39 protein-coding genes and 5 pseudogenes are annotated in these 57,671 nt (G+C 70.2%); 27 read left to right on the plus strand and 17 right to left on the minus strand.

Features of this window, described 5'->3' with window-relative positions:
- The first annotated feature begins 174 nt into the window (after nt 1-174).
- The 11 genes and pseudogenes from AB0D18_RS36375 (at nt 175) to AB0D18_RS36425 (ending at nt 21,822) form a co-directional block, all read left to right on the plus strand.
- The gene (locus AB0D18_RS36375) at nt 175-10,401 is read left to right on the plus strand and encodes an amino acid adenylation domain-containing protein (protein WP_362429052.1); all 10,227 of its coding nucleotides are present in this window, start codon (nt 175-177) and stop codon (nt 10,399-10,401) included.
- Nucleotides 10,401-11,645, plus strand: a complete 1,245-nt coding sequence (gene ccrA, locus AB0D18_RS36380; RefSeq protein WP_362428888.1) for a crotonyl-CoA carboxylase/reductase — start codon at nt 10,401-10,403, stop codon at nt 11,643-11,645. The genes AB0D18_RS36375 and ccrA overlap by 1 nt, the downstream gene beginning before the upstream one ends.
- An 83-nt stretch (nt 11,646-11,728) precedes the next feature.
- Nucleotides 11,729-11,938 carry an MbtH family protein gene (locus tag AB0D18_RS36385; RefSeq protein WP_362428891.1) on the plus strand — a complete coding sequence of 70 codons (210 nt, stop codon included), beginning with the start codon at nt 11,729-11,731 and terminating at the stop codon, nt 11,936-11,938.
- A gap of 5 nt (nt 11,939-11,943) precedes the next feature.
- A complete protein-coding gene (locus AB0D18_RS36390) occupies nt 11,944-12,573 on the plus strand; it encodes a 4'-phosphopantetheinyl transferase superfamily protein (protein ID WP_362428894.1) in 630 nt (209 codons plus the stop codon).
- Between the two features lie 223 nt (nt 12,574-12,796).
- Nucleotides 12,797-16,567 (plus strand): ABC transporter transmembrane domain-containing protein, encoded by a 3,771-nt coding sequence (locus tag AB0D18_RS36395; RefSeq protein WP_362428897.1) that lies wholly within the window; start codon nt 12,797-12,799, stop codon nt 16,565-16,567.
- The gene (ispH, locus tag AB0D18_RS36400; RefSeq protein WP_362428900.1) at nt 16,564-17,622 is read left to right on the plus strand and encodes a 4-hydroxy-3-methylbut-2-enyl diphosphate reductase; all 1,059 of its coding nucleotides are present in this window, start codon (nt 16,564-16,566) and stop codon (nt 17,620-17,622) included. The genes AB0D18_RS36395 and ispH overlap by 4 nt, the downstream gene beginning before the upstream one ends.
- Nucleotides 17,619-19,448, plus strand: a complete 1,830-nt coding sequence (locus tag AB0D18_RS36405; RefSeq protein ID WP_362428903.1) for a 1-deoxy-D-xylulose-5-phosphate synthase — start codon at nt 17,619-17,621, stop codon at nt 19,446-19,448. Before ispH ends, AB0D18_RS36405 begins: the two co-directional genes overlap by 4 nt.
- Nucleotides 19,449-19,611: 163 nt before the next feature.
- Nucleotides 19,612-20,769 carry a flavodoxin-dependent (E)-4-hydroxy-3-methylbut-2-enyl-diphosphate synthase gene (gene ispG / locus AB0D18_RS36410; protein ID WP_362428905.1) on the plus strand — a complete coding sequence of 386 codons (1,158 nt, stop codon included), beginning with the start codon at nt 19,612-19,614 and terminating at the stop codon, nt 20,767-20,769.
- 276 nt (nt 20,770-21,045) lie between these two features.
- A pseudogene (locus tag AB0D18_RS36415) lies at nt 21,046-21,372 on the plus strand (maleylpyruvate isomerase N-terminal domain-containing protein); the annotation flags it as partial.
- Nucleotides 21,373-21,398: 26 nt separating this feature from the next.
- On the plus strand, nt 21,399-21,584 hold the full coding sequence (locus tag AB0D18_RS36420) for a hypothetical protein (RefSeq protein WP_362429061.1): 186 nt from the start codon (nt 21,399-21,401) through the stop codon (nt 21,582-21,584).
- Nucleotides 21,585-21,621: 37 nt separating this feature from the next.
- A complete protein-coding gene (locus AB0D18_RS36425; protein WP_362428908.1) occupies nt 21,622-21,822 on the plus strand; it encodes a hypothetical protein in 201 nt (66 codons plus the stop codon).
- 114 nt (nt 21,823-21,936) lie between these two features.
- Here the strand turns inward: AB0D18_RS36425 and AB0D18_RS36430 are convergent, their stop codons facing one another.
- The 3 genes and pseudogenes from AB0D18_RS36430 to AB0D18_RS36440 form a co-directional block, all read right to left on the minus strand.
- Nucleotides 21,937-22,326 (minus strand): hypothetical protein, encoded by a 390-nt coding sequence (locus AB0D18_RS36430; protein WP_362428910.1) that lies wholly within the window; start codon nt 22,324-22,326, stop codon nt 21,937-21,939.
- Between the two features lie 356 nt (nt 22,327-22,682).
- Nucleotides 22,683-23,107 (minus strand): annotated as a pseudogene (locus tag AB0D18_RS36435) (transposase); the annotation flags it as partial.
- A 1,557-nt stretch (nt 23,108-24,664) separates the two neighbouring features.
- Nucleotides 24,665-25,624, minus strand: a complete 960-nt coding sequence (locus tag AB0D18_RS36440) for a WYL domain-containing protein (RefSeq protein WP_362428913.1) — start codon at nt 25,622-25,624, stop codon at nt 24,665-24,667.
- 62 nt (nt 25,625-25,686) lie between these two features.
- Here AB0D18_RS36440 and AB0D18_RS36445 point away from each other — a divergent pair, with 62 nt between their 5' ends.
- The 7 genes from AB0D18_RS36445 to AB0D18_RS36475 all read left to right on the plus strand — a co-directional run bounded on the left by AB0D18_RS36445 (nt 25,687) and on the right by AB0D18_RS36475 (nt 34,873).
- Nucleotides 25,687-27,189 carry an MFS transporter gene (locus AB0D18_RS36445; RefSeq protein ID WP_362428916.1) on the plus strand — a complete coding sequence of 501 codons (1,503 nt, stop codon included), beginning with the start codon at nt 25,687-25,689 and terminating at the stop codon, nt 27,187-27,189.
- A gap of 113 nt (nt 27,190-27,302) precedes the next feature.
- The gene (locus tag AB0D18_RS36450; protein WP_362428919.1) at nt 27,303-28,130 is read left to right on the plus strand and encodes a VOC family protein; all 828 of its coding nucleotides are present in this window, start codon (nt 27,303-27,305) and stop codon (nt 28,128-28,130) included.
- A 71-nt stretch (nt 28,131-28,201) separates the two neighbouring features.
- Entirely contained in the window at nt 28,202-29,149 is a 948-nt protein-coding gene (locus AB0D18_RS36455) for a Gfo/Idh/MocA family oxidoreductase (protein WP_362428922.1), read from the plus strand.
- Nucleotides 29,146-29,991 (plus strand): aldo/keto reductase, encoded by an 846-nt coding sequence (locus AB0D18_RS36460; protein ID WP_362428925.1) that lies wholly within the window; start codon nt 29,146-29,148, stop codon nt 29,989-29,991. Before AB0D18_RS36455 ends, AB0D18_RS36460 begins: the two co-directional genes overlap by 4 nt.
- A 15-nt stretch (nt 29,992-30,006) precedes the next feature.
- A complete protein-coding gene (locus AB0D18_RS36465) occupies nt 30,007-32,307 on the plus strand; it encodes an excinuclease ABC subunit UvrA (protein WP_362428928.1) in 2,301 nt (766 codons plus the stop codon).
- A gap of 204 nt (nt 32,308-32,511) precedes the next feature.
- Nucleotides 32,512-32,919, plus strand: coding sequence for a VOC family protein (locus tag AB0D18_RS36470; protein WP_362428931.1), 408 nt, complete (start codon nt 32,512-32,514; stop codon nt 32,917-32,919).
- A gap of 691 nt (nt 32,920-33,610) precedes the next feature.
- Complete coding sequence (locus AB0D18_RS36475; RefSeq protein WP_362428933.1) at nt 33,611-34,873, plus strand: serine hydrolase domain-containing protein; 1,263 nt, start codon at nt 33,611-33,613, stop codon at nt 34,871-34,873.
- Nucleotides 34,874-35,147: 274 nt separating this feature from the next.
- Here AB0D18_RS36475 and AB0D18_RS36480 read toward each other — a convergent pair whose 3' ends face one another.
- Nucleotides 35,148-36,050, minus strand: coding sequence for a LysR family transcriptional regulator (locus AB0D18_RS36480; RefSeq protein WP_362428936.1), 903 nt, complete (start codon nt 36,048-36,050; stop codon nt 35,148-35,150).
- 187 nt (nt 36,051-36,237) lie between these two features.
- On the opposite strand from AB0D18_RS36480, the gene AB0D18_RS36485 reads away from it, so the two are divergent.
- On the plus strand, nt 36,238-36,543 hold the full coding sequence (locus tag AB0D18_RS36485; RefSeq protein WP_362428939.1) for a DUF1330 domain-containing protein: 306 nt from the start codon (nt 36,238-36,240) through the stop codon (nt 36,541-36,543).
- Nucleotides 36,544-36,612: 69 nt separating this feature from the next.
- Here AB0D18_RS36485 and AB0D18_RS36490 read toward each other — a convergent pair whose 3' ends face one another.
- Together AB0D18_RS36490 and AB0D18_RS36495 are read right to left on the minus strand one after the other, a co-directional pair.
- Nucleotides 36,613-36,837, minus strand: coding sequence for a hypothetical protein (locus tag AB0D18_RS36490; RefSeq protein WP_362428942.1), 225 nt, complete (start codon nt 36,835-36,837; stop codon nt 36,613-36,615).
- A 224-nt stretch (nt 36,838-37,061) separates the two neighbouring features.
- Entirely contained in the window at nt 37,062-37,595 is a 534-nt protein-coding gene (locus AB0D18_RS36495; protein WP_362428945.1) for a GNAT family N-acetyltransferase, read from the minus strand.
- Nucleotides 37,596-38,010: 415 nt separating this feature from the next.
- Here AB0D18_RS36495 and AB0D18_RS36500 point away from each other — a divergent pair, with 415 nt between their 5' ends.
- Nucleotides 38,011-38,226: a PaaI family thioesterase gene (locus AB0D18_RS36500; RefSeq protein WP_362428948.1), complete on the plus strand. Its 216-nt coding sequence runs from the start codon at nt 38,011-38,013 to the stop codon at nt 38,224-38,226.
- Nucleotides 38,227-39,214: 988 nt separating this feature from the next.
- Here AB0D18_RS36500 and AB0D18_RS36505 read toward each other — a convergent pair.
- The 3 genes and pseudogenes from AB0D18_RS36505 to AB0D18_RS36515 form a co-directional block, all read right to left on the minus strand.
- On the minus strand, nt 39,215-39,811 hold the full coding sequence (locus AB0D18_RS36505) for an RICIN domain-containing protein (protein WP_362428951.1): 597 nt from the start codon (nt 39,809-39,811) through the stop codon (nt 39,215-39,217).
- A gap of 150 nt (nt 39,812-39,961) precedes the next feature.
- A pseudogene (locus AB0D18_RS36510) lies at nt 39,962-40,051 on the minus strand (IS5/IS1182 family transposase); the annotation flags it as partial.
- A gap of 144 nt (nt 40,052-40,195) precedes the next feature.
- Nucleotides 40,196-41,110 carry an alpha/beta hydrolase gene (locus tag AB0D18_RS36515; RefSeq protein WP_362428954.1) on the minus strand — a complete coding sequence of 305 codons (915 nt, stop codon included), beginning with the start codon at nt 41,108-41,110 and terminating at the stop codon, nt 40,196-40,198.
- Nucleotides 41,111-41,217: 107 nt separating this feature from the next.
- On the opposite strand from AB0D18_RS36515, the gene AB0D18_RS36520 reads away from it, so the two are divergent.
- Nucleotides 41,218-41,664: a MarR family winged helix-turn-helix transcriptional regulator gene (locus AB0D18_RS36520; RefSeq protein ID WP_362428956.1), complete on the plus strand. Its 447-nt coding sequence runs from the start codon at nt 41,218-41,220 to the stop codon at nt 41,662-41,664.
- Nucleotides 41,665-43,005: 1,341 nt separating this feature from the next.
- Here the strand turns inward: AB0D18_RS36520 and AB0D18_RS36525 are convergent.
- Complete coding sequence (locus AB0D18_RS36525; protein WP_362428959.1) at nt 43,006-44,199, minus strand: non-reducing end alpha-L-arabinofuranosidase family hydrolase; 1,194 nt, start codon at nt 44,197-44,199, stop codon at nt 43,006-43,008.
- A gap of 357 nt (nt 44,200-44,556) precedes the next feature.
- Here AB0D18_RS36525 and AB0D18_RS36530 point away from each other — a divergent pair.
- A pseudogene (locus tag AB0D18_RS36530) lies at nt 44,557-44,939 on the plus strand (RNA polymerase subunit sigma-24); the annotation flags it as partial.
- A 418-nt stretch (nt 44,940-45,357) separates the two neighbouring features.
- On the plus strand, nt 45,358-47,076 hold the full coding sequence (locus tag AB0D18_RS36535; RefSeq protein ID WP_362428962.1) for a cellulose-binding protein: 1,719 nt from the start codon (nt 45,358-45,360) through the stop codon (nt 47,074-47,076).
- A gap of 733 nt (nt 47,077-47,809) precedes the next feature.
- Here AB0D18_RS36535 and AB0D18_RS36540 read toward each other — a convergent pair.
- Nucleotides 47,810-49,243, minus strand: a complete 1,434-nt coding sequence (locus AB0D18_RS36540) for a non-reducing end alpha-L-arabinofuranosidase family hydrolase (protein ID WP_362428965.1) — start codon at nt 49,241-49,243, stop codon at nt 47,810-47,812.
- 316 nt (nt 49,244-49,559) lie between these two features.
- A pseudogene (locus AB0D18_RS36545) lies at nt 49,560-49,945 on the minus strand (xylosidase); the annotation flags it as partial.
- 200 nt (nt 49,946-50,145) lie between these two features.
- On the opposite strand from AB0D18_RS36545, the gene AB0D18_RS36550 reads away from it, so the two are divergent.
- On the plus strand, nt 50,146-50,385 hold the full coding sequence (locus tag AB0D18_RS36550; RefSeq protein ID WP_362428968.1) for a hypothetical protein: 240 nt from the start codon (nt 50,146-50,148) through the stop codon (nt 50,383-50,385).
- Between the two features lie 231 nt (nt 50,386-50,616).
- Nucleotides 50,617-52,674 carry a family 43 glycosylhydrolase gene (locus tag AB0D18_RS36555; protein ID WP_362428971.1) on the plus strand — a complete coding sequence of 686 codons (2,058 nt, stop codon included), beginning with the start codon at nt 50,617-50,619 and terminating at the stop codon, nt 52,672-52,674.
- Between the two features lie 86 nt (nt 52,675-52,760).
- On the opposite strand, the gene AB0D18_RS36560 is transcribed toward AB0D18_RS36555, so the two are convergent.
- Nucleotides 52,761-53,318: a helix-turn-helix domain-containing protein gene (locus AB0D18_RS36560; RefSeq protein WP_362429055.1), complete on the minus strand. Its 558-nt coding sequence runs from the start codon at nt 53,316-53,318 to the stop codon at nt 52,761-52,763.
- A gap of 195 nt (nt 53,319-53,513) precedes the next feature.
- On the opposite strand from AB0D18_RS36560, the gene AB0D18_RS36565 reads away from it, so the two are divergent.
- Together AB0D18_RS36565 and AB0D18_RS36570 are read left to right on the plus strand one after the other, a co-directional pair.
- On the plus strand, nt 53,514-54,440 hold the full coding sequence (locus AB0D18_RS36565) for an NmrA/HSCARG family protein (protein WP_362428974.1): 927 nt from the start codon (nt 53,514-53,516) through the stop codon (nt 54,438-54,440).
- Entirely contained in the window at nt 54,437-55,333 is an 897-nt protein-coding gene (locus AB0D18_RS36570; protein ID WP_362428977.1) for a TIGR03620 family F420-dependent LLM class oxidoreductase, read from the plus strand. The genes AB0D18_RS36565 and AB0D18_RS36570 overlap by 4 nt, the downstream gene beginning before the upstream one ends.
- Here the strand turns inward: AB0D18_RS36570 and AB0D18_RS36575 are convergent.
- From AB0D18_RS36575 to AB0D18_RS36590, 4 genes are all read right to left on the minus strand, one after another.
- Nucleotides 55,251-55,511 carry a signal peptidase II gene (locus AB0D18_RS36575; protein WP_362428979.1) on the minus strand — a complete coding sequence of 87 codons (261 nt, stop codon included), beginning with the start codon at nt 55,509-55,511 and terminating at the stop codon, nt 55,251-55,253. The genes AB0D18_RS36570 and AB0D18_RS36575 overlap by 83 nt on opposite strands.
- A gap of 50 nt (nt 55,512-55,561) precedes the next feature.
- Nucleotides 55,562-56,422 carry a prolipoprotein diacylglyceryl transferase gene (gene lgt, locus AB0D18_RS36580; protein WP_362428982.1) on the minus strand — a complete coding sequence of 287 codons (861 nt, stop codon included), beginning with the start codon at nt 56,420-56,422 and terminating at the stop codon, nt 55,562-55,564.
- A gap of 87 nt (nt 56,423-56,509) precedes the next feature.
- Nucleotides 56,510-56,920 carry a DUF4260 family protein gene (locus AB0D18_RS36585; RefSeq protein WP_362428985.1) on the minus strand — a complete coding sequence of 137 codons (411 nt, stop codon included), beginning with the start codon at nt 56,918-56,920 and terminating at the stop codon, nt 56,510-56,512.
- Between the two features lie 159 nt (nt 56,921-57,079).
- The gene (locus AB0D18_RS36590) at nt 57,080-57,628 is read right to left on the minus strand and encodes a TetR/AcrR family transcriptional regulator (protein WP_362428988.1); all 549 of its coding nucleotides are present in this window, start codon (nt 57,626-57,628) and stop codon (nt 57,080-57,082) included.
- Nucleotides 57,629-57,671: the final 43 nt, after the last annotated feature.

The raw sequence follows: 57,671 nt of genomic DNA on the forward strand, positions 1-57,671 counted from the left end.
GCGGATGCGTGTCCGGTGGTGGTGCTGGCGTCGGCGGATGTGGTGGAGGGTCTGCCGGTGGGTGGGGTGCCGGTGGTGGTTCTCGACGACATTCCCGCTGCTGACGTTCCTGCTTCTGACGTTCCTGCCGCTGGCTTTGCTGCTGGTGTGGGTGCTGTGGTGGGTGGGTTGTCGGTGGGGGATGCGGCGTATGTGTTGTATACGTCGGGTTCGACGGGGCGTCCGAAGGGTGTGGTGGTGTCGCACGGGGCGTTGCGGAACTTTTTGTTTGCGATGGGGTCGCGGGTTCCTGTGGGGGTGGGGGAGCGGTGGCTTGCGGTGACGACGTTCGGTTTTGACATTTCGTTGTTGGAGGTGTTTTTGCCGTTGGTGTCGGGTGGTGTGGTGGTGGTGGCGGATCGTGGGGTGGTGCGTGATCCGGTGGAGTTGGGTGCGTTGGTGCGTGCGGAGGGTGTGTCGGTGATGCAGGCGACGCCTGGTTTGTGGCGGGCGTTGGTGGAGGTGGATCCGGAGGCGGTGCGGGGGCTGCGGGTTCTGGTGGGTGGTGAGGCCCTTGATGGTGGTTTGGGCGCTGTGTTGGCGGGGTTGGGTGTGTCGGTGTGGAACATGTACGGGCCGACGGAGACGACGATCTGGTCGACGGGTGCGTTGCTGGGGGACGGGGGCCGGGTGCCGATCGGTGGTCCGATCGAGAACACTCGGGTGTATGTGCTGGATGGCCGGTTGGGGTTGGTGGCGCCGGGTGTGGCGGGTGAGTTGTATGTCGCGGGTGAGGGGGTGGCGCGTGGGTATCTGGGCCGTCCGGGGCTGACGGCGGAGCGGTTCGTCTCCGATCCGTTCGGCCCGGCGGGGTCGCGTATGTACCGCACGGGCGACCTCGTGCGGTGGGGTGCTGGGGGTGTGCTGGAGTTCGTGGGGCGGGTTGATGACCAGGTCAAGGTCCGCGGATACCGGATCGAACTCGGCGAAGTGGAATCGGCGCTCGCTGCGGCGCCCGGAGTGGCCCGTACCGTCGCGACGGTACGGGAGGACACCCCCGGCGACCGGCGACTGGTCGGTTACGTGGTGCCCGCCGAGGGCGTGACGGTCGACGTGGAGGCCGTACGCCGTCAGGCAGCCGCCGTGCTGCCGGAGTACATGGTTCCGTCGGCCGTGGTCGTGCTGGACTCGGTGCCCCTGACCCCGAACGGGAAGACCGACCGCAAGGCGCTGCCGGCCCCGTCGGTGTCGACGCCGGCCCGCCGTGAGGCGCGGACGGTTCAGGAAGACCTGCTGTGCGGCCTGTTCGCCGAGGCTCTGGGCGTCGCCCGGGTCGGCGTCGAGAGCAGCTTCTTCGAGCTCGGCGGCCACTCGCTGCTGGCGACCCGTCTGGTGTCGCGGGTGCGGACCGTCCTCGGCGTCGAGCTGCCGATCCGGACGCTCTTCGAAGCACCGACGGTCGCCGCTCTGGCCCGGCGCATCGACGGCGAGGCCGCGGCGGCACGTCCCGCGCTGGTCCGCCGGGAGCGGCCCGCCGAGATCCCGCTGTCCTTCGCCCAGCGCCGGCTGTGGACCCTGAGCCGCCTCGGAGCCACCGCCGGTACCTACAACATCCCGCTCGTCACCCGACTCCGCGGCCCCCTGGACGTGCCCGCGCTGGAGAGCGCCCTCGCCGATCTGGTGTGCAGGCACGAGAGCCTGCGCACCGTCTTCCCCGACACCGACGGCAACCCCCGCCAGGTCGTCCTCACGCCCGAGGAGGCGCGCCCCTACCTGCACGTTGTCGAGACGGACGAGGCCGGAGCCGACGAGGCCGTCGCCCTCGCGCGACGGAGCGACTTCGCCCTGGACACGGACCTGCCCCTGCGTGCCCAACTGCTGCACCTGGGAGCGGACGAGCACGTCCTCGTACTGGTCCTGCACCACATCGCAGGCGACGCCTCGTCCATGAAGCCGCTGGTCCGGGATCTCGCCGCGGCCTACACGGCGCGTGCCGCGGGTGCGGCTCCGCAGTGGGCTCCGCTGCCCGTGCAGTACGCGGACTACACGCTGTGGCAGCGTGAGGTGCTCGGTGACGAGGACGATCCGGACAGCGAGATCTCCCGTCAGCTCGCCCACTGGACCCAGGCGCTCAAGGGCCTGCCGGAAGAGCTGGACCTGCCCACCGACCGGCCCCGGCCGGAGGAGGCCGGGCACGACGGCGGTCTCGTACCCCTCGTCCTGGACACCGCGCTGCACGCGGACCTGCTCGACCTCGCCCGCTCCAGCAGGACCACCGTCTTCATGGTGCTGCAGGCGGCGCTGGCCACCGTACTGACCCGCCTCGGCGCCGGCACCGACATCCCCATCGGCACCCCGGTGGCCGGGCGCGGCGACGAGGCGCTCGACGACCTGGTGGGCTTCTTCGTCAACACGCTGGTGCTGCGCACCGACACCTCCGGAGACCCGACGTTCCGTGAACTGCTGGCCCGGGTACGGGAGAGCGACCTCGCCGCCTACGCCCACCAGGACGTCCCCTTCGAGCGGGTCGTGGACGCGGTCGGCCCGCGCAGGTCGGCCGCCCACCACCCGCTCTTCCAGGTCATGCTCTCCCTCGACAACGCCGCGCGGGCGGACGTGAGCCTCGCCGGCCTGACCGGCGGCGAGCCGGGCGAGCCCGCCGGTGACGGTTCGGGGCGCGCCAAGTTCGACTTCTCCGTACGCCTCGCCGAGCGGTTCACCTCCGAGGGAGTCCCCGCAGGCCTCACCGGAACCGCCGCGTTCGCGGTGGATCTGTTCGACCGCGAGACGGTGGAGTCGGTGGTGGAGCGGTTTGTGCGGGTGTTGCGGGCGGTGGTGGCCGATGCGGACCGGCGGATCGCGGATGTGGAGATTCTGGCGGAGGGTGAGCGGGATCGGTTGTTGTACGGGTGGAACGACACGGGGCGTGTGCTGCCGGGGTTGTTGGTGCCGGAGTTGTTCGAGGCGCAGGTGGTGTGTGCGCCGGATGCGCCTGCGGTGTCGTGGGGTGAAGTGGAGCTGTCGTATGCGGAGTTGAATGGGCGGGTGAACCGGCTGGCGCGGTTGCTGGTGGGGCGTGGTGCGGGTCCGGAGTCGGTGGTGGCGATCGCTGTGCCGCGTTCGGTGGAGATGGTCGTGGCGGTGCTGGCGGTGCTGAAGTCGGGTGCCGCGTACCTCCCGATCGACACCGAATACCCCGCCGACCGCATCGCCTACCTCCTTGAGGACGCCCGGCCCCGCCTCCTGGTGACGACCGCGGCCGCCGAGCCCGGCATCCCCGCCGGGGCGGGCGCCGCACGCATCGTCATGGACGCGCCAAAAACGCTGGCGGAGCTGGCCGGCCGGCCCGACGGCGACCTCACCGACGCCGACCGCACGGCCCCCCTGACCCCCCGTACTCCCGCCTACGTCATCTACACCTCCGGCTCCACCGGCCGCCCCAAGGGCGTGGTGGTCGAGCACGCCGGCATCCCGAACCTCGTGCTGGCCAGGACCGGGCCGTACGCGATGGGACCCGGCAGCAGGGCGCTGCAATTCGCCTCGCTCAGCTTCGACGCCGCACTGTCGGAGATCTGCACGCCGCTCTCCGCCGGCGCCTGCCTGGTGCTCGGACCGTCCGACATGCTGCTGCAGGTCGCCCAGCTGCCCGAACTGCTCCGCGAGCGGGGAGTGACCCACGCGACGCTGCCGCCCGCGGTACTCGCCCAACTGCCGCCCGGCAGCCTGCGCACCCTGCGCACCCTGGTGACGGCGGGCGAGGCCGCACCGGCCGCCCTGGTGGCCAAGTGGGCTTCCGGACGGCGGATGTTCAACGCCTACGGGCCCACCGAGACCACGGTGTCCTGCACCATGGCCGGCCCCCTGGCACCCGACGCGGGCGTGGTCCCCATCGGCCGTCCGCTGCCCAACATGCGGACCTACCTCCTGGACGACCGGCTGCGCCCGGTCCCGGCCGGAGTCGCCGGCGAACTGTACGTCGCGGGCATCGGCGTGGCGCGCGGATACCTCGGCCGCCACGCCCTGACCGCGGAACGCTTCGTCGCCGACCCGTTCGGCCCCGCCGGATCCCGCATGTACCGCACGGGCGATGTCGCCCGCCGGCTGCGGGACGGCCAGCTCCGGTTCGTCGGCCGCTCCGACAACCAGGTGAAACTGCGCGGATTCCGCATCGAACTCGGCGAGGTCGAGGCAGCCCTGACCGCCGCTCCGGGAGTCGGACACGCGGTCGCGACCGTACGGGAGGACCGCCCCGGCGTCCGGCGGCTCGTGGGCTACCTCGTACCGGAGGCCGGCCAGGGACTGGATCTGCGCTCCGTCAGGACGCACCTGCGTTCCGTACTGCCTTCGCACCTGCTGCCTTCGGTGCTCATGGAGATCGAGCGCGTCCCGCTGACCGTCAACGGCAAGATCGACAAGGACTCCCTGCCGGAACCGCAGCAGCACGAGAGCACCCCGGTACCGGTGGCGGACACCGCCACCCCCGTCCCGACCGCAGGCGAAGACCCCCAGGCGCTGTTGCGCCGGGTGATCGCCGAAGTGCTCGGGCTGGCCGAAGTCGGTGTGGACGACGACTTCTTCGCCGTGGGCGGCGACAGCATCACCGCCATCCAGGTGGCGAGCCGCGCCCGTACGGCAGGTCTGGTCCTCACCCCGCGGGACATCTTCCGGCACCCGACCGTCGCCGCACTGACCGCCGCGGTCCGGCCCGCCCCGGCGGATCCCGCCGCGACCGTCCCGGACGACGGCGTCGGAGCCATACCGGGCACGCCCGTCGTCCGCTGGCTCCACCAGCTGGGCGGCCCCTACGAGGGGCTCAACCAGTCGGTCCTGCTGCGGGTTCCCGGGGGGCTCGGACAGCAGGCCCTGACCCGCGCCGTCCAGTCCGTACTCGACCAGCACGACATTCTGCGCACCCGGGTGACGGGAGCCGAACTCGGGCTGCCCTGGAACCTGGAGGCCGGACCGCGCGGCAGCGTGAGCGCCGACGGCTGCGTCACCCGGGTCGAGCTGCCGGCCGGAGCGGGGCCCGACTCCCTGGCCGACCTGGTCCGCGTGCCCGCCGAGGAGGCCAGGCGCCGCCTCGACCCGCAGAACGGTGTGATGCTCCAGGTCGTCTGGTTCGACGGGGGGCCCCACGAGCAGGGCCTCCTGCTGGTCCTCCTCCACCACCTCGTGGTGGACGGCGTGTCCTGGCGGATCCTGCTGCCCGACCTGGCCGCCGCCTGGCAGGCCGTACGGGACGGCCGCGAGCCCCGGCCCGCCCCGGTGGGCACGAGCTTCCGCCGCTGGGCCCAGGCCCTGGTCATGGAGGCACAGAACCCGGCCCGCATCGCCGAACTCCCGCTGTGGCGGGCCCAGACGGCGGGAGCGGACCCGCTTCTCGGCGCCCGCCGCCGCGACCCCGCGGTCGACATCCGGGAGACGGCCCAGCACCTGACGGCCGAGCTCCCGGCGGACCTGACCACGGCTCTGCTGACCGCGGTCCCCGCCCGCTTCCACTCGCAGATCAACGACGTGCTGCTCACCGGTCTCACGCTCGCCGTCGCACAGTGGCGCCGCCGCTGGACCGGGGACACCGCGCACGCACCGCTGCCGGGCGCGTCGGCCGTACCGCTGTCGGGCGCGTCGGCCGCACCGCAGCCGGACACGTCGCACGCGCTGCTGGTCGACATGGAGGGCCACGGCCGGGAGGAGTTCGACGAAGGCATCGACCTGTCCCGGACCGTCGGCTGGTTCACCAGCCGCTTCCCGGTCCGGCTGGACCCCGGTGCGATCGACCTGGACGAGGCCTTCGACGGCGGCGCCGCGACCGCGGCCGCCCTCGGCCGGATCAAGGACCAGCTGCGCGCACTGCCCGACAACGGACTGGGCTACGGCCTGCTGCGCCACCTCAACGCCGACACCGCCATGGCCCTGGCCGGCGTGGCGACCCCGCAGATCGGCTTCAACTATCTGGGGCGGGTCGGCGCGGCCGGCGAGGGGTTCGGTGACACCGGGGCGCCCTCGGGCTGGTCGAGCGCGTCGGACCTGCGGATTCCGCTGCTGCCCGCCGACCCGGGAATGCCCTTCGGGCACGCGCTGGAGATCAACGCGGTCACCCGGGAGCAGACGGGCGGTTCGAGGCTGCACGCGACGTACTCCTGGCCGGCCGGTCTCTTCGACCGCGCCGACGTCCAGGAACTCGCCGACCTGTGGATCCGGGCGCTGCGCGCCCTCGCCGAAGCCGCCGACGGCGCCGGCGGTGCGCGCGCACTGACACCGGCCGACTTCCCGTCGGCGAAGCTGACCCAGGCCGAGACCGACGCGTTCGCCGCCGCCCCCGGCGGACTCCAGGACGCCTTCCGGCTCACCCCGCTCCAGGAGGGACTGCTCTTCCACGCACTCCACGCGGAGGAAGGCACCGACGTCTACACCGTCCAGTTGGTCCTCGACCTCGAAGGTCCGCTGGACTCCGACGCACTGCGCAAGGCGGGCCAGGCCGTCCTGGAACGCCACCCCAACCTCAGGGCGGGCTTCCACCAGCGGCCGTCAGGACCGGCCGTGCAGGTCGTCCCCCGGACCGTGACGCTGCCCTGGGAGGAGAGAGACCTGAGCGGCCTGGCGGGCAGCGCCCTGCAGGACCGGCTGACCTCGCTCACCGAATCGGCCCGCGCACACCGTTTTGACCTGGGCCGTCCGCCGCTGATCAGGTTCCTGCTGCTGCGCCTCGGCGGGCAGCGGCACCGGCTGGTCATGACCAAGCACCACATCCTCCTCGACGGCTGGTCCATGCCCCTGTTCCTGCGCGAACTGGTGACCCTGTACGAGAACGGCGGCGACACGTCGGTGCTGCCCGACCCGGTGCCGTTCCGCTCGTACGTGCAATGGCTGGAGCGCCAGGACCGTACGGCGGGCGAACTGGTCTGGAAGGAGGCACTCTCCGGTCTTGAGGAGCCCACCCTGCTGGCCCCCGGCAGGACGGACACCGGGCCTGCCCTGCCCGAACAGATCACCCAGGACCTCTCGCCGGAGCTCACCACGGTCCTCAAGGGGAGCGCGGCGCGTGCGGGCGTCACCCTGAACACCCTGATCCAGACGGCCTGGGCACTGGTCCTGGCCCGTCATCTCGGCCGGTCCGACGTGCTGTTCGGAACCACGGTGTCCGGGCGCCCGCCGGAGCTGCCCGGCGCGGAGCACATGATCGGGCTGTTCATCAACACCCTGCCCGTCCGGGTGCGGTTCGACCCGTCGGAGCGGTGGCAGGACACCCTGGCCCGGGTGCAGGCCGAACAGGCCGAGCTCCAGCCCTTCCAGTACCTCGGGCTGACGGACGTGCAGCGGGTCTCCGGCCACCGGGCCCTCTTCGACACGGCCTTTGTGTTCGAGAACTACCCGCTGCCCGAGAACACCGAACGGTCGCCCTCCGCGCTGCGCGCGACGGCCGTCCACGGCAGGGACGCCGCGCACTACCCGCTGGTCCTCGTCGGATCGCTGCGCGCCGACGGCCTGCGCTTCCGGCTGGACCACCGGCCCGACATACTCGGCGGCCCCCTCGCACCCGTCCTGCTGGAACGCCTGACCCGGCTCCTGGAATCCGTCGGGGCCGACCCCGGGCAGCAGGTGGGACGTCTCACGGTCCTCGCGGACGGTGAGGTACGGGCCGCGCTCGCGGGGTCCACCGGGCCCGGCCTCCGCCACCGGCCGACACACGGCCCCGGCCTCGACCTCGCGTTCGGCCTCGACCTTGCCTCCGGTCCCGGCTCCGCGTCCGGTCCCGACCTCGCGTCCGGTCTCGGCTCCGCGCCGGCCGACGTGTCCCTGCACGGCCGGATCGCCGCCCTCGCGGCGCTGACTCCGGACGCCGTCGCCCTCAAGTCCGGTGAGGAGACGCTGAGTTGGCGGGAACTGGACGAGCGCGCGAACCGGCTCGCCCGGCTGCTCACCGACATCGGGGTACGGGCCGAGGACCGTGTGGGCGTGCTGCTCGACCGGTCGCTCCACCTGGCCGTCGCCTCCCTCGCCGTACTGAAGGCCGGTGCGGCCTACGTGCCGCTGGATCCCTCGCACCCCGAGCAGCGGCAGCGGACCGTCCTGGGCCTGGCAGGCGCCACCGTGCTGCTCACCGACACGGACCGGGCGACGGGCGGGCCGGCGGACGCCGCCGCCCCGTGGCGGACCGTCGCGGTGGACAGCGACCCGCGGATCGCGCGCCAGGAACCGCGCGCACCCGAAGTGACGGTGCGGCCCGACCAGTTGGCGTACGTGATGTTCACCTCCGGCTCTACCGGCCTGCCCAAGGGCGTGGCGATCACCCACCGCGACGTGATGGACCTGGCCGCAGACCCGTGCTGGTCCGGCGGCAGCCAGGAGCGCGTGCTGTTCCACTCGCCGCACGCCTGGGACGCCTCGGTCATGGAACTGTGGGTTCCGCTGCTCCACCACGGCAGCGTGGTCCTCGCCCCTCGCGGAGAGGTGGACCTCCGGGCCCTGGCAGGGCTCCTGGTGAACGAGCGCATCACCGGACTGTGGCTGTCGGCGGGACTGTTCCGCTGGCTCGCGGAGGAGGAGCCGGGCTGCTTCGCCGGTCTGCGCGAGGTGCGCACCGGCGGCGACGTGGTGCCGGCCGACGCCGTGCGCAAGGTGCTGGCCGCCTGCCCCGGAACGAGGGTGACCAATGGCTACGGCCCCACGGAGACCACCGTGTTCGCCACGCACCACATGATGCGCTCGGGCGACCCGGTTCCGGACAACGTGCCCATCGGCGTGCCGCTGGCAGGCGGAGCCGCGTACGTCCTGTCCCCGTGGCTGGAGCCGCTCCCGGCCGGCGCCGTCGGCGAGTTGTACGTGGCGGGCGCCGGACTCGCCCGGGGCTACGAGAGTGCGCCCGGGACGACGTCCGCCGCCTTCGTCGCCGATCCGTTCGGTCCGCCGGGATCGCGGATGTACCGCACGGGCGACCTGGCGCGCAGGCGCGGCGACCGCACTCTGGAGTTCGTCGGGCGGGCCGACGACCAGGTGAAGCTGCGCGGGTTCCGCATCGAGCTCAGTGAGGTCGACGGCGCACTCGCCGGCCTGCCGGCGGTGGCCCAGGCGGTCTCCCTCATCAGGCAGGACGGGCCGGGCGACAGACGCCTGGTGGGCTACGTGGTGCCGGCGCCGGACCACGAGGTGCCGACCGAGGCACAGTTGCGCGGCCTGCTCGCCGACACGCTTCCGGAGTACCTCGTGCCCAGCGCGGTCGTCGTGCTCGACGCGCTGCCGCTGACGTCGAACGGCAAGGTGGACCGGGCCGCGCTGCCCGCCCCCTCGGACGGGGCCGCCCGGTCTGGCCGGGCCCCGCGCACTCCGCGGGAAGAGCTGGTCTGCGAGCTGTTCGCGGAGGCCCTGGGGGTCGGCGAGGTGGGAGTCGACGACGACTTCTTCCTCCGCGGCGGGAACTCACTGCTCGCGGCCGCTCTGGTCAGCCGGATCCGCAAGGTCCTCGGCGTCGAACTGGGCATCCAGGCCCTGTTCCTCGCACCGACGGTCGTCGGACTCCTTGCAGCCGTCGACGAGGGCGGCGGCTCCGACAGCCGCAACGGGCTGGACGTCCTGTTGCCGCTGCGCGTACGCGGAGACCTGCCGCCGGTGTTCTGCGTCCATGCCGCGGGCGGCCTGAGCTGGCGGTACGCCGCGCTGCTGCGGCACCTGCCCGCCGGGCACCCGGTGTACGGACTGCAGGCCCGGACGTTCGGCTCGCCCGGCTACCGGCCGGACAGCGTGGAGGAGATGGCCGCCGACTACGTCGCGCAGATCCGCGGCGTGCAGCCGTCAGGTCCCTACCACCTGGTGGGCTGGTCGTTCGGCGGGCTCATCGCCCAGGCGGCCGCCGTGCTGCTGGAAGAGGCCGGTGAAGAGGTCGCCCTCGTCGCGGTCCTCGACTCCTACCCGGCGGCGCCGGGCGAGCAGCCCGTCGTCCCGCCGACCGGACAGGTCCTGGGAGCACTGCTCGACGCGGCCGGTGCCGGAGCCGGCAGGGGGGACGGCGAACTGACCGTCGAGGAGGGCGCCGAACTGCTGCGCCGGCGGGGCGGACCGCTCGCGGAGCTGCTGGCCGACCGGGTGGAGGCCGTCGTGGACTCGTACCGCACCGGCGTCGTACTGCGCTCCCGGTTCTCGCCCCGGCAACTCGGCGCCGGCCTGCTGCTGTTCGTCGCCGGGGAGAAGACCGACGAAGGCGCCGAGGAGAAGACCGGCGAAAGGACCGAGGAGAAGACCGACGAAGGAGCCGAGGAGAAGACCGACGCGAAAGCGCGCCGTTGGCGCCCGTACACACGCGGCGGGGTCACGGCCCACCGGGTCGACTGCCGCCACGAAGACATGCTGCAGCCCGCTCCGCTGGCCGTCATCGGCAGCGCGATCGCGGCGCACCTGAACGCCCGCCGGACACGGAAGGAACTCTGATGGCAAGAGAGTTGTACGAGCTGGGCGAGATGCCCCCGCTCGGCGAGATACCGCACTACATGTACGCCGGGGTGATCCGGCAGCAGCGCTACGGCCCGCCCGACCGGTCGATCCAGGTGGAGCCGGTCGAGGTGCCCGAAGTCGGCCGCGGCCAGGTGCTGATCATGGTGATGGCGGCCGGGATCAACTACAACGGCATCTGGGCGGGGCTCGGCACCCCCGCCGACGTCATCGCCGACCGGCAACGTGCCGGAGACCCGCACGACTTCCACATCGCGGGCTCCGAGGGTGCCGGTGTGGTCTGGGCCGTGGGAGAGGGCGTCAAACAGCTCCGGGTGGGAGACCACGTCATCGTCGGCGGCGTCGCCTGGGACGAGTCCGCCCCCGACATCCGGCTCGGCGTCGACCCCACCGCCTCCCGCTCCCAGCGGGCCTGGGGATACGAATTGAACTTCGGTTCCTTCGCGCAGTTCACGGTGGCCGACGAGTACCAGTGCCACCGCAAGCCTCCGCACCTGACCTGGGAAGAGGCGGGCTGCTTCCTGGGCGGCGGCTCGACGTCGTACCGCATGCTGCTCGGCTGGCACCCGAACACGGTGCGGCCCGGCGATCCCGTCCTCGTCTGGGGCGGCGCCGGCGGGCTGGGATCCATGGCGATCCAGATCGCAAAACATTTCGGCGGAATTCCCGTCGCCGTGGTTTCGGACGACAGTAAATTCGACTACTGTAAACGCCTGGGAGCTCGCGGAGTAATCAATCGGAGTGAATTCGACCATTGGGGCCTGCTGCCCGATCCGGACGATTCCGCCGCGTACCAGAAATGGATGGCGGGCGCCCGTGGATTCGGCCGCGCCTTCTGGGACCAGCTGGGCGAACGAAGGTCTCCGAGCATCGTCCTGGAGCATCCGGGCCGGGCCACCCTGCCGACGTCCGTCTATGTCTGCGACCGCGCCGGAATGGTGGTCACCTGCGCCGGCACCAGCGGCTACGACGCCAGCCTCGACCTGCGGTTCCTCTGGATGTTCCAGAAACGCCTCCAGGGCTCGCACGCCGCGAACGTGCGCCAGACCGCGGCCATCATCGACCTCGTCGCCGAGGGGCACGTCGACCCCTGCCTGGGTCTGACGATGCCCTTCCAGGAAATCGGCAAGGCGCATCAGCTCGTCTACGAGGGAAAGCAGCCGCCCGGCAATGTCGCGGTCCTCGTGAATTCCCCCGAGCCAGGGCTCAAAGATATTCCGTGAATTAAATCCGGAGAGGGTTGCCGAAACTTCTCCGGTTGGATAGAAATATCGCCACCAGGAAGAAAAAGGGAAAGGGAAAAGAAATGACGAACCCGTTCGAGAACGCCGAGGGCCGCTATCTCGTCCTGGCCAACGACGAGGGCCAGCACTCGCTGTGGCCCGACTTCGCCGAGGTGCCGGCCGGCTGGGAGGTCGTCCACCCGGAGAACGACCGGCAGGCCTGCCTGGACTACATAGAGACCCACTGGACGGACATGCGGCCCAAGAGCCTCGTCCGCCAGATGGCGGCCTGAGCGAGGTGACCGGTCCCGGCACCGTCACGGTGATCTGGGGCCGCGTCGACCGCGGGGAACGGCGCGCGGCACACCTCACCCTGCTGCGCGCCGCCGCGGACCTGTCCGGCAGTCCGGTCCACCGGATCGGGCTGAGTTACGAAACCGGCGGACGCCCCCGGCTCACCGGCCCCGCCGCAGGACTGCACGTGAGCCTCAGCCACAGCCCGGGAGCGCAGGCGGTGGCGCTCAGCACCCGCGGGCCGGTGGGGATCGACGTCGAGACGCTCCGGCCGCTGCCCGCCCTGCGGATGGCGCGGCGCTGGCTGGGCGGCGCGGACGCCGACTGGCTGGCGGGCCTGCCGGGCCGGGAGCGGATTCCCGCCTTCTTCTGCCTCTGGACGCAGAAAGAAGCGGTCGGCAAGGCCCACGGCCGGGGCCTCGCGCACGGCGGCCTCACCCAGCTCCTGCCGTCACCCGCCGGCTGGCCGCTGCCGGACCTGCCCGACGGCCCGCCACCGGCCCTGCACGCAACCCCCGACGGGACGGGGGCCGCCTGCACCGCACTGCCGACCGGCACGGGCCGCCACGCCCTGGCCGTCGCGACCCTCGGCGGCACGGACACCCGGATCGACCTGGTGCGGTGCGACCGCTGAAGCCCCCGCCACCACCGGACGAAGCCCCCGCCACCACCGGACGAAGCCCCCGCCACCACCGGACGAAGCCCCCGCCACCACCGGACGAAGCCCCCGCCACCACCGGACGACGACCCTGCCCCGCCCCCCGACGACGACCCTGCCCCGCCACCGGACGAAGACCCCGCCGCCCCCCGACGAAGACCCCGCCCCACCCGCCACGAGGACGAACAGGAGGCCCGGAATGACGACGAAGCGGAGCCGCGCAGACCGGAGTTCCTGGATCAGGCGGCTGACCGGCCGCTGTCTGCGACACCGCCGCAGTGTGCTGGTGGCGCTCCTCGGCGCCGCCGCGGGGACCGCGATGAACGCGGTGGTCCCGCTCGTGACGATGGTGATCGTCGACGACGTCATCGTCGGTGCGACCCGCTCGGCCCCCCTGTGGACCGGGGTGCTCGTGGCCGCCGCCGCGGCCGGATACCTGGCCGCCTTCCTCCGGCGCCTGTACGCGGGCAGGCTCGCCGCCGACGTTCAGCACGACCTGCGCGTCGACCTCTTCCGTTCGCTGTCCCGGCTCGACGGCATCCGCCAGGACCAGTTGAACACCGGCCAGCTGCTCGGCCGGTCCTCCGGAGACCTCAACATGGTCTTCGGCCTCGTCTCCACCGTGCCGCAAGCGGTGGCCAGCGCGGGCATGCTCCTGGTCTCCCTGACCCTGATGATCCTGCTGTCCCCGCTGCTGGCCCTGGTCGCGATCGCCCTGATACCGGCGCTGTGGTTCATCGGACTGCGCAGCCGCAACTGGCTCTACCCGGCGACCTGGTACGCCCAGAACCGGGCCGCCTCCGTCGCGGGCGTCATCGCCGGCTCCACCGCGGGCATCCAAGTGGTCAAGGGGTTCGGCCAGGAGCGGCAGGAGATGGACAAGCTGGCCACGGCCGCCCGGGGGCTGTTCGCCGGCCGGATGCGCGCCGTCCGGCTCAACGCGCGCTACGGCCCCGCACTCCAGGCGGTGCCCTCCCTCGGACAGGTCGGCGTGCTGGCGCTCGGCGGCTGGATGGCTGTGCGCGGCCAGCTGACGCTGGGCACCTTCCTCGCCTTCTCGGCCTACCTCACCCAGCTCGTCGCCCCGGTGAAGACCCTGGCCGCGATGGTCACCATGGGACAGCAGGCGGGCGCGGGCATCGAGCGGGTCCTGGAGATGACCGACCTGCGGCCCGTACTGACGGAGGGCACCGGCCGGCTGCCCCCGCAGGGGCCCCTCGGCGTGGAGTTCGACCAGGTCGCCTTCGGCTACGACGAGGACCGGCCGGTGCTGAGCGACGTGAGCCTCACCGTCGCGCCCGGGGAGACGGTCGCCGTCGTCGGCACGCCGGGATCCGGGAAGTCCTCCCTCGCCCAGCTGCTGTCCCGGTTCCACGACGTGGACCACGGCGCGGTCCGGATCGGCGGCAGCGACGTACGCGACCTGACGTACGACTCGCTGCGGGCTGCCGTCGCCACCGTGCCCGAGGAGACCGTGCTGTTCTCGGGCAGCGTCCGCGACAACATCGCCTACGGCCGGCCGGACGCCACGGAGCCGGAGATCCACGCCGCGGCCCGTACCGCCCAGGCCCACGACTTCGTACTGGCCCTCCCCGACGGCTACGACACCGAGATCGGCGAAGGCGGCGGCCAGTTGTCCGGCGGCCAGCGCCAGCGCGTCGCGCTCGCGCGGGCCGTCCTCACCGGGCCCCGGGTCCTCGTCCTGGACGACGCCACCTCCGCCCTGGACACCCGGGTCGAGCGGGACGTCCACCACGCGCTCCGCGAGCGGGCCGTGGGCCGCACCACGCTGCTCGTCGCCCGCCGCAGATCGACCCTGGCCCTGGCAGACCGGATCGTGGTGCTCGACCGGGGCCGGATCGTCGACGTCGGCAGCCACGACGAACTGCGGGCCCGCTGCGCCCAGTACCGTACGGTCCTCCAGGACGGCCCCTCCGACCCCGGCTCCTCCGACCCCGGCTCCTCCGCCCCCAGCCCCTCCGCCCCCGGCCCCGCCGGCCTTGCCGCCCGGCCCCCGACCCCCCGGGCCGCAGTCGCCCGCAGCGCCGGGGCCCGGCCCGGCGCCGGCCCGAAGAGCGCTTCCGCCGACCGCATGCGGACCCTGGTCGCGGCCCTGCCGCCGGCCGTGGACGTGCCGCGGATCGACGAGGCGCGGGCCGTGGCGGGCTCGGGCGCGCGCCCCTTCGGCCTGCGCCACCTGCTGCGCGGATTTCTGCCGCCCCTCGCCCTCGGCCTGATGCTTGTCGTCGCCGACGCCCTCGCCGGCCTGGCCCTGCCCTTCGCGATACGCCACGGGATCGCCGACGGCGCTCCGCGCCTCGCGCTCGTCACCGTATGGACGGCGTCGATCGCCGCACTCGCCCTGGTCGTCACCCAGTACGCCGTCCAGTGGGCCGCGGTCCGGGTGACCGGCCGGGTGGGGGAGCGGCTGCTGTACGCGCTGCGCCTGCGGGTCTTCGCGCACCTGCACCGGCTGGGGCTCGACCACTTCGAGAACGAGGCGGCCGGCCGCACCATGACGCGGATGACCACCGACATCGACTCGCTGTCCTCGTTCCTGCAGACCGGTCTGGTCAGCCTCCTGGTCAGTGTCCTGACCCTGGTGGGGGTGCTGGTCGTCCTCTGTGTCTCCGACGCCTCGGCCGCGCTCGTCGTCCTCGCGGTCCTGCCGGTGCTTGTCCTTGCCACGGTGGTGTTCCGGAGGAAGTCCGTCCGGGCCTATACAGAGGCACGCGAGCAAATGACCACGGTCAACGGCGCACTTCAGGAGGGCGCCGCCGGAATGCGGACCACCCAGGCCTTCCGGCGGGCGGAATCGGTGGTGCGCCGCTTCGCCGGCCACAGCGACGACTACCGGCGGGCCCGGGTGCGCGGGCAGTTCCTGATGGCCGTGTACTTCCCCTTCATCCAGTTCCTCGCCGCATGCGCGGCCGCCGCGGTACTCGCCGTCGGCGCGGGGCGGGTGGCCGACGGCACGATGGCGGTCGGCACGCTCGTGGCCTGCCTCCTCTTCCTCGACCTGTTCTTCGCCCCGGTCCAGCAGCTGTCCCAGCTCTTCGACGGTTACCAGCAGGCACGTGTGTCGCTGCTGCGCACCCGGGACCTGATGCTGACGCCCAGCAGTACCCCCGCCGCCGCCCGGCCGGTCCCCGTACGCTCGCTGCGCGGCGACCTCGTCTTCGACGACGTCGACTTCCACTACCGGGGCGGCCCGGCGCTGACCGGCATCCGGCTGCGGATACCGGCGGGTCAGCGAGTCGCGTTCGTCGGCGCGACCGGGGCAGGCAAGTCGACGCTGGTCAAACTGGTCGCCCGGTTCTACGACCCGACGCACGGCGCGATCCGCGTGGGCGGCACCGACCTGCGCGACCTGGACCTGACGTCCTACCGGCACCGGATCGGTTTCGTCCCGCAGGATGCGTACCTCTTCGCGGGCACCGTCCTGGAGGCGATCGCCTACGCACGCCCCGGCGCGACCGAGGCCGAAGTGACCGGCGCGGCCCGCCGGGTCGGCGCCCACGAAGCGATCACCGCCCTGGACGGCGGCTACCACCACCGCGTCGCCGAGGGCGGCCGCAACCTCTCCGCCGGACAGCGGCAGTTGATCTCGCTGGCCCGCGCCGAACTCGTCACCCCCGACGTCCTCCTGCTCGACGAGGCCACCGCCTCCCTCGACCTGGCCACCGAAGCACTGGTCAACGAGGCCACCGAGCGGCTCACGGCCGGCCGTACGACCCTGGTCGTCGCCCATCGTCTGACCGTCGCCTCCCGCGCCGACCGCATCGTCGTCATCGACCGCGGCCGGGTCCACGAGGACGGCACGCACGAGGAACTGCTCGCCCTGGACGGGAAGTACGCCGCGCTCTGGCGCGCCTCCGAAGGTCGACCGCCCCCCGCCCCGCCCTCGCCCGCCCTGTCCTCTCCGGCCCCTCCCTCTCCCACACCCTCCTACGAACGGAGCGCGCCATGAGCGCCACCAGCCCGCCGTCCGCCCGGCCAGCAGCGGCGGACCGGGCGCCAGACGACAGTGCCAAACCCATCGTCCTGGCCCAGCCGCGCGGCTTCTGCGCGGGAGTACGCCGGGCCATCGGCATCGTGGAGCGCGCCCTGGACCTGCACGGGGCACCGGTGTACGTGCGCAAGGAGATCGTGCACAACCACCACGTCGTCGCCGAACTCGAAAAGCGCGGAGCGCGCTTCGTCGACAGCGAGGACGAGGTGCCCGAGGGCGCGGTCTGCGTCTTCTCCGCCCACGGGGTCGCGCCCGCGGTACGCACCGCGGCGGCCACCCGCCGGCTCGAGGTGATCGACGCGACCTGCCCGCTGGTCGCCAAGGTGCACCAGGCGGCCGTGCGGTACGCGCGTGACGGGCGGACCATCCTGCTCGTCGGCCACGCCGACCACGAGGAGGTCGAGGGCGTCAGGGGCGAGGCCCCCGAGCGGACGATCGTCGTCGAGACCGAACAGGACGTCGAGCGGCTCGGCCTGCCGGCCGACGCCCCGGTGGCCTATCTGACCCAGACCACCCTGTCGTCCGACGAGACCGAACGCGTCGTCGAGGCGCTCCACCGCCGGTTCACCGACATCGTCGGACCGCCCGGCAGCGACATCTGCTACGCCAGCTCGAACCGCCAGAACGCGGTCAAGGCGCTGACCCGCCACAACGACCTCGTCCTGGTCGTCGGCTCACGGAACTCCAGCAACTCTCTGCGCATGGTGGAGGTCGCCAGGGAACTCGGCAGCGCCGCGTACCTCGTGCCGGACGCCGACCACCTCGACGAGAGCTGGCTGGCCTCCGCGTCGAGCATCGGGATCAGCTCCGGCGCCAGCGCCCCGGAGATCCTCGTCCGCTCCCTCCTGGCCCGGCTGGCCTCCCTCGGCCACACCGACGTCGAACTGGACGACGGAGTCGCGGAGGACGTCGTCTTCTCCATGCCGGCCCGCCTGGCCGACCCCCTCACCGGCCGTGTGCCGAGTACCCCACTGGCCGACGAGGCCCTGCGACAAGAACGGGATCCGTCATGACAACGATCGACTCGGTACAGGGCCCGGACGACCTGCGCACGCTCACCGCGCCCCAACTCGAAGAACTCGCCCGCGACATACGGCGTCTGCTCGTCGAGGAAGTCACCCGCACGGGCGGCCACCTCGGCCCCGGCCTCGGTGTGGTCGAACTGACCATCGCCCTGCACCGGGTCTTCGAATCCCCCCGGGACCGCATCATGTGGGACACCGGCCACCAGACCTACGCCCACAAGGTACTCACGGGCCGCGGCGGTGACTTCGGGACGCTGCGGCAGCCGGGCGGCCTCTCCGGCTACCCCTCCCGTACGGAGTCCGAGCACGACGTCATCGAGAACTCCCACGCCTCCACCGTGGTGTCCTACGCCGACGGCCTCGCCAAGGCGTACGCGCTCCAGGGCGTCACCGACCGGGCCGTCGTGGCCGTCATCGGTGACGGCGCACTGACCGGCGGCATGGCGTGGGAGGGGCTGAACAACCTCGCGGCGGCGCCCGACCGCCCGGTCGTCGTCGTCCTCAACGACAACACCCGCTCCTACGCCCCCACCGTCGGCGGCATCGCCGCGCACCTGGCGGCGCTGCGCAGCGGCGAACACCGCACACCCAGCGTGTTCGAGAACATGGGGCTGCAGTACGTCGGCCCCGTCGACGGCCACGACATCGAGGCCCTGGAGGACGCCCTGCGCCGTGCTGCCGGGCTCGGCGGTCCCGTGGTCGTCCACTGCCTGACGGAGAAGGGCCGCGGCCACGCGCCGGCGGAACAGGACGAGGCCGACCGCTTCCACGCCGTACGCCCCAGGCCCGCCGCCCGGACGACGCCGCGGGCCGCCGGGTCCGCAGGGCCCGCGTGGACGGACGTGTTCGGCGCGGAGCTGGCGGAACTCGGCGCCCTGCGCCAGGACCTGGTGGCGATCACGGCGGCCATGCTCGCACCGACCGGCCTGACCCGGTTCGCCGACCGCTTCCCTGACCGTACGTTCGATGTGGGCATCGCCGAACAGCACGCGGTGACTTCGGCGGCCGGCCTCGCCCTGGGCGGCCTGCACCCCGTGGTGGCGCTCTACGCCACCTTCCTCAACCGGGCCTTCGACCAGATGCTGCTCGACGTCGCCCTGCACCGTGCGCCGGTCACCTTCGTGCTGGACCGGGCCGGCGTGACCGGGGACGACGGCGCGTCCCACAACGGCATGTGGGACCTGTCGCTGTTCCAGCTGGTCCCCGGCCTGCGGGTCGCGGCGCCGCGTGACGCGGCGACCCTGCGACGGGCCCTGCGCGAGGCGGTCGCCGTCCACGACGGCCCCACCGCGCTGCGCTTTCCCAAGGGCACGACGGGACCCGACATCCCGGCGGTCGGCACCGTCGCCGGGATGGATGTGCTCAGACGCGCGGGTTCCCGGGCCCGCGACGTACTCCTCGTCTCCGTCGGCCCCATGGCCGGGGTCTGCCTCGACGCGTCCGAGCGGCTCGCCGGGCACGGCTTCGGCGTCACCGTCGTCGACCCGCGCTGGATCACCCCGGTGCCCGCCGCGCTGGTGGAACTGGGCCTGGACCACGGCCTGGTCGTGACCGTCGAGGACAGCGGCCGCGCCGGAGGGGCCGGATCCGCGATAGCCCAAGCCCTCGCCGACGCCGGAGCGCGCACGCCCGCCCGCACCTTCGGGGTGCCCCAGCGCTTCCTGGACCACGGCCGGCGCGAGGACATCCTCACGGAGAGCGGCCTGACGGGGCGCCACATCGCCCGCGTCGTGGCCGAGGCACTCGCGGGCCGGGACGACACCGTACGGCTCGACGAACTGGCGGCCCCCCAACCGGTCGGCGCGGACCGCTGACCGCCCCGGGCCCGCCCCCAGCCCCACCGGCCCCGACCCCCGGCCCCCCGAACCAGCCAGAAAACCTGGCCCACCCAACCCGGCCCCCTTGGCCCATCCACCCCATCCACCCCATCCGACCCACTTGGTCCACCCGGACCATCACCACTGCGAGGGACACACCATGCCGGTCTCACTCGGAATGCCGTCGGCGCCCGCCCCGGTGCTCGCTCCGCGCCGCCCGACCCGCCAACTCCGGGTCGGGAGCACGGGGGTGGGAAGCGGCTCCCCGATCTCCGTACAGTCCATGACCACCACCCTCACCTCCGACGTCAACGCCACGCTCCAGCAGATCGCCGAACTGGCGACGGCCGGCTGCGACATCGTGCGAGTGGCGTGCCCCTCCCAGGACGACGCGGACGCGCTGCGGGCGATCGCCACCAAGTCGCCGATCCCGGTGATCGCGGACATCCACTTCCAGCCCCGCTACGTCTTCGCGGCGATCGAGGCGGGGTGTGCCGCGGTCCGGGTCAACCCGGGCAACATCAAGAAGTTCGACGACCGGGTCAAGGACATCGCCCACGCCGCCCGCGACCACGGCACGCCCATCAGGATCGGCGTCAACGCCGGTTCGCTGGACGCCCGGCTGCTGGCCAAGTACGGCAGGGCCACCCCGGAGGCCCTGGTGGAATCGGCGCTGTGGGAGGCGGGGCTCTTCGCCGAACACGGCTTCCACGACCTCAAGATCTCCGTCAAGCACAATGACCCGGTCGTCATGATCCGCGCCTACGAGTTGCTGGCCGCGGCCTGTGACTATCCCCTCCACCTCGGAGTGACCGAAGCGGGCCCCGCCTTCCAGGGCACCGTGAAGTCTGCGGTCGCCTTCGGGGCACTGCTGCGCCAGGGCATCGGCGACACGATCCGCGTCTCGCTGTCCGCGCCTCCGGTGGAGGAGGTCAAGGTCGCCCAGCAGATCCTGCAGTCACTCAACCTGCGCCCCCGCAAACTGGACATCGTCTCCTGCCCCTCCTGCGGCCGCGCCCAGGTGGACGTGTACAAACTGGCCGCCGAGGTCAGCGCCGGCCTCGACGGGATGGAGGTGCCGCTGCGCGTCGCCGTGATGGGCTGCGTCGTCAACGGCCCGGGGGAGGCGCGCGAGGCCGATCTGGGCGTGGCCTCCGGCAACGGCAAGGGGCAGATCTTCGTGAAGGGCGAAGTGGTGCGCACCGTCCCGGAATCGAAGATCGTGGAAACGCTGATCGAGGAGGCAATGCGCATTGCCGAGACGTACGAGAACACGGCCGAGGCCGAACCGGGCGCCCCGCTGGTCGCGGTCGTCTGACCAGACCGGCGACGGGCGGCCACCAGCGCGTGCCGGGCGGCCACCAGCGCGTGCCGGGCGGCCACCAGCGCGTGCCGGGCGGCCACCAGCGCGGGGTGCCCGGCGCGCGGGGCGCCCGTCGTCCGCGATCTCCGCCGCACCGGACCTCGGCAGGCCGCGTTCAGGCCTTCGTACACCGCACCGGGCGCGCACAGCACCGCATCCGTCAGCTCGAACGATGAGTTGGGGCGGCGACAGGAGTCTGAGGGAGGACACCCGATCTCTGGAGGCTTCCTCATGGCTGAACCACACGTTCCGGAAGACCGGAAAGCTCTGGAACGGGCGATCCACGTCGAGCGGTCTGCGCTCGCTCAGGACCTCACCGGGCTCAGCGAGGCCCAGTGGGCGACAGCGTCTCTGTGCGAACGCTGGACGGTGGAGGAGGTCGTAGCCCATCTGACGGCAGGTGCCGGCACGGGGAGGTGGCGCTGGCTGCTGAGCATGCTGGCCGCGCGGTTCGACCCCGATCTGCACAACGACCGACGGCTCGCACAGCACCGTGGTGCCACACCACCGCGGCCTGGCTGGGCGAAGTGGTCGTGCACGGCGAGGACATCCGTCGTCCCTTGGGCCTTGTGCGGACACCCCCGGTGGCCACGACGACGGCCGTGGCCCGGTTCTTCGCCGGCCGCGATTTCACCGTCGCGAGCAACACCGCCATCGCGGGTTTGCGGATCGAGGCCACAGACGGACCGTTCACCACCGGCTCGGGCGACCTGCTCCGGGGACCGACCCTCTCGCTGGTGATGGGGATGGCGCTGCGAGGACCTTTGTAGGGTCCCCGCAGCTTCGTGAGCACTGGCTCCTGCGTAGATGACGTTTCCGCACGGCACCGCCCAGCAACTTCGCGAGGACCGTATCCTCGAAGAGGCCGCCGTCACAGGCGCTGACCCGCAGCACCTGTGCGCGGTGTTCAACATCACTCCGGAGACCGGACTCCGCTACACCCGCTTCTTCCACCCCGACCCCACGGACAGCGACGACGTATCCGGCTGCAACATGGAGACATCGTGACCGACCACCATGCTCACCTGCTCGCCGCCATCGTCGAGCTCGACGGGTAGCTGGAGCTTCCAGCTACCCGTAAGGGGCGCTTCAGGGGCGCGGTCAACCCCGAAGGCTGCGCGGTCAGCGCCGGCCGCCGCCGATGCGGCGGTCGTCGGCCAGTCCGGTCAGTGGGCCGAACTCGCGGGCAAGCTGGTTCCACGTCAGAACCTCGCCACAGCGGGCCGGGAACTCCTTCGGGTTGAACTCGGGCATGGTCCAGGTGCCAGTGCCCCGGTCCCGCAGCCACAGGTCCCCGTCACCGTCGACCACAGTCGGCGGGACCGGTACGGGCTCGGCCTGATCGGTGGGCTCCCAGGTGACCCGGCCCGGGTGGGAAACGCGGCGCAGCTCGGTGGTGGCCAGCCGCGCGGCCAAGTCACGGGTGGACTCTTCGGCATCCTGGACCGACGCGAGTCGGAATGCGTCGTCAAGTACGGGCAGGGCTGGATTCTTGCTGCGCTTTGAACTCATACGCTGACTACCTCAGGTGGGGGGCGTCACATCCGTTATGGCACCCCGAAGAGGACACGGTATCCGAGACGGGAGCCGGGCCGACTACGACCACTGTCCAGATGGAGGCGCTGGCACACCGGGCGGTGGGGCTGGGTGGTGAGCCAGTCCTGGACGTAACCCGTGGTGGTAGCGCTCAGATATGGCGGTCCGGGTCTGAGAGAGTGAGGCCGCCGGGAGCGAGCGAACGTCGGTGCGGGTGCGGGTGCGGTCTCGCCGGGCGGCTGGCGGAAGTCGGCGCCCTGCTCGACCGGCATCAGCCGGCGCCCACCCGGCTGGGCGGGTACGGGAGCGTCGGAAGCGGGCTCGGAGAAGAGCCGGTTGCGGACCTGGTCGGCCCGCTCGGGGATGGTGTGGCCGATGCCCCGGCGGCGCAGCCAGGTCCGTATCGCACGGGAGCTGTAGCCCTTGTCGCCCAGCAGGTGGGCGGGCCGGGTGCGGGGCCGCCCCGGCCCGGTCCGGGGTACCCGTATCGCGTCTAGCACGGCCGCGTGTGGTGGGCCCGCACGACGGTGGAGTCGACCGACACCAGCCAGTCGATGTCTCCGGCCGCGTCCGCCTTGGCCTGCGCGGCCCGCAGCATCCGTTCGAAGGTGCCGTCCTTGGCCCACCGGCAGAAACGGGTGTGCAGCGTGGCCCACGACCCGTACCGCTCGGGCACGTCCCGCCAGGCCGTGCCGGTACGGAACTTACACACGATCCCGTTCAGGACCCTCCGGTCGTCCAATCGCTTGCGCCCTCGCAAGGACGCGGGCAGCAACGGACGGACGAACTCCCACTCGGCATCGCACAGTTCATGACGACGTATCACCCGACCATGATCCTTCACTCAAGATCGCCATTTGACGACAGCCCCTAGCGCACCGGGGCCGCATCGCACTGGAACTCCCGGCCGCCCAGCCGTTGCCCCCGCGCGTACGGCAACAGCCGGCCACCTGCCGCGTCGTTCATGAGGCCACCCCTCAGCTCGCGTCGTCCGCCGCCAGCTGTTCGCGGGCTCTGCCCGCCGGGCGTTCGCACTGAACGGGCCGGGCCGTGGTTGGTCCGCTCCACCCTTGGCTGGTTCACCCCTGGCGCGGTAGCGGGCTGCCCTCGTACAGGCTGCGCTGCACCACCCTGGTCGTCAGAGCCCGTGTCATATCCGACTTGAGCTGGGCAACGGCCCTCATGGAATTTCGGTCACCCCAGCAAAGCGGACTCACTGCTGCCGTAGGAACTCCGAGTGCCCATGGCCCCCCCTTTGGATGGAACTGTTCGATCCGGAACGGGCATGCTGTTTCCGTCCGCAACACGGCCGAGATTCGCCTGCTTGACGGCATCCTGGAGCAGCTGCTACCAGAACGAATGCGACTATGCCTACGTGTCAGGCAATTACGCGAGTCTCGACGACTACAGCGACGACGCCTGGGGAGCAATGCTGGACGTGTGGACAACTGGTGGGGAAAGAACCAGCATTCACGTCGAGGAAATGGGGAACGTTACCGATCGGTTCGAGACCCCCGTCAAGGAAGCCCGGATTTGTAACTGGAGATTTGGTCAGGTTTCGTCGTGCGGATCCTGGAAGAAGCTCTGACCTGATCCTGACCCGGCGGTTTCACCTCATGGGGCCCAACGGGGCGTTGGGCCCCATGAGGTGTGCTGACGCCTCACGGCGCGAGCCCGGCCGCGCTCACCATAGGCCCTCCATGGCCTTCTTGCTGAGCTTGACCCCGGAGCGAGATCCGTAGCACCCCTGGCCAACGTCCCACCTTGGATCCGGAGGTTCTGGAACAAGCTCTGAGCTTGTTCTTAATCTACGGGTGTTACGCAGGGCTACCAGAGTGTCGAGGTGCCTGCCCAAACACCGAATTCCGCGTCCAGTGAGCAGTGCTCGTGGTGGCTGCTCGCGAGCAGAATGCCCTGGTGCGGTTCGCGTGGTGGCCACTTTCGGTAGCGGGCTTGGGCGCCGAGGTTCGTCGGGTTTCAAGAAGGCGGGGGTGGTCATGGTCTCCGTAGAGGGATCGGGGCGAGGGGAGCCTCAATAGTCACTACGATTCGCGGTTACCCAAACCGGCGATCGTCGGATATGTTGCCCCCGCCTTCGCGGCGTGCGGGGATTTCATCGCTGCCCGATTAGCCTCTGTCGTTCGCCGCCCGGAGGGTCTTTTCGGTGCCTGTTTCGGGAGCCCTTGTCATCGCCTCCGGGCCTTCTTCCGCAGCGCAAACGCGGCGACGCCTATGGATTCAAGGCCGCGGGTGTGACGTGCGGGTCCCAGATGATGTTGATGTCGGAGTGGGCTGAGGCGGTGAACTGTAAAGGTCACTGGGTGGCGCGCAGTGCGCGATCTGCGGTGGTGCGGAGGTGGTCGAGGACGGGGGTGTCGGCGTCGAGGGTGTAGTCGCAGTCGAGGGCGGTGAGGATCTGGGCGATGCGGGGGAGGGTGTCGGCGGAGGCGTCGAGGGTGCAGGTGTTGTCGTCCAGGGGGCGGATGCGGTCGGCGAGGGCCCAGGTGCGGGCGCGGACTGTTTCGGCGGGTGCGTGGACGGTGGCGACGGCGCGGTAGCGGGTGGGCGCGGTGGCGATCTTTGAGGTGACGTAGGCGGCGGGGTCGCCGCCGGGTGTGGTGCGGGGTGGGACGCGGCGTCCGGTGGGGGTGGGGTGGGTGACGCGGTCGAGGCGGTAGATGCGCCAGTCGTCCTTGGCGGTGTCGTGGGCCAGGAGGTACCACAGGCCGCCGGAGGCAACAAGGTGAGCCGGTTCGACGCGGCGCGGGGCCCGGTCGCCGGTGCGGGTCAGGTAGTCGAAGGTGACGATCTCGTGGTCCCGGCAAGCCGCGGCGAGGACGGTCAGGATGGCGGGTTCGACGCGGGGGCCCCGGGCCTCCCAGGTGATGGTGGCGGTGGATTCCTGGAGGGCGGTGACCTGGCCGCGCAGGCGCTGGGGCAGGACCTGTTCGAGTTTGGCGAGGGCGCGCAGGGAGGTTTCCTCCATGCCGGTGAGGCCGCCCGCGGCGGTGCGCAGGGCGACGGCGAGGGCGACGGCTTCGTCGTCGTCCAGGAGGAGGGGCGGCATGTCGGCGCCGGAGGCGAGGCGGTAGCCGCCGGCGTGGCCGGTGGTGCCTTCGACGGGGTAGCCGAGGTCGCGCAGCCGGTCGATGTCGCGGCGGACGGTGCGGCCGGTGACGCTCAGCCGGTCGGCGAGTTCGGTGCCCGACCATTCGCGGCGGGTCTGCAGCAAGGAGAGCAGGCGCAGCATCCGGGCGGGCATGTCAGTCGTCATGTCTTCCACTGTGCCTGACTCTAAGGACGCGAGGTGTCCTAAAAGGGACCTAGCGTGGAGGCATGCCTGAGAACAAAACCCCTCATTCCCCTACGGCGGCGGTGGATCCGCGCCGGTGGGCGGCCCTGGCCGTCGTGCTGGTCGCCGCGTTCATGGACGCAGTCGATGTGACCGTGGTGCACATCGCGATCCCTGACATCCAGGCCGAGACCGGGGCGTCGACGGCGCAGATCCAGTGGATCACCGGCGGGTACGCGCTGGCGTTCGCACTCGGCCTGATCACCGGCGGGCGGCTCGGCGACCTCTTCGGCCGCAAGCGCGTCTTCCTGGTGGGCGTGGCCGGGTTCACCGTGACCTCGCTGGTGTGCGGGATCGCGGGGAACCCGGAGCTGCTGCTGGCGGGGCGGATAGCGCAGGGTGCGATGGCCGCGCTGATGGTGCCGCAGGTGCTGTCGATCATCCACGTCACCTTCCCGAAGAACGAGCGGGGCAAGGTCTTCGGTATCTACGGCTCCGTGATGGCACTGGGCACCCTCGCCGGCCCTCTGGTGGGGGCGCTGCTGGTGGAGTGGAACCTCTTCGACCTGGCCTGGCGGCCGATCTTCCTGGTCAACCTGCCCCTCGGCGTCGCCGGGCTGCTCGCCGGCGCATGGCTGATCCGAGAGTCGAAGGCGGACAAGGCCGAAAAGCTCGACGTCACCGGTGTGGTGCTGGCGACGGCCGGCCTGCTGATGCTGGTCCTGCCGCTGACGCAGGGCCGCGAGCTGGGCTGGCCCGCCTGGACCTACCTGTCGATGATCGGTTCGCTGCCCGTACTCGGTCTGTTCGTCGCCTGGGAGCGGCGCCTGCTGGCCCGCGGCGGCTCACCGCTCGTGGTGCTCTCGCTGTTCGAGCGGCGCAGCTTCGCCGGAGGGCAGGGTGTGCAGCTGCTGTTCGGGCTGGCCTCGGGTGTGTTCTTCCTGGCATGGACGCTGTATCTGCAGATTGGACTTGGCTGGTCGCCGCTGAAGGCCGGCCTGTCGGGGATGCCGCTGTCGGCGGCGATGATGGCCGGTGCCGGTTTGTCCATGCAGGTGCTGGTGCCCCGCTTCGGGCGGGTCGTTCTGCAGGGCGGTGCGCTGCTGGCCGCCGCGGGGATGGCGGGCTTCGGCCTGCTGGCCCACCACTACGGGGCGGACATCGCCCTGTGGCAGACGATGCTGCCGCTGGTGCCGATGGGCCTGGGCATGGGGCTGATCATCGCCCCGCTGACCGACCTGATCCTCTCCGAGGTGCCGCACGAGCACGCCGGCTCCGCGTCCGGGCTGACGAACACCACCACCCAGCTCGGCCAGGCCGTCGGTGTCGCCCTGTCCTCGGTGATCTTCTTCGGCCACCTCGGCTCCGGCGATCCGGCCTCGCAGGTCCATGCGATGCCCCGGGCGTTCAACGGCTCCCTCTGGTACGTCGCCGCGGCCTTCCTTGCCGCGTTCGTCCTGCTGTTCGCGCTGCCACGCCGCAGCCCCGGCACACCCTCCGCCACCGGTGCCGTGGCGGAGGAACGAGAGCCCGCGCACGCTTCCTGACCACCTCCTCACCCGGTCGGCATACAGGCAGGGCACGGTCCGTCGCACCGCGACAGGCTCGCACACACCGCCCCCCTCTCCACACTCCCGCCCTTCGTGAAAGGAAATCTCTGATGAGCTTCATGGCTCCCGGTTCCGTTGTCTGGTTCGAGATCGGCACCGCCGACCCGAAGGCCGTGCAGGAGTTCTACGGCCCCCTGCTGGGCTGGACCTTCGAGGTCGACGAGGACTCCTCCGTCGACGGCCGCACGTACACCCGCATCATGGCTCCCGGCGCCCCGTGGCCGATGGGCGCGATCCAGCAGGGTGACACCGGCGGCGAGGTCATCAACCTCAGCGTCCTGTCCGCAGATGTCCACGCTGACGTGGAGCGCCTGGCCGAGCTGGGCGCGAAGGTCCTCGTCCCGGCCACCCAGGTCGGCGAGGTGACCGTCTTCGCCCGCCTCGCCGACCCGCAGGGCAACACCTTCTCCCTGTTTTCCCGTACCACCTCCGCCGATCTCAGCGAGCGGGCGGAGGCGACCGAGGAGCACATGCAGCAGGCGTCCTTCACCCCGCAGCCCGGTTCGATGGCCTGGTTCGAGATCGGCACCACCGACTTCAAGGCCACCACCGGCTTCTACGAAGCGGCGTTCGGCTGGCGCTTCGAGAAGGACGAGAGCGCGGCCGGTCGGCCGTACTACAGCATCTTCACCGGCGGCGACTGGCCCGCCGGCGGCCTCTACGACCACAGCGGAGCGGACGGCGGGGCGGACTACGCCATGCCCTGCCTCCTCGTCACGGACGTGCCCGCCACCACCACCGCAGCCGTGGACAGCGGCGCACGCATCGAGCAGGGCCCCGCGTCCAACCCCGACGGCCTGGTCTTCGCCCGCCTCACCGACCCGCACGGCAACCGCTTCGGCCTCTTCACCCCGCCCGCCCACCTCCAGGGCGCCTGACCTTCCCCACTCGACGGGGGCGGCCCCGGGGCCGCCCCCTCTTCCCGCACAACACTTTGAGGAGCTGACCCATGAAGATCGCCCTGCTCGGTACCGGCTTCGGACAGGCCCACGCCGCCGTCTACGCCCAACGTTCCGACGTCGACGAGGTCATCGTCTTCGGCCGCACCCCCGAAAAGCTGAAGAACGTGCAGGAGCAGTTCGGGTTCGCCACCACCACCGACCTGGATGCCCTGATCACCGATCCGTCGGTGGACCTGGTGGACGTGTGCCTGCCCACCCCGTTGCACGCCGGTGTGGCGGTACGTGCCATGGAAGCGGGCAAGGACGTCCTGGTCGAACTCCCGCTGGCCACCACCCTGGAAGACGCCCAGCGCGTCATCGACACCGCCCGGGCCACCGGGCGGCGGGTGTTCGTCGACATGTTCTCCCGCTTCAGCGCCGCCAACGAGCACCTGCGCGACGCGGTGTCCGACGGGCGGTACGGGCAGCTCAAGCACCTGGAGGTCGAAGGGCGCACCGCCCTGCTGTGGGAGGGCTACCACCTCGGCCTGGACACGCTCGCGATGGACATGATGCACGCAGACTTCGACCTGGTCACCAGCCTGCTGGGCGCCCCCGCAACCCTCCACGTCACCAGCACCGAAGGGCCCGACGGGCGCGGCTCGGCCGTCGACGTCGTCCTCGGATACCCCGGGGCCACCGCACGGTGTTCCTCCTCCTCGCTGATGCCGAAGCCGTACGGGATGCGCGGCGGCTACCGCGCCACCTTCACCGGCGCCGTTCTGGAACACTCCATGAGCACCGACTTCAGCGGCCCGGGCACCGGCTCCCTGACCGCGTACGCCCCCGATGGCGAGAAGCCCGTCGAGCTGGCGGACACCAGCCCGTACGCGGCGATGATCGGCCACGTACTGGACGTCCTTGCCGGGCGGACGGAGGAGAACCGCATCACCCCGTCCAGTGCCCTCGATGCCCTGCGCTTGACCCTGGACGTCCACCACCGGCTCGCCGCGTGAACGGCGGCAAGGCCCCTGCCGTCCCCGCGGTGGGACTGCGGCCGAGCGGGTCCATGCCGATGGTCGGCTTCGGGACCTGGCGGATGAAAGGGGATACCGCCCGTACGTCGGTGTCCACCGCGCTCGGCCTCGGCTACCGGCACATCGACACCGCCACCACGTACGGCAACCACCGCGAGGTCGGCCGGGCCCTGTCGGACTCCGGCATCGCCCGCGACGAGGTGTTCGTGACGACGAAGCTGACGCCCGCCAGCGGCAAGAAGGCCCGCCAGGCGCTGGAGAAGAGCCTGACCGAACTCGGCCTGGACCAGGTCGACTTGTGGCTGCTGCACTACCCGCCCCGACAGGACCCGCTGCCCCACGTGTGGGCGAGCATGCTCGCCCTGCGCGAGGAGGGACTGGCGCGGGCGGTGGGCGTCAGCAACTACAGCCTCGACCTGATCGACACCCTCACCGCCGCCACCGGCGAGGCTCCCGCGGTCAACCAGGTGCCGTGCAGCCCCGCGAAGCACGACCCGGCGCTGGCCGCGGGCCTCGCGGAGCGCGGGGTCGCGATGCAGGGGTACAGCCCGCTGCGCCACACCGACCTCACCGCCCCGGAACTGACCGGACCCGCCGAACGCCTGGGCGCCACCCCGGCCCAGGTCACCCTCGCCTGGCAACTCGCCCACCGCATCACCGTCCTGCCGTCCTCCGCCCAGCCCGCCCACATCCGCGACAACCTCGCCGCAGCCGCGCTGGAACTGACAGGCGTCGAGGTGGCCCGTATCGACGAGGTGGCCCGTACCGGCTCCGCGGCCCGCCCCGCAGCCGGCGGACGCGGCCGGGCCCGTACCACCTGACAGGAGAACCGCCCCATGTCCGGCCCCCGCAAGCCGTCGGCGCACGGTGAGATCGTCGTCACCCGTGCCCGCGTGAACAATCTCCAGGACGTCTCGGTACGCATCCCGAAGAACGCGGTCACCGTGTTCACCGGGGTCTCCGGCTCGGGGAAGTCCTCCCTGGTCTTCGACACCCTCGCGGTGGAGTCCCAGCGGCAGCTGAACGAGACCTTCCCCTCCTTCGTCCGCAACCGGCTGCCCAAGTACGAGAAGCCCGAAGCCGACGCGATCACCGACCTGTCCGCGGCCGTCGTCGTCGACCAGCGCCCGCTGGGCGGCGGCAGCCGCTCCACCGTGGGCACCATGACCGACATCGCGTCCCTGATCCGGCTGCTGTTCTCCCGGGCGGGCACCCCCTCGGCCGGCATGTCCACCGCGTACTCCTTCAACGATCCCTCCGGCGCCTGCCCCACCTGCCAAGGGCTGGGCCGCACCGTCCAGCTCGACCTCGACGCCTTCTTCGACACCAGCAAGTCCCTCAGCACCGGGGCGCTGCGCTTCCCGCTGTACAACGTCGGCGGGGTGCAGTGGACGCTGTTCACGCGTTCCGGCCTGTTCGACAACGACAAACCCCTGGCCACGTACACGAAGAAGGAGTGGGCGACCCTCCTGCACGGCAGCCCGGAGGGCGAGGTGAAGTTCGAGCTGGCCACCCGCAAGGGAACCCAGAACGTCACCTACGAAGGACTCGTCGACCGGTTCACCCGCCTCTACCTGAAGCGCGACCTGTCCACGCTGTCCAAACGGACCCGCGACGCGGTCGAGGCATTCACCACCGACGGCCTCTGCCCCGACTGCGAGGGCGCCCGCCTCAACCAGGCAGCCCTGGCGACGCGCATCGACGGCCTGGGCATCGCCGACCACATGAACATGGAGATCACCGACCTCCTCGGCGTCCTGGACGCCGTCGAGCACCCGCTGGGCACCCCGCTCGCACGGGCAGCGATGGAAGGACTGCGGCGCATCGACGGCATCGGGCTCGGCTACCTTCACCTGGGCCGCGAGACCGGCACCCTCTCGGGAGGGGAGGGGCAGCGCCTGAAAAACGTCCGCAACCTGGGCTCCAGCCTCACCGGCATGACCTACATCTTCGACGAACCCTCCACCGGCCTGCACCCCCGCGACGTGCACCGCGTCAACCGCCTCCTCGCACAGCTCTGCGACCAGGGCAACACCCTGCTCATCGTCGAGCACGACCGCGACGTCATCACCACCGCCGACCACGTCATCGACATGGGGCCCGGCGCGGGCACCCATGGCGGCCACGTCGTCTTCGAAGGCACCCTCGCCCAGCTCCGCAAGGCCGACACCCTTACCGGACGCCACCTGACCACCACCGTCCCCCTCAAGACGGAGGTACGCAGGCCCACAGGACAGCTGAAGGTGAAGAACGCCAGCCTGCACAACCTGAAAAACGTCAGCGTGGAGATCCCCACCGGCGTCCTGACCGCCGTCACCGGCGTCGCAGGATCCGGCAAGTCCACCCTGATCTCACGGGTGTTCACCACCCAGCACCCCGGCGCCGTCCACATCGGCCAGGGCGCCCTCACCGGGTCCTCACGCTCCACCCCGGCCACCTGGCTCGGCATCATGGACACCGTCCGTACCCTCTTCGCCCAGGCGAGCGGCACCGCCCCCGGCCTCTTCAGCTTCAACTCCACCGGCGCCTGCCTCACCTGTCACGGCAAAGGCACCCTCACCGCCGACATGGCCTTCGCCGACCCCGTCACCACCGTCTGCGAAACCTGCCAGGGCCGCCGCTACAGCCCCCAAGCCCTCTCTCACCGCCTGCGTGGTCACACCGTCGTCGACCTCCTGAACCTGACCGCCGACGACGCCGCTCGCTTCTTCACCCAACCCGACGAGAAGAAGATCCACACCGCCCTGAGCCCCCTCACCGACGTCGGCCTCGGCTACCTCACCCTCGGCCAGCCGCTGTCGACCCTGTCCGGCGGAGAACGCCAGCGCCTCAAACTCGCCTCCCACCTCGGCAGCCACAGCGGCATCTACGTCCTGGACGAACCCACCACCGGCCTGCACATGGCCGACATCAAAACCCTCCAGCACCTCCTGGACCGGCTCGTCGACGACGGCAACACCGTCCTGGTCATCGAGCACAACCTCGACCTCGTCAAACAAGCCGACTGGATCATCGATCTCGGCCCCGACGGAGGCCGCCACGGCGGACAGATCCTCTTCACCGGCACCCCCGCCGACCTCCTCGACCACCCCACCTCACCCACCGCACAAGCCCTGCGCCACGACCTTGCCCCCTGACCCGCCACCTGCCCGTCCGGACGCCGCCGACAGACCAGCCCGTGCCGGAACCCCCGGACGGACGCCGATCCGTCTCTCCGACCGGCCCAGCCCGCGCTGCACGCCGCCCGGCGCACACGCAGGCTGAAGACACACCGCCAACAGCCAAGTCACCGTCCGCCCGGGCGGTGGTGGGCCCACCGAAACGACAATGGAGCCAAACCCATGCCCTTCGCCCCCTGCCTCAGCGTGAAAGACACCGCCGCCAGCATCGCCTTCTACACCAGCCTCGGCTTCGACGTGGACTCCAGCACCGCCCGCGAGGGCGACGACATCCACATGCTTCTCCACCAGGGCGAGTTCTGCGCGATGCTCTACCTCAACGCGGACCTGAAGAACTGGCTGCCCGTACTCGCCGACACTCCCATCGGCTTCGCCGGAATGTTCTACCTCCCCGTCGACAACCTCGAAGCTGCCTACGAGCACGTCGCCCAGCACGCCGACATCATCAAACCCCTCACCACCGACCACAACGGACAGCGCGAGTTCTACTTCCGCGACCCCGACGGCTACGTCATCGGCTTCAACGACAAAGCCGCCCTCGAAACCAGCGACCTCGGCAAGTACGCCTGAATCACCGCCTCTCCGCACAGGGGCAGGCCCCCAGGCGGCTGCTGAGTCGCTACTGGCCATGAGCACGCCGAAACGCTCGAACGGTGCTCAGTGATTATGCGGAAGTGCTGCGCGAAACTGCGGAAACCAGACGTCTTTGGGTGACCGGCGATCGTCGTCTGTGGTGCGGCGGCCGGCTTCGGGCCGAGGGTGCCAGGAGTGTGATCAGGCCCGGCCTGGGCGATCCGGCCCGGCGGTTGTGATCGGTCGTGGTCGAGACGCTGTAGCAGTAGCTGCGCTTCGTCGAACAGGGCCTGGCCGCGTGCCGTCGGGGCGACCGGCCGTTTGCGGTGGTTGAAGATCTCGAAGCCCGCGGCCGTCTCCAGCTTCTTCGGACGCCCGTTGAGGGAGGTTCGGGGGATGCCGAGTGTGAGTGCCGCCGCGCGGCGCGTGCGATACCCGGGAAGCAGCAGGGCAGCCAGGCTGACCGCTTCCGAAATCCGGCGAAGCTCCGCCGACGGACCACGCAACGGTCCTGACGCCCCGTCGGACGGTTTGTCGGCGCCCGTAACAGGAACCGACGTGACGCGTTGGCACTCTTGCTCCACGCGGATCCGGGACGCGCGCAGTGACAGCTCTCCCGGGCCCCACGGCACACCCCACAGGTGTGCCGTGTTTCCGACGAGTACAAGTACGAGAACGAGGAAGCCACGTGCCCCTGTCGACGCACCGACGTCTGGCCCTGAGCGCCACCCTGATCGCCGCCCTCGCCGGCGGTCTTGCCCCCGCCACCGCGGCCTCCGCGGCACCGGCAGTCCCCACGAACCCCACGACCCCCACCGCCCCCACCGCCCCCGCTCCCGACATGGATGGTGTGACCAAGGCCCTGAACGCCGCCATGGCCAACGGCGCTCCGGGCGCGATGGTCCGCTTCACCGGACCTGACGGCGTCCGGACGCGCACCGTCGGCGTCCGCGACCGCGTCTCCGGCGAAGCCATGGACACCCGGGCACGCTTCCGCATCGGCAGCGTCAGCAAGACCTTCTCCAGCGTCGTACTGCTCCAACTGGTCGACGAGAGAAGACTGGAGCTCGACGCACCGGTCAACCGCTACCTCCCCGGACTGCTGCCCGACGACCGCATCACGGTCCGTCACCTGCTCACCCACCGCAGCGGCCTGGCCGACTACACCGACGCCATGTTCGCCAAGACCGTGCCCGGCTTCGAAGCCGTACGCAACCGCGTCTTCACCTACCAGGAGCTGGTCGACCTCTCGCTGGCTCTCCCGCGCACCACCGAACCCGGCGCGGCCTACAAGTACTCCAATGCCAACTTCGTCGTCGTGGGCATGCTCATCGAGAAGGCCACGGGAACCCCGGTCGACAAGCAGTACGAGCAGCGCATCTTCAAGCCACTGAAGCTGCGCCACACCTCCTACGTCCACCCGGACACCCGCATCAAGGGCACCCACGTCCGGGGTTATCTCCACCCCGACGAGGAGGGGGCGCCGCTCGTCGACTCCACGGAGCAGACCGTTTCCTGGGCCCGCTCGGCGGGCGCGGTCATCTCCGACCCGGCCGACCTGAACACCTTCACGACCGCGCTGATGCGGGGCAGGTTGCTCTCGCCCCGGATGCTGGACGCCATGACCACGGTCACCCCGACGGACGCCACCCAGACCCGCTTCTACGGGCTCGGGCTGCGCCGCTACGACCTGTCCTGCGGTACTCAGGTGTACGGGCACACCGGCACCGTGCAGGGCTTCTACACGTACGCCTTCGCCACCCGTGACGGCCGGCGCGCGCTCTCCGCCATGGCGAACACCTCGAACCGGGGCGCGGCGAACACGGCGCTCGGCGGGACGCTGGAGGCAGCCTTCTGCGGGACGAAGCCCGCGTCGGCGGCGCCGTCGACCAAGGCGTCACGCGCGCTCTCCACCCTCCCGGCGGAGGCCGACCTGCCCGAGCGCCGCTGACGCGGTTGAGGTCGCGGAGGACAGAAGGCGGGGCCGACGGCGCGCTCGTGCATCTGCATCGCAAGGGATGGCGGGGAGCAAGGGAACAGTGGTTGGCGTCAAGCATTGACCGACGTCATGGACGCCGTTGACGGCGGTCTTGCTGATCCGCCGGCCTAGCGAGGCCGTGTCGGACGTTCAGCAAGCCCGCCGTCGTCATCACCGCGAAGTCCGCCGGGCGCAAGGTCTTCGGCCTCGCCACCGCAGGCGTTCGTCTCGCTTGACCTCTTGCGCGTCAGTCCGGCAGCCAGTGCAGCTCGTGCGCCAGGGTTTTGGCGACGGCACGGATGCGGTGGTGCAGCGGCGACTGCTCGCGTGGCAGGACCAGGTGGATCGTCAGGCTGGGCGCGCCCCGCAGCGGTCGCCAGGTGAGACCGGCCGGTTGTACCGTGGCCGCGGCTTCTCCGGCCGGGGCGAGGGTGACCCCGTCGCGCAGGTCGCGCTGAGACATGTCGAAAGAGACTGCGGGCGTGTGGAATCGGGGGTGTGGTCGGGCGTCTCGGAACAGTGCGGACAGCTGATCGTGGATCACGGGGTTGGCCGCACGGTCCGGGAGCCGCAGCGGATACGCGGCCGCGTCGGCGATCTCGATCTCCGGGTGTTCGGCCAGCGGATGGTGCTGCGCCAGCTGGACCCCGACGCGCGCACGCCGCAGCAGGAACCGGCGCACGCCACGGCCCGGCTGTTCACCGCGGGTGATCCCGGCATCGATGCGGCCGTCGGCGACCGCGGGGGAGATCTCCGGTGTCGCCATCGGGACCGCGCCGACCTCGAGTCCGCTGTTGCCGCGCATCAGCCTGTCCACCAGGGCCGGTGCCGTCTCGGCGCCGGTGCTGAGGCTGTATCCGATGCGCAGCGTGCCCAGTTCACCGGCCGCCGCGCTCCGGGCGGTGTCCCATGCCCGGTCCAACGCCGCCAGCGCGGGCGGCGCGGACTCCGCCAAAGTCGCACCGGCCGTGGTCAATACGACGCTACGCGTGCTGCGGACCAGCAGGGCCGTACCGAGTTCCGCTTCCAATCGGCGCATCCGGGCGCTGAGTGCGGGCTGTGCGATACCGATCCGTGCGGCGGCGCGGGTGAAGTTCAACTCCTGCGCCAGCACCAGGAAGTACCGCAGGCTCACCGTATCCGGCGCCACGTGCCCTCCCTGCCGATTGATAACAATCCGTTCTGAGTCTATGCCGTACCGGTCTTTCCCTCGACCGCACATCAAGCCCTAACCTGCGCATACGTCGATCCAACTGACCGCAGTACCCCCGCCGGGATCGGTCGATCTGCATGTCAATTCGAAGTCGGACGTGTCCGGCCCCACACAGGAGGTTTCCATGGCCAAGGGCTACTGGGTCAGTGTCTACCCCGCCGTTTCCGGCCCTGAGACGCTGACTGCCTACGACAAACTGGCCGGTCCGGCCGTCCAGGCTGGGGGCGGGCGCGTCCTGTCCCGGATCCCGTCCCGCGGCGGTCGAGTTGTCGCCCACGAGGCCGGAATCACGCAACGCGTCGTTCTGGTCGAGTTCGACAGCTTCGAACAGGCCGTCGCGGCATACGAGAGCGAGGCGTACCAGAAGGCGCTGGCGGCCCTCCCCGACGGCTTCGAGCGCGACTTCCGCATCATCGACGGCATCGACTGACCGGCGGGCCCAGCCATCGCTGAGCACCCGTCACCTGACACGCACACGGTGCTGAACGACGACTCACGATCACTCGACCTGCGGTCCGGTGCGCCCATGCACGGTGAAGGCGGCCAGGGTGGGGAGCCGGTGAGGGCCGTACTCGTAGTGTGCGGTGCGGCCAGTGGCGTCGAAGCGGTCTTCGCGCAGCGGCCAAGGTCCCGGGCGTTCATAGTCTGCGAGGGAGAAGGCGTACGTCCCGTGCCGGGACGACGGTTCCTCCGCCAAGGTGGCCGGGTCCTGTTGCGGGTTCATGCGGAATCGGAGGCAGGTCCGCTTCAACCGACCGCGATCCGACCACCGGACTCAGCGAAACCCGTAAGAACGGCCCGCCGGCCACCGTGATGTTTCCGTCCCCAGCGCCCAGGCAACGAGCGCGTGCCGCATCCGCTTCCGCCTCTGCTTCTGCCGACGGTACGGGGACACCGGCCGCCCGTCAGCACTCCACGGAGCCGTCCGCAAGCCCAAACACCGGTGCGTCAGAGCCGAATCGTGGTGAACAGGGTGGTCCCGTGCACCGCGTCCACTTCCTTCCGCTCGGTCTCGGTGAACCCGACCTTGGCCAGCACACGGCGCGAAGCGGTGTTCCAGTCCCAGACCGTGGCCCACAGACGTTCGTACCCAGATGATCTCGCCCACTCCAGAACAGCCGACGAGGCCTCGGTCGCGTACCCCTGATGCCAAACTCGGCGTAGCAGCTCGAATGCCAATTCCGGCCCCCCTGCCGTTTCTCGCCCGCTGTCGACCAGGCCGCAGTAGCCGATGACGTCACGAGAGGCCTTCCGCTCGATCGCCAGCAACCCGGTCGACCACAGGTGGGTGGTGCGGATCGAATCCTCGAGCTCCGCGACCGTGGGGTGTCCATCCGCGTCGATTCGGCGGTGCGGCGGCACTCGTGGATCACGTTCGGTCCACAGTTCACGCTGGACGACAGCCTCGGCTACCCGCCAAGGCCTGAGCAGGAGGCGACTCGTCTCGAGTACAACCTCGCTGCCCGGCACGTCAATTGTCATGACAGCAACCGTCTCACGGGCGAATGCGCTGTGGTGCTGCGCGGTAGGTCCTGCCGATCGTGGACCCTCAATAGGCAGCGATGATCGCTACCCACCCGCGTACTTCTTCATGGACGCGCCCCGACTGCATGACGCTCCGTCAACTGCCGTGCTGATCCGTCTTGTTGTGATCGCCGCTTGCCGCACCGGTACTCCGGCCGCTGCTATGTTCCTCCGATGATTGATCTCGAAGCAGCCCAAGCAGTGCTGGACAAGAGCCCCTTCGGCCCCTGGTGGGGGTTCCGGGTGGACGAGGTCGGCAGGGGGGGCGGCCCGGGTCTCCCTGCCGCAGCGCCCCGAGTTGTTCCGTCCCGGCGGCGTCCTCCAGGGCGGTTGCGCCATGACGCTCGCGGACGTGACCTGCTGAATCGCGATCATGTCCCTGTTCGGCGAGGACGACCCGTCTGTCACCCAGCAGATGACGACCAGCTTCCTCGGCCCCGCGCGCACCGACCTGGTCTGCGAGTCCACGATCCTGCGGCCGGGACGCCTGATCGTCTACGGCACGGCCACGACGAAGGACACGGCAGGCAAGGTGGTATCCCACCACACCCTGACCTACATCCGCCCGCCGGAGCGCAACGGCGGCTGAGCAGTCCAGCCCGCTCCTGCCCAACGTGCACGGGGAAGCGGCTCGCAGGATACTCCGGAAGCCCCACCGGGCTACTCCCCTCGTTCCCGGGTCGTACGGCCCCGTTGTGTCCTGCCAGTGCCACGAATCTCCTGGACGGCCTGCCGAAGTTCCGCGCTCATCGCGTCCCCTTCTTCCCTGTCCGACGCACCCCCAGCCCGTCCAGCTCGGCCCACCGCTCGTCGGTGAGGTTGTCGGCCCGTTTGCGGATGGGTTTTGGCGAGGTGGTCGAGGCGGATGGCTTCCAGGGTTGTTTTGGTGATGCGTTCGGTGCCGTGGAGAGTGCTCGTGATCGATGTCTGGCGGGTGAGCCGGGTGAGGCTCCCGCCGGGGGCGGCCCCGTTGCCCAAGAGGACCAGCGGGGGTAGGGGGCTGCTTTTGCGAGGCGCGGGGGACTGCGCGACCAGCCACGACGCACCGGCCTGCGGTCCTTTGGCGGAGGCAGGAGGCATGGCGGGGGAGTGTCCCGTCCCGGTGCGCGAGCGGTGACAGCAGGGCCCTGCTGTCACCGCCCGGGGGACTGGCCTGCGGATCGCCCGACGGCTCGCATCAGATGCGATTTCCTCGCATCTGATGAGGGTCACGGAGGGTGGTGGCCGCGGGCGGCATGCTCGAAGCGTGCTACTCCCAGATCCACCGGGGCGACCTCGCCCGCCTCCGTATCCCGTGGCGTCCTCGCCGGATTGCTCGACGAGGATTGCCGCTGCCTGCCGCCGGCCGGCCCGCGCCGGACGCGCCTACGCCGTGAGAGCCCACCAGTGAGTCTGGTTGTTTCTCCCGGGTGGACAGGCGGGTGCGGACAGGCGGGTGCGGACAGGCGGGTGACGGCAAGCGGCCTCCTGCCAGGACTTCTTCGGTCGCTGTACGAGGATGCCGACAGCGGTCTCCCAGGAGCGTCTCCCGGCCCGGCGGGCTGTACTGACGCTGCATCACGTGTCGGTGCCCCTGCTCAGTCCGACCAGACGTCCCACCACTGCTGCGACTGGAAGTTCTTCTGCCAGAGCTGGACGCGGGCGCCGTTGCCCCAGACGTTCGCGTTCCGATCCATGACGATGTTGCCGCCGCCGTAGAAGCGGGCGTTGTAGATCGCGCGGTCGCCGGCCGGGTGGGACCAGCTCTGTTGTGAGGTGCCGTTGCAATCCCAGATCTGCACCTTGGTGCCGTTGCGGCCGCCCCCGTTGAGGTCGGCGTCCAGGCACTTGCCGGGGAAGCGGTAGCTCTCCAGCGCGCCGTTGTTCCAGAGGTACCAGCGCTGCTGGCTCGTTCCGTTGCACTGCCACACCTGAACGACGGTGCCGTTGCCGCCGCCGTTCGCGTCGACGTCCAGGCACTGGGTGGTGGGGCGGTTCGCGAAGTCATTGGTGATGCGTACGGGTACGTTCAGCACCCTCTGCAGTGCTGGAGCGGTGAGGCCCGGAGTGGGGGCGGTCCAGTGCACGGGCTTGGAGGCGGGCTGGGGGTGCTCGCTCGCTGTGGAGGTGCCGGCCATGGCGGTGGCGAGAGCGACGGTCGCGGTCACTGCGGCCCAACGTCTGGTGCAGGGCATGTTCTCTCCTTGCTGCTCGGTGGTCGGTCCGTGTCGCACGAGTCGATTCCTGTACGGGGGCTACCTCAGCACAGAGGGTCGAACGCGCGTTACCCCTGAACAAGCCACGCCGGAACCCGGTGAGCCGGGTGTGAGCCATGGCCTTCGGGCCAGTACGCAGACCGACGGTTCGCCGTTGCGTCCTTCGCTCTCGCGGACCGGGCGCCGCAGCAGGCCGGTGAGTTCTGAGAAGACGCCGTCATCAGGTGGCCGGGACCTGCTGGCCCGGCCGGTGCGCGGGAGGACGCTTCATCGCGGGCGGCGGGGAGGCCGACCCGGTTTTTCGCGCGGCCTCGCACGCCGGACATGTGGAGTCGGGTGGCGTCCTCGCCCGGTCGGCAGGCCTCAGTGGGCGAGTGCGAGGCGATCGGGGCCCAGGTGTGTGGTGAGGAAGCGGGCGGCGCGGTCGAGTGCGGCGTCCGCCTCGTCGAGCCGGCCGTAGTTGAGCTGGAAGACGTGGGGAAGGCCGGGCCCGACTTCGAGCGTGACGTCGACGTCGTCGGCGCCCGCACGGCCGGCCAGCCGGACGGCGTCGTCGAGCAGCACCTCGTTGGCTCCGACCTGCACGAGCAGTGGGGGCAGCCCGGTGAGGTCGGCGAACACCGGGCTCGCCAGGGGGTGCGCGCGGTCGGCCGTGGCGGCGTACAGATCTGCGTAGGCGCGTACGTCGGCCTCGGTGAAGATGGGGTCGGCATCCTCTTTGGAGCGCATGCTTTCCCCGGTGAGGGTGAGGTCGGCCCACGGGGAGAAGGTGACCACGGCGGCTGGTTGCGGGAGTCCGGCCTCGCGGGCCGCGAGCAGGGTGGCGATGCTCAGGCCGCCACCGGCGGAGTCGCCGGCCACGACGAGCTCCCGCGGGTCGGTACCCGTTGCCAGCAGCTCGCGGTAGGCCGCGAGCCCGTCGTCGACGGCCGCGGGGAAGGGGTGCTCGGGCGCCAGCCGGTAATCCACCGACACTGCTCGCAGCCCGGTGCGGAGGGCCAGTTCACCGGCCAGCCCGGCGTGGGTGTCGGGTGAGCCGACGACGTAGCCGCCGCCGTGCAGGTAGAGCAGCCGGCCGCGGCCGGACAGTTCGGCCGGTATCAGCTCCAGGGCCGGCCGCCCGCCGAGGACGGTCCTGCGGGTGACCACGCCGTCCGGCGCGGGCCTGGTCAGCGCTGCGGCGAAACCGCTGCGCTGCTCCTCGACAGTGGGCGGCGTCTCGCCGCGCGGAGCGGAACGGAGCAGGGCATCGAGGGCGTCGCGCTGCTGTCGGGACATGGTGGCCTCCAGTGATGGGGATGAGAAGATGGATTCCCAGGAATCCATCTCTCAGAGTTAATCACATTCTGAGGAAGATGATTCCTAGGAATCTACTGGAGGATGCCGTGAGCCACATCACATCGATCTTCACTGATCTCGTCCGCGTCGAGACCCGGCTCTACAACGCGGTGAACGCCCGGCTGCGCACCGAACAGGAACTGGGCCTGGGGCAGTTCGAGTTTCTGGAGATCATCGACCGCGTGCCGGAATGCCGCGTGCTCGACATCGTCGGCGAGCTGGCGATCACGGTGGGAGCCGTCAGCAAGGCCGTCGATCGACTGGTGGCCGCGGGCTGGTGCGTGCGGGTCGCGCACCCCCAGGACCGCCGCTCGTCCGTCCTTCGCCTCACTCCCGAGGGCAAGGAACAACTGGCCGCCTCCCGTACCGTCGTCGCCGGCGAACTCACCTCGCTGACGGCGACCGTTCCCCCTGACGACCTGAACCGCATCGCCGCGACCCTGGCCGCCCTCCGCGCGACCCTTGAGGCGGGCTCCCACGGCCAGCCGGGCTGAGCATGAGCTCACGGCCTCGGGGGAAATTGAGATTCGGGCAGGCCGGCCTGGCGGTTCGACTCGTGGGTGATCAGCAGGTCACGTCGCGGACGAGGACGACTTCGGTGCTCGTCCCTGGGCGGGTGACCCGCTGTGCGGATCGGAGGGGCCGTACGGTCGACTCGGTGTAGCCAGGGAGTTCGCCGTTGCCGGCCGCGGAGACGGCCCGGAGGGAGCAGTGCGGATACGTGGCTGTTGAGGTGATTGCGGTACTCAGGCGGCCGGGGGATATGCCGGTGGCGGGGGGATGTAGGGGCTGCGCTCCTCCCTGGAGAGGGCCAGCCGAAGAAGGGCTACCAGAGCGCCCGGGCCTACGGCGACAGCGGCGAAGAATGCTGGTTCCCACTGTGCTGAGAGGAAGGATAGGAGGCGTCCGTTGTCAACTTCCTGACTTCTTTGGGTCACCACTCCGCCGTAGGAAACCTGAGGCGCCGCCGACTCGTCCGCATGCTGTATCCCGTAGAAGGCAGCGCCTGCAATCACGAGGATGGAGGTGCACAGAATCAGCGCAGCCCAGATCCGTCGTGCGGAGGGAGCTCGCATGGGTATGAGAGCCACGAGTACCCAGACGACTACCAGCATTAACGTAACCGTGATGGCCACTGGATCTCCAATCCCCGTGTAGTGCAAGGGTTTTGACGATCGCACACGTCCCTCGGACTGTCACCGTGTCAGGCCCGGGATCGGGCGCTTCGGAGATCGAGGGCCGTGCCGATACCGGCTGATGCCGCACATGGGCTCGCGCGTGGATGGTCGGGACGGGGCCGATGACCTGCCTTGTGCGCGGTACGAACCGGTGTTGGTGTGCGTCGGGCGGGAGGCCCTGCCCTCGATCGCTCCGGGCAGCGGGCCGGCTCCGTGTGGGTGAGGGGCGCGGGCGGTGTTCACGAGGGCAGGTGTCCGTGGACAGCGAATCCAACCGTCCGCTACGCGCTGACCTGAGGCAACCAACCACGTCGAGGGAAATGGGTGATCGGTCGGGCCGTGACATGAGGAGGCCCGCCCTCGGCAGGCTGCCCGCGCCTTACCCCCGGCTGCCTGGCGCCACGCTCTACTCCACGCCGGAGCCGTGTTCGGAGTGCAAGTCGCGGCCCGTCACCTGCACGCAGCACCTCCTCGCCCCCGGGACCCGCCGGGTCCTTGTCCTTGTCGCCTGGCGTGGGCTGCCTCTCCTTGTCGACGCCTGCGTCGGCGTGGAGCTCTTTCGCGAGGCCGGCATCGTCGTCGACGAGCTGCCCGACCTGGCCGACGAGGCCCGCCAGGTCACCGATGCCCTCCTGCGGTACGGGCCCACACCGCGCGTCACGCCACCGGCTGGCGCTGCAGTGTCAGCACGCCCGGCCGGTACGGCAGGAGGCCGTAGTCCATGCCATCGGTGCTGGGGTCGCGCCCCTGGTAGAGGAACTGCAGGTGGCGGGGGTCAATGGTCTTGGTCTGGTCGGGGTTGGTGCGAACCAGATCGCCGTGGCTGATGTCGTTGGTCCAGGCCGCGCCGCTGTTGGCCTTGCCGGCGAAGGGGTTGGTCACGGTGTCGGCCTGCGGTGTCCAGGTGCCGTCGAGGCTGGTGGCCGTGAACGAGCGGAAGTAGCGACCATGCCCCGTGTAATTCTGGGCCTCGACGATCATGAGGTACTGGTTCTGACCCTGGACCTTGTAGACCTCAACCGCCTCGAACAGGTTGAGCGGCGTGTCGCTCATGATCTTCGTGAACGAACCGAAGGTGCCCGGGAAGTTGCCGATGGGCATGCTGGCGCGGTAGATGCCGCCCTCATCGTCGGCGAAGAACATGTACATGTTCGTGTCGTCACCGATGAGGGTCACGTCGAGAGGACCGCCCTTCGGGAGGGTGCCCGTGAAGAGTTCCTGCTGCGGGCCCCAGCCGTTGGGGTTGGTGGGGTCGCTCGAGGTGCGGTAGGAGAAGCTGTATGGCCAACCCCCGTTGTAGGCGAGCACCCAGAGGTTCTTCGGGGCGAAGTAGAACAGCGTCGGCGCGATGCCGTCGAAGGGAAGCGTGTTCTGGGTGGCGGTGGCCATGTCGGACCAGTTCGTGAAGGGGCTGAAGGTCATCAATCCCCAGCGCCCATCGTTACCGGCGAGGGTGTTGTGCGTCGTGGCATAGACGACGTGCTTGCCGTTGGAGACGACGCTGGTGAAGTCCTTGAGCGAGGCCCACCCCGACTTCGGCTCCGCCAGCGGACCCGTCGAGGTCCACCGGTAGGTCGATGGAAGAGCACACGCGTTGCTCGTTTCGGACGGGCCGGTCCACTGCTGGTTGGTTCCACTGTGGCAGTCCCAGGTGTGCACGTTCGCGCCGTCGCTCTGGTTGAAGCCCGACACATCGAGGCAGCGGCCGGAATCAACACCGCGTACGTGGCTGGTGGTGGCTGCCTGGGCCGGGCCGGCGACGAGCAATGCCGCCAACGCGGCCACAGCCGCGACCGCGGCGGCGAGCACTGCGGACGGGCGCCTGAGGCGGCTGAAACTGTGTTTGCGCATAAGGGCCTCGTCATCCTTGAGCAAGCGGCTCCGGCCCTCGCCGTCAGAGGCTGTCCGGATGCCGGGGTGGTAGGGCCACGACTGTCCGATATGTCGAACAGCGGTCGAAGTTCCGGTCAAGGGAATGCTAGACATCCCATGAATGACGTCAATACTTCGCGCAAAATCCGCGGGCAAAACGTTCGCAGGCTGACACCAGGCGGCTTCAAGTCCCGTGGTTGTACCGGTCTTTGGCGTGAGGGGCAGGTAGCAGTGCGCGGGCTTGGTGATCATTACGGACCCGGCCAGGTCGCTCACCCGAACCTTTGGTTCGGCTCGGTGCCCGACCCGCGCTCGCGGCGATGCCGGTGGCACCAGGCCGACGCGCCCACCGCCGAGGAGACCGACTGGATGCAGATCGTCGAGTGGTACGGGGGGCTGGTGCGCCTGACCGACAGCCCGAACGTCCGGTTCAACCGCGCGGTGGCCGTCGGCCAGGCCGGCGGACCACGCGCCGCCTGGCGGCGCTCGCGGCGCTGGACGACTCTTCCCCAAGCTCTTCGAGCAGGGGATACCCCATGCCCCGCCACGCCGCGGTGGCGGCGTACCTCCACGAGCGCGACGGCGACCTGGCGACGGCGGCTCGGCTGTACGCCGAGGCGGCCCACAAGGCACCCGACCTCGCCGAGCGCGACCACCTGACGCGCCAGGCCCCCCGGCCCAACGCCCGCCTGCCAAGGGTGTTCTCCTGGGCGTGGTGATGCGGCGTGGCCGGGTCGTCGGGTGCTCCGGCCACCAGGCTCCGGCCACCACGCTCCGGCCACGACACTCCGGCCGGCCGTTGCGGCCCGGGCCGCGCCGCCGCCCGTCGCGTTGGCGGCGACCGCCTTCTGTCTTTTCCTGTGCTTCCTGTGCGGCTTCAGCCGCTCGCGTGTCACTGGGGCACGGGGCCACCGGGTCCGGTGAGACGGTGCGACCGTGTCTCGGCGAAAAAGGTAGTTGAGAGGGCAACCTTTCCGCTCTGAGTGGCCACTTAGGGGTGTACCGACGAGGGCGAGCCGTGGTCAGCGGCGCTCCGCCCTCTGTATCAACACCCGATCGGAGCACTACGTGTCACCAGACGACCCGATATCCGCCGAGCAGCCGATGCCTTGGGGTCGCACGCCCCGCCGTAGCCGGATGCGCCGCCGCTTTGTCGCGGGGGCGGTGGCGGTGCTCGCCGCCTCGGTCGGCATCGGCGCCCTGGCGCCCAGCGCGGGCGCCGCGTCGACCGTCGGCATCCGTGTGGATGCCGGTACCTCCCTGGGCACGGTGCCCAGCAGTGGTGTCGGCCTCAACACGGGCTTCGGTGACGAGCACATGGGGGACGCCAAGGTCACATCGCTGATGAAGGCCGCGGGAGTTCGGCAGCTGCGCTATCCCGGCGGCTCCGGCGCGGACGACTACCACTGGAAGACCCACACCTCCGGTGACGGCACCGGCTGGATTCCCTCCAACACCAACTTCGACCGCTTCATGGCCACCGCGAAGAAGGTCGGCGCCCAGCCGATCCTGACCGCGAACTACGGTTCCGGCACCCCCCAGGAGGCCGCCGACTGGGTCAAGTACTCCAACGTCGACAAGGGTTACGGCGTGAAGTACTGGGAGATCGGCAACGAGGTCTACGGCAACGGGCACTACGGCAACGGCAAGGGCTGGGAAACCGACAAGCACGCCGACAAGAGCCCGAGGGAGTACGGGAAGAACCTGATCGCCTACTCGAAGGCGATGAAGGCCGTGGACCCGAAGGTGAAGATCGGAGCGGTGCTCACCACCCCCGGCGGCTGGCCGGACAAGGAGAAGGCTCCCGGTGACAGCGCCGACTGGAACAACACGGTGCTCTCCATCGCGGCAAGCTCGATCGACTTCGTCATCGTCCACTGGTATCCGGGCGGCACCACCACGGCCGACCTGCTGAACACCCCCTCCCGGATCGCCGGTACCACGTCCGAGCTGCGCTCGCTGATCGCCAAGTACGCGGGCTCGCGCGCCGCTTCGGTGGAGATCGCGGTCACCGAGACCGACGGCGTCGGCTCGCCCGCCTTGACCAGCCAGGCCGCGGCCCTGTTCGCGCCGGACACCTACATGACCTGGTTCGAGCAAGGCGCCACCCACGTGGACTGGTGGAATCTGCACAACGGCACGGACCAAGCACCCACCACCGTCCACGGCCAGACCGACTACCAGGACGGGGGTGTGCTCTCCGCCGGAACCTGCGCCGGGGGGAAGTGCCAACCGCCGCGCGACACGCCCTTCCCCACCTACTGGGGCATCCGCTCGCTGACCGCACTGGCGAAGCCTGGCGACACCATGGTCAAGTCGTCCTCGGGCAACTCGTCGGTTGCCGTGCACGCGGTGCGGAACAGCACCGGCGGTCTGAACGTCATGCTGACCAACAAGAGCCCGCAGAACGCGGCGCAGGTGTCGCTCTCGTACGCCGGATTCACCCCGGCCGCAGGGGCGGTCACGACCGTTTCGTATGCCAAGGGAGACACTGCCCTGACGACGGCGAAGCGGGGCACGGCGGCCGCACAGACGCTGCCGCCGTACTCGATCACGACGCTTCAGCTGAAGCCCGCGCCGGGGACCGCCGGCGCCGGCAAGCCGACGCCCGCCCCCACGCCGACCGCCGTCACGCCGGTTGTCTCGGCCCCCGGCACGACCGGTACCCGTGCGCAGGGGGAGGCCGGCGTGCCCGTCGGCCGGCCGACCCCGAGCAGCACGTCCGGCGACCTGGCTTCCACCGGGGCGAGCAGCGCTGTTGTCACGTACAGCGCCCTCGGTGGCCTGCTGGTCATCGCTGCCGGCGGCGTGCTGGTGCTTCGCGGACGTCGCCGCAGGGGGTTGCACGGGAAGTGAGACCGCGTGAGTGACTGACGGCCCGGCAGCAACGCCACCCACCCGTGGCGTACGCGCCGGGCCGTCGGCCTCCGCGCCGGCGTCGGCGTCGGCGGTCAGGAAACAAACAAGGCCCGGGTAGTTGACCTGATCGATCTTCAGGCCGTCCAGGGCGAACAGCTTCCGCCGCGCGCCCGACGGGGGAGACGGCTCGGCCCCCTGCCTCACTCGGGAAGCAGGGGGCCGAGCCGTCCGTGGCCGGTGCCTCCTGGTGGCTGAGCAGGATGTCGACACCGTCCTGGCTGCCGTACAGCGTGACGTGAACCGGTCCGGCCACGCCGCGTCGCGACCGGGCCGCTCCCCCGATATCCGGGGCACGCAAGGCCTGGATGACGCAGTCGAGTACCGGTGCCAGGTTCTCCGGGGGCGACCAGCTGTTGATCACTGCGAGCAGCTGAAGGTACCGCTCCCGGTCAGGGTTGTTCGCGGACCTTGTGCCCGGTGGGACGCGTGCGGGCCAGTGCGTCTGCCGGACTGCGCACGGATGTCAGGTACGGATCAGTGCACGCTTGCCCGTTAGGCCGCCATGCGTCCGCGGAGGAGAACCACGAAAGGGAGGAACCCCGACCGAAGCGCGACCGGGGTTCCTCAAGGTGGTGAGTATCGGTCAGCAGCTGGAGTCGCCCACGCGGTGAACAGCTCGTCTGCGCGTCGGCGGACCGCACCCCGTCGCGATCACCGTGGAGCAGACGGGTCAGCGCTGCAGGGTGAGCAGGCCCGGCCGGTACGGCAGTTTCAGGTAGTCGGGTTCCTGTGTGTTGTTGGGGAGGCCCTGGTAGAGGAACTGCAGGTTGCAGGGATCGATGGTCATGGTCTGGTCGGGGTTGTCGCGGACCAGGTCACCGTGGCTGACGCCCTGGGCCCAGGTGGAACCGCTGTTGGCCTGGCCCGCGAAGGGGCTGCTCTCGCTGCCGGCCTGGACGGTCCACGGACCGTTGAGGCTGGGGGCGGTGAACGAGCGGAAGTAGCGGTTCGTACCCTGCGCCTCAACGATCATGAGGTACTGGTTCTGGCCCTTGACCTTGTAGACCTCCGGCGCCTCGAACAGCTTGTCCCTTTCGTCGCTCATGACCGTCGTGTACGAGGAGCCGAAGCTGGCCGGGAAGTTCCCGATCGGCATGCTCGCCCGGTAGATCTTGCCGTTGTCAGCGGCGAAGAACAGGTACATGTTCTGGTCGTCGGCGATCATGGTCGGGTCGATCGCGGCGTCCTTCCGGCCCGGCTCAGGGCCCTCGGGGAGGCTGCCGGTGAACAGCGGCTGCCGGGCGGACCAGCCGTTGGGGTTGGTGGGGTCGCTGGACGTGCGGTAGTAGAGCGGCCACTGACCCCACTGGGACACCATCACCCAGACGTTCTTGGGCGCGAAGTAGAACAGTTCGGGCGCCACTGCGCCGTCGTTCATCTGGGTCTGGGTGGCCGCCCCCATGTCCGACCAGTTCGTGAAGGGACTGAACGTCGTACCGCCCCAATTCGTTCCGTCGGAGGTGGTCGCGTAGACCAGGTTCTTGCCGTTGTACTTCACGGTGGTGAAGTCCTTCAGTGCGAGCTGCCCGTTCGCCGGCTGCGCCAGTGGACCCGTCGAGGTCCACCGGTAGGTCGATGGAAGAGCACACGCGGTGCTCGCCCCGGACGGGCCGGTCCACTTCTGGTTGGTGCCGCCGTGGCATGACCAGATCTGCGCTCCCGTGCCGTTGGTCTTGCCCCAGCCCGAGACTTCCAGGCACAGCCCGGACCGCACGCCGACGATCGTGCCGTCGGAGTTCACCCGCCACTGCTGGTTGTCGCTGCCGTTGCACGTCCAGATCTGCACCGGGGTCCCGGACGTGGTGGCGCCGCCCCGGGCATCCAGGCACTTGTTGCCGTACACGGTCAGCTGGTTGCTGTCCGTCAATGTCCACTGCTGGTTGGTTCCACCGTGGCAGTCCCAGATGTTCACGTTCGCGCCGTCGCTCTGGCTGTAGCCCGACACATCGAGGCAGCGGCCGGAATCAACACCGCGCACGTGGCTGGTGGTGGCTGCCTGGGCCGGGCCGGCGACGAGCAGTGCCGCCAACGCGGCCAGGGCCGCGACCGCGGCGGCGAGCACCGCGGACGGACGCCTGAGGCGGCTGAAACTGTGTCTGCGCATAAGGGCCTCGTCATCCTTGAGCAAGCGGCTCCGGTCCTCGCCGTCAGAGGCTGTCCGGATGCCAGGGGTGGTAGGGCCTCGACTGTCCGGTATGCCGAACAGCGGTCGAAGTTCCGGTCAAGGGAATGCTAGACATCCCATGAATGACGTCAATACTTCTCGCAAAATCCGCGGGCAAACGTTCGCAGGCCGACACCAGGCGGCTTCAAGTCCCGTGGTTGTACCGGACTTTGGCGTGCGGGGCAGGTAGCGGTACGAGCGCGGGCTCGGCGAGGTCCGTATCGACCTGAGAGCCCATTCGTGTGTCTGCCCGTGGTCAGGGCGTGCTCAACTCGAAGCCTTCCAGCAGTACTTCGCCGCCGAGGGCCTGGGGGCGTGGTTGAAGGCGGCGCAGCGGTAGCCCAGGAAGAACTCCCACGCGTTGTTCATGGTGAAGGCCGGGCCGAGCGGGGTGAAGGTGGTGCCGTCGGTGCTGTACGAGAACGTCGCCTGGCGGCCCGGCCCCGGGCTGATGTCGGCGGCGGGGCGCAGCCAGACGCGGCTGCCGGGGAGGTCGGTGCCTGCCCGCTCGGTGCCGGTGCCGCTGGTGTTCCAAGCGGCGTCCATGGTCAGGCCGTCGAACATCACCAGCCTGCTGACGCAGTCCTGCCGCGTGACGCCGATCCAGGCGGAGGAGTCCCGCAGCATCGCCGGCCCGGCCCGGAGTGAGGGGCCAGCCGAATCCGCCCTGTACTGAATGCGAGGTGGCGGCGGGCGGGAACTGATCGGGTGGGAACTGATCGGAACGGAACTGGTCAGTTGCATTGACGTGCTCCTGACTGAAACTTACTTTCGATCGGGCAGTTCGCAGTTCCGCACGCCGTTCGAAATATCAGACTACGGCCGTCGAAGGGGGACAGCACGTGTTCCGCACCCGTCACTGCCGCACCGTTGCCACGCTGTGGCGAGGCGTAGCTCTGGCCGCGTGGTTCGCCTGCCTCGACGTCTACAACTGGTCGACCACCGCGGGCGATCCGATCCGCCGGTACACCGCGACGGGCGCGACGGGCGCGACGAACCAGCAGTTCTCGCTCGTCCCCGTGGGCGCCACCTGCGGCGCGGACACCGTCCTCGTCGACATCGCGGCGGCCTCCGTCGAATGACCGAACCGGGACCGAACCGGGACCGAACCGAGGCGGCGCACCCGCCGGTCCGCACCCGCCGGTCCGCGACCGCCCGGTCCGGTCCCGCCCTACGAAAGGAACTCGCATGTTCCTGACACGACGCACCGTCTTCAGCTTCGCCACCGCGGCGGGTACGGCCGCCGTCATCGGTACCGCGAAGCCCGCGCCGGCGCGGACCGCGCCGACCCTCGACTAACGAAAGGAACCACCATGTCCTGGCTCGAATTCCCCATAAGCCGCAGGCGGATGCTCATCCGCGGAGCCGGTGTGCTCGCCGGAGCCGCCGCCGCTACCGCCCTCGACCCGTTCACCCAAGCCGAAGCCCAGGAGTCGACTTACGCGAACCCCGTCATCTGGCAGGACTTCGCCGACGTCGAGGTCATCCGCGTCGGCGCGGACTTCTACATGACCGCGTCCACGATGCACTACTCGCCCGGAGCCCCGGTCCTGCATTCCCGGGACCTCGTCAACTGGGAGTTCATCGGCCACTCCGTGCCGAGGCTCGACTTCGGCGACGGGTACGACCTGAACGGCGGCCACCGCTACGTGGGCGGCATCTGGGCCTCCTCGATCACCCACCGCGCCAGCGAGAACCGCTTCTACTGGCTCGGACAGATCGACTTCTACCGCTCGTACATGTACACCGCCACCGACGCCGCCGGACCCTGGACCCGCCACGCCGAGTTCCCCCGCTCCTACTACGACGCAGGCATGCTCGTCGACACCGACGACACCCTCTACGTCGCCTACGGCGCCACCAAGATCTCCGTCGCGCAGCTCTCGGCCGACGGCAAGACCGAAGTCCGTAACCAGGAGGTCTTCTCCACGCCGTCGGACATCGGCGTCCTGGAGGGCTCCCGGTTCTACAAGATCAACGGCAACTACTACATCTTCGCCACCCGGCCCCCCAACGGCCAGTACATGCTCAAGTCCTCGTCGCCCTGGGGACCTTACGAGGTCCGGGAGGTGCTTCTCGACATGCCCGGCCCGATCGCCGGCGGCGGCGTCCCGCACCAGGGCGGCCTCGTCTCGACCCCCGGCGGCGCCTGGTACTACATGGGGTTCGTCGACGCCTACCCCGGCGGGCGAATGCCCGCGCTCGCGCCGATCACCTGGACCTCGGACGGCTGGCCGGAGGTCACCACCGTCAACGGCGCCTGGGGCCAGACATACCCGTTCCCGAATCTCACTCCGCACCCGGTTCCGCCGCTCACCGGCGCCGACACGTTCACCACCGCGACCCTGGCCGCCAAGTGGGAATGGAACCACAACCCCGACAACACCAAGTGGTCCACCGGGAACGGCCTCAAGCTCCAGACCGCCACGGTCACGAACGACCTGTACGCGGCCCGCAACACTCTCACCCACCGCATCCAGGGCCCTTCCTCCACCGCCACGGTCGAACTCGACCTGTCTGCGATGGCGAACGGCGACCGGGCCGGACTCGCGATGCTCCGCGACGCCTCCGCCTGGATCGGCCTGCGCCGCGACAACGGCGTCACCCGCCTGTCCATGACCGACGGCCTCACCATGGACTCGAGCTGGAACACCAGCGGCACCGGCACCGAACGCGCGAGTGTGGAACTGTCCGCCACGGTCGACCCCACTGCCTGGTACGTGCTGCTGAACCGCAACAGTGGCAAGGCCCTGGACGTCAGCGGCGTGTCCACCGCCGACGGATCCCAGCTCCACCAGTGGACCCGCACGAACGCCAACAACCAGCAGTTCCAGTTCGCGGACGCCGGCGGCGGCTACTACAAGCTGCGCGTGCGGCACTCAGGCAAGGTCGTCGACGTCCTCGGCGGGTCCACCGCCGACGGCGCTTCCGTGGTGCAGTGGACCGACGTCGGAGGCAGCAACCAGCAGTTCCGTCTCGATTCCACGGACGGGTATGTTCGCCTGGTCAATCGGAACAGCAACAAGGTTCTCGAGGTGGCAGGCCTGTCGACCGTCGACGGCACCGCCGTGCAGCAATGGGGCAGCTGGAACGGAAGCAACCAGCAGTGGCAGCTCGTCCGGGTCGACGGCGGGAGCGGCGGCAGCCGAGTCTGGCTGCGCGTCACCGCCGACATTCGACCTGGCTCCGGACGCCGGGCGGCTTTCTCCTACAGCACCGACGGCACGGCCTTCACGCCGCTCGGACCCGCGTTCACGCTCGACAATCGCCCGCATTTCTTCATGGGCTACCGGTTTGCGATCTTCAACTACGCCACCGCCGCCCTCGGCGGGGCCGTCACCGTCAATCGGTTCTCCCTCACCACACCCTGATCGATTCTCGACTTCAGCAGTAAGAGCGACCGAGAAGAGGCCCGAGGGTTGCGGAAGCTCAGGGATCTCATGGCGATGGAAATGCTCTACTGGTCCTCGCGTGTCATGTCGGACGATCTTCTCTGCGCCATCAGTGCTGGCGTACCCCGTCGATGACGAGTGTTCAGGAGGAGGTCGGTTTCGGCCGCGCCGTGGCTGTCGTGTTCGGTGGCCAGCGCAATGGCTCCGACGAGTTTGAGCAGCTGGGTGATGGTGACTTCGGGGCGTACGGCGTGCGCTTGGTGAGCGTGCGCGAGTAGTTCGCTGCCTGCGTTCACGATGAGCGTGTGGCAGGTGTCCCCGAGCGTCGGATCGCCGGCACCAGGCATCAGGGCTGCCCCCAGGCCCTTGTTGGTTACGGCGTGTGCCCCAACGGCGTGAAGCCAGGTGACGAGCGCGGCTTCCCGGTCAGGCTCGGTCGCGAGGTCGCGTGCCCTGGCGCAGAGGGTCTCCACCCGGTCTTTGAAGACGGCCTCCAACAGCGCCTGCCGGGAGGGGAAGTGCCGGTGCAGTGTGGCTGAGCCGACCCCGGCATGGCGCGCGATCTCCTCCAATGAGGCTTCAACGCCGTGCTGGGCAATGGCAGCCCCGGCGGCGGCCAGGATCCGTTCCTAGTTGCGCCGCGCGTCGGCGCGCATGGGGCGCCTGGGCGAGGACGGCACGGTGGCGTCTTGGGACACGGGAGCTCCTGACGCCTTGCTCACCGGGGTGGTCCTCCATATTGCATCGAGCATTAACCGGAGGGCCACCCCATTTGCGGGTGTACCCCTCCCCGGTGTGTGCGACATCCAGGAGAGACAGTGGAACCGACGGACAAGACCATCGTCGTGACGGGCGCGACCGGCCTGCAGGGTCGGGCAGTGACCAGGCATCTGCTCGACGGTGGCTGGCAGGTGCGCGCCCTCACGCGCAATCCGGACGGCGCGCCGGCCAAGGCCCTGGCGGGTGCCGGGGCGCAGATCGTATGCGCGGAGATGGAGGACATCTCCTCTCTCCTCGATGCTGCCGAAGGCGCCTACGGGCTGTTCAGCGTCCAGCCCACAGTGGGCTCCCCCGGTACGGCGGCGGGCTTCTCCGCCGAGGACGAGGTTCGCTGGGGAATGAACATCGCCGAGGCCGCTCAGGCCGCCGGCATCAGGCACCTTGTCTTCAGCTCGGTCGCCGGCGCGGACCGCCACGGCCATGAGGCGTTGCCCCAGAACCTGATCAGCAAGTGGCAGATCGAGCAGCACCTTGTGAAGCTCGGCCTGCCCGCCACGATTCTGCGGCCGGTGTCCTTCATGGAGAACTACACCGGTGAATACGCCCTGCAAGGCGGCACCCTGGTCTCAGGTATCGCCCCCGACGTTCCGCTGCAGATCGTGGCCGTGGACGACGTCGGTTTTGTCACCGCGCTGGCCTTCTCCCGGCCCCAGGAGTGGATCGGGCGATCGACGACCCTGGCCGGCGACGAACTGACCCCGGTCCAGATCGCCGCGCACATCGAGATGGCAATCGGGCGCCCGCTTCCGTACGCCCAGATCCCGATAGAGACCATCCGCGCCGTCAACGAGCAGTTCGCGTTCGCCCACGAGTGGCTGAACGAACGCGGCTACCGCGCCGACATCACCGCTATGCGGCGGATCCACCCCACCGCGATGCACTTCCGCACCTGGCTGAAGCGAACCGGTGCAGCCCAGATCACGGCATTCCTGAACGCCCAGGATGCAGAGGGACAGGACGCGTGAGCGGTCAAAGGCCCCACCTTGGGCGTATTGGCATCTGGGCCGGCGAACTCGACAGCTGCCCGGCTGCCGGTGTCCGCGAGGCCGCGACCACGATCGAGGAGCTCGGCTTCGGCACCTTGTGGTTCCCCGAGACAGCAGGGCGGGAAGCGATGGCGCAAGCCGGGATCCTGCTGTCGCAGACCCGCCGGATCGTGGTGGCAGCCGGCAGCACGGATATCTACGCGCGCGACCCGGTGACGACCGCCGCCGCCCAGCGCACCCTTGAGGAGTCATTCCCCGGACGCTTCCTGCTCGGCCTGTGGGACAGCCACCCCAGCCTCGCCGAAGACATCCGCGGCCACCGCTTCGGCCTCCCACTGCCCACCATGCGCGCCTACCTCGACGCGCTGGACACCGCCCCGTTCGGGCCGCCGGCCACGGGCCCCTCGCCCCACCGTGTGCTCACGGCCCTGGACCCCGGCATGCTCGCACTCGCCGCCGAACGAGCCTGGGGCGCAAACCCGTTGGGCATGCCGGTCGAACACACCCGCAACGCCAGAGCAGTGCTCGGACCCCCTGAGCTCCTGGCCGTCACCCAGTTGTGCGTGCTGGGCCCGGACCGCTCGCACACCGCCGCGCTGGCTCGCACCACGGCAGCAGCTGCCCTGCCCAACCGTCGCACCCTGCTCCAGGAGCTGGGGTACGAGAACGAGGACTCGCTCGACGACCGGCTCGTCGACGCGCTCGTGGCCCACGGCACCGCCGAGGACATCGCCCGCCGCGTCCATGAGCACCTCGAAGCCGGGGCCGACCACGTCAGCCTCCACCTCCTCACCACCACACCCCACATCCCGCCCACACAGCAGTGGAAGCAACTCGCAGTACATCTGCTGCCATGCCGGCGATCGCGATGAGTTTGGCCGCGCTGAACAACCACGTCGCGCCCTCGCCGACCGAGAGTGCGGCACCGGAATTCGAAACCAGGGTGAACTTCAGGAAACCGCCGAGAGTGCTCACTGGGTCCGCTGGCGAGAAGTTGGCCAAGGCGATCTGTTTGGTTACCAGATCCATGACCAACGGCAGTGCCGCCATGACAGCGACAAGGCCGAATCGTCGACGGCTCCTCGCTTCGTTCTATTCGCTCACCTGGTCATCCGTTCTCGAACGTTGGCGCCCGCGCCCTGCAGCCGCGCCACGTCCTCGGTGCCCGGGTGGCGGCGGGCCGATACGACGAGGAAGGCGACAGCGCCGAGGAAGACCAGGACAGAGGTCCAGTTGTTCAGGCGCAGGCCCAGGAACGTGTGGGACTCGTCGATGCGCAGGTACTCGGTCCAGAACCGGCCGACGGTGTAGGCGGCGACGTACAGGGCGAAGGTCCTGCCGTGACCGAGCGGGAACCGGCCCGCCGCCCAGAGGACCAGTGCGGCGACGCCGATGTTCCAGAGCGACTCGTAGAGGAAGGTGGGGTGATACGTCGCCATGTCGAGCATGCCTGACGGACGGTGCGCGCGGTCGATCTCCAGGCCCCAGGGGAGCGTGGTGGGGCGGCCGTAGAGTTCCTGGTTGAACCAGTTGCCCAGGCGGCCGATCGCCTGCGCCAGGACGATGCCCGGGGCGACCGCGTCCGCGAAGGCGGGGAAGGGGATGCGGTGGCGACGGCAGCCGATCCACGCGCCGACCCCGCCCAGGGCGATGGCACCCCAGATGCCGAGCCCGCCCTCCCACACGTACAGGGCTCGGATGGGCTCGCCCTGTTCGCCGAAGTACGCGTCGGGGCTGGTGACCACGTGGTACAGCCGTCCGCCGACGAGGCCGAAGGGCACTGCCCAGAGGGTGATGTCCGCGATGACGCCCGGCTCACCGCCCCGCGCGATCCAGCGCCGGTTGCCGAGCCGGACTGCCGCGAATACGCCCAGGATGATGCAGAAGGCGTACGCCCTCAACGGAACGGGGCCGAGGTGAAGCACGCCGGTCGAAGGGCTGGGAAGGTAAGCGAGATCCATGGTCGAGATCCATGGTCGAGAGCCTTGGTCGAGGTCGTGGAGGGCTTCGGGTACGACGCCCGAAGTCGCGGGCCGCTCGGCCATCGCTCAGCGCTGCTGGCCGTCGGCGGTGCGAAGCCCATGGCCGAACGCGCGGTCGAGGGAGATGTGCAGCAGCCAGGCGAGTCCGAAAGTGAACAGTGCGGTGCCAGGTGGGTCGGGCAGCACCACGCAGATTACGAGCCACAGAACGGGCGCGACCGGCCGGTGGACGAGGTGGTAACCGGGCACCCTGCCGTGGGTGAGCTGCCCGCGCTCGTGCGGCCCCGACGGCCCGATGACGAGCGTCAGATCAGGAGCGAAGACGCCCGCAATCCCCAGCGGAATCGTCCAGCCACCGTGGTTGACCATCTCCAACACGACCCAGAACAGCAGAAATGCGCCGAACAGTGCCCAGGCGCCGCGGACGGGACCCGAAGCCGAGCTCCGGGTGGCTCCCTGGACCGTAGGGGATGTCACAAGATCACTCCTGCTCACTCTTGGCGAGAAGACGATGACGAGAGTCCTGTCCGAGCCCAGCTCCCCGTCGGGTGTCGCATGCGAGGAGTCGTACTGCAGCGTGTACGTAGCCGGCAGTGCGGGCGGCGGAACCGGGAGCGGGTCCCTGGGCAAGGGTGGTCATGCGGTGTCTCCCCGGGTCTCGTTCCGCATGGTCTGGGCGAACGCCTCGCAGCCGTTGCGCCAGGCCGCGTCCAGGTCTGCGCCGGGCGGGAAGCGGCCGTCGAGTTCGAGCACGACCATGCCGTGGGCGAATGCCCAGAACGAGCGTGCGATGTCAATGTCGCCGTGCACCGCACGGGCCAGCGGCAGCGCCGATCGGTCTTCGAGCCCTTCGGGGAGTGCGGTGCGGGCGAGCGGCCGACTGTGGGTGATGCGGTAGAGGTGCGGGCTGGCGAGCGCATGTCGTCGGTAGGCGTGGGCGAGCACGAGCAGGGGCGGGTCGGCGCCGATCTCGGACTCGGCGGCCTCCATCACCTCTGCCAGGCGGGTCATCCCCTGCGCTTGGAGCCCGGCCTCGACAGCGGCCTTGTCCGGAAAGTGCTTGTACAAGGAAGGCGCCCGGATACCGACGCGCTCGGCGATGCGCCGCATCGACAACGCATCCGGCCCTTCGGCGTCGAGCAATTCCCGGGCTGCGGCCATGATCTGCTGTGCGCGGTCAGCCACGGCGGGCCGTTCGCGCGATCGTCACGCGCGGGAGCCGTCCGGA

The organism is Streptomyces sp. NPDC048442 (assembly GCF_040651475.1).
Lineage (GTDB): Bacteria > Actinomycetota > Actinomycetes > Streptomycetales > Streptomycetaceae > Streptomyces.

Coding starts and splice junctions, on each gene's coding strand:
- AB0D18_RS36505 (WP_362428951.1), bottom strand. CDS start 39,811: ATGCCCTGCACCAGACGTTGGGCCGCAGTGACCGCGACCGTCGCTCTC.
- AB0D18_RS36555 (WP_362428971.1), top strand. CDS start 50,617: ATGTCCTGGCTCGAATTCCCCATAAGCCGCAGGCGGATGCTCATCCGC.
- AB0D18_RS36540 (WP_362428965.1), bottom strand. CDS start 49,243: ATGCGCAGACACAGTTTCAGCCGCCTCAGGCGTCCGTCCGCGGTGCTC.
- AB0D18_RS36425 (WP_362428908.1), top strand. CDS start 21,622: ATGACGTTTCCGCACGGCACCGCCCAGCAACTTCGCGAGGACCGTATC.
- AB0D18_RS36490 (WP_362428942.1), bottom strand. CDS start 36,837: ATGAACCCGCAACAGGACCCGGCCACCTTGGCGGAGGAACCGTCGTCC.
- AB0D18_RS36535 (WP_362428962.1), top strand. CDS start 45,358: ATGCGCCGCCGCTTTGTCGCGGGGGCGGTGGCGGTGCTCGCCGCCTCG.
- AB0D18_RS36495 (WP_362428945.1), bottom strand. CDS start 37,595: ATGACAATTGACGTGCCGGGCAGCGAGGTTGTACTCGAGACGAGTCGC.
- AB0D18_RS36440 (WP_362428913.1), bottom strand. CDS start 25,624: ATGACGACTGACATGCCCGCCCGGATGCTGCGCCTGCTCTCCTTGCTG.
- lgt (WP_362428982.1), bottom strand. CDS start 56,422: ATGGATCTCGCTTACCTTCCCAGCCCTTCGACCGGCGTGCTTCACCTC.
- AB0D18_RS36465 (WP_362428928.1), top strand. CDS start 30,007: ATGTCCGGCCCCCGCAAGCCGTCGGCGCACGGTGAGATCGTCGTCACC.
- AB0D18_RS36575 (WP_362428979.1), bottom strand. CDS start 55,511: ATGGCGGCACTGCCGTTGGTCATGGATCTGGTAACCAAACAGATCGCC.
- AB0D18_RS36405 (WP_362428903.1), top strand. CDS start 17,619: ATGACAACGATCGACTCGGTACAGGGCCCGGACGACCTGCGCACGCTC.
- AB0D18_RS36450 (WP_362428919.1), top strand. CDS start 27,303: ATGAGCTTCATGGCTCCCGGTTCCGTTGTCTGGTTCGAGATCGGCACC.
- AB0D18_RS36385 (WP_362428891.1), top strand. CDS start 11,729: ATGACGAACCCGTTCGAGAACGCCGAGGGCCGCTATCTCGTCCTGGCC.
- ispH (WP_362428900.1), top strand. CDS start 16,564: ATGAGCGCCACCAGCCCGCCGTCCGCCCGGCCAGCAGCGGCGGACCGG.
- AB0D18_RS36500 (WP_362428948.1), top strand. CDS start 38,011: ATGTCCCTGTTCGGCGAGGACGACCCGTCTGTCACCCAGCAGATGACG.
- AB0D18_RS36470 (WP_362428931.1), top strand. CDS start 32,512: ATGCCCTTCGCCCCCTGCCTCAGCGTGAAAGACACCGCCGCCAGCATC.
- ispG (WP_362428905.1), top strand. CDS start 19,612: ATGCCGGTCTCACTCGGAATGCCGTCGGCGCCCGCCCCGGTGCTCGCT.
- AB0D18_RS36445 (WP_362428916.1), top strand. CDS start 25,687: ATGCCTGAGAACAAAACCCCTCATTCCCCTACGGCGGCGGTGGATCCG.
- AB0D18_RS36525 (WP_362428959.1), bottom strand. CDS start 44,199: ATGCGCAAACACAGTTTCAGCCGCCTCAGGCGCCCGTCCGCAGTGCTC.
- AB0D18_RS36395 (WP_362428897.1), top strand. CDS start 12,797: ATGACGACGAAGCGGAGCCGCGCAGACCGGAGTTCCTGGATCAGGCGG.
- AB0D18_RS36485 (WP_362428939.1), top strand. CDS start 36,238: ATGGCCAAGGGCTACTGGGTCAGTGTCTACCCCGCCGTTTCCGGCCCT.
- AB0D18_RS36430 (WP_362428910.1), bottom strand. CDS start 22,326: ATGAGTTCAAAGCGCAGCAAGAATCCAGCCCTGCCCGTACTTGACGAC.
- AB0D18_RS36515 (WP_362428954.1), bottom strand. CDS start 41,110: ATGTCCCGACAGCAGCGCGACGCCCTCGATGCCCTGCTCCGTTCCGCT.
- AB0D18_RS36455 (WP_362428922.1), top strand. CDS start 28,202: ATGAAGATCGCCCTGCTCGGTACCGGCTTCGGACAGGCCCACGCCGCC.
- ccrA (WP_362428888.1), top strand. CDS start 10,401: ATGGCAAGAGAGTTGTACGAGCTGGGCGAGATGCCCCCGCTCGGCGAG.